At 68.7% G+C, this 55164-nt stretch carries 59 protein-coding genes (2 of these 59 running past the window's edge); 33 read left to right on the forward strand and 26 right to left on the reverse strand.

What is annotated here, in order from left to right:
* The 3 genes in view from BST17_RS18150 to BST17_RS18160 are tightly spaced (at most 2 nt apart) and all read right to left on the reverse strand, a layout consistent with a single transcriptional unit that may run on beyond the window.
* Positions 1-47, reverse strand: the beginning of a protein-coding gene (locus BST17_RS18150) for a DUF3375 domain-containing protein (protein WP_207573668.1). It extends 1366 nt beyond the left edge of the window; only the first 47 of its 1413 coding nucleotides appear in the window; its start codon is at positions 45-47; its stop codon lies off the left edge, out of view.
* A complete protein-coding gene (locus tag BST17_RS18155) occupies positions 40-927 on the reverse strand; it encodes an N-acetylglutamate synthase, CG3035 family (RefSeq protein WP_083060295.1) in 888 nt (295 codons plus the stop codon). Before BST17_RS18155 ends, BST17_RS18150 begins: the two co-directional genes overlap by 8 nt.
* Before the next feature lie 2 nt (positions 928-929).
* A complete protein-coding gene (locus BST17_RS18160) occupies positions 930-1523 on the reverse strand; it encodes a peptide deformylase (RefSeq protein WP_083060296.1) in 594 nt (197 codons plus the stop codon).
* 128 nt (positions 1524-1651) lie between these two features.
* On the opposite strand from BST17_RS18160, the gene BST17_RS18165 reads away from it, so the two are divergent.
* Genes BST17_RS18165 through BST17_RS18185 form a run of 5 tightly spaced genes read left to right on the forward strand, consistent with a single transcriptional unit; the run spans position 1652 to position 4901 of the window.
* A complete protein-coding gene (locus tag BST17_RS18165) occupies positions 1652-1960 on the forward strand; it encodes a nucleoid-associated protein NapA (RefSeq protein WP_019513723.1) in 309 nt (102 codons plus the stop codon).
* 18 nt (positions 1961-1978) lie between these two features.
* A complete protein-coding gene (locus BST17_RS18170) occupies positions 1979-2449 on the forward strand; it encodes a LytR C-terminal domain-containing protein (RefSeq protein WP_083060297.1) in 471 nt (156 codons plus the stop codon).
* Between the two features lie 10 nt (positions 2450-2459).
* Positions 2460-3152, forward strand: coding sequence for a superoxide dismutase[Cu-Zn] (sodC, locus tag BST17_RS18175; RefSeq protein WP_083060298.1), 693 nt, complete (start codon positions 2460-2462; stop codon positions 3150-3152).
* Entirely contained in the window at positions 3133-4263 is a 1131-nt protein-coding gene (locus BST17_RS18180) for a glutamate--cysteine ligase (RefSeq protein ID WP_083060299.1), read from the forward strand. Before sodC ends, BST17_RS18180 begins: the two co-directional genes overlap by 20 nt.
* Before the next feature lie 20 nt (positions 4264-4283).
* Entirely contained in the window at positions 4284-4901 is a 618-nt protein-coding gene (locus BST17_RS18185; RefSeq protein ID WP_083060353.1) for an LON peptidase substrate-binding domain-containing protein, read from the forward strand.
* Here BST17_RS18185 and mnhG read toward each other — a convergent pair whose 3' ends face one another.
* From mnhG to BST17_RS18215, 6 genes are read right to left on the reverse strand one after another with little or no spacing between them, the layout of a single operon-like run.
* Positions 4902-5243 (reverse strand): monovalent cation/H(+) antiporter subunit G, encoded by a 342-nt coding sequence (gene mnhG / locus BST17_RS18190; protein WP_083060300.1) that lies wholly within the window; start codon positions 5241-5243, stop codon positions 4902-4904.
* The gene (locus BST17_RS18195; protein ID WP_083060301.1) at positions 5240-5521 is read right to left on the reverse strand and encodes a monovalent cation/H+ antiporter complex subunit F; all 282 of its coding nucleotides are present in this window, start codon (positions 5519-5521) and stop codon (positions 5240-5242) included. The genes mnhG and BST17_RS18195 overlap by 4 nt, the downstream gene beginning before the upstream one ends.
* The gene (locus BST17_RS18200) at positions 5521-6054 is read right to left on the reverse strand and encodes a Na+/H+ antiporter subunit E (protein ID WP_083060302.1); all 534 of its coding nucleotides are present in this window, start codon (positions 6052-6054) and stop codon (positions 5521-5523) included. The genes BST17_RS18195 and BST17_RS18200 overlap by 1 nt, the downstream gene beginning before the upstream one ends.
* Positions 6055-6082: 28 nt before the next feature.
* Complete coding sequence (locus tag BST17_RS18205) at positions 6083-7672, reverse strand: Na+/H+ antiporter subunit D (protein ID WP_109750195.1); 1590 nt, start codon at positions 7670-7672, stop codon at positions 6083-6085.
* Positions 7672-8136 carry a Na(+)/H(+) antiporter subunit C gene (locus tag BST17_RS18210; protein ID WP_083060303.1) on the reverse strand — a complete coding sequence of 155 codons (465 nt, stop codon included), beginning with the start codon at positions 8134-8136 and terminating at the stop codon, positions 7672-7674. The genes BST17_RS18205 and BST17_RS18210 overlap by 1 nt, the downstream gene beginning before the upstream one ends.
* Positions 8133-10997, reverse strand: coding sequence for a Na+/H+ antiporter subunit A (locus BST17_RS18215; protein ID WP_083060304.1), 2865 nt, complete (start codon positions 10995-10997; stop codon positions 8133-8135). The genes BST17_RS18210 and BST17_RS18215 overlap by 4 nt, the downstream gene beginning before the upstream one ends.
* Before the next feature lie 147 nt (positions 10998-11144).
* On the opposite strand from BST17_RS18215, the gene BST17_RS18220 reads away from it, so the two are divergent.
* Positions 11145-11579 (forward strand): SRPBCC family protein, encoded by a 435-nt coding sequence (locus BST17_RS18220; protein ID WP_083060355.1) that lies wholly within the window; start codon positions 11145-11147, stop codon positions 11577-11579.
* On the opposite strand, the gene BST17_RS18225 is transcribed toward BST17_RS18220, so the two are convergent.
* The 5 genes from BST17_RS18225 to BST17_RS18245 are packed head-to-tail and all read right to left on the reverse strand — an operon-like array spanning position 11550 to position 17448.
* Positions 11550-13694: an AAA family ATPase gene (locus BST17_RS18225; protein WP_083060305.1), complete on the reverse strand. Its 2145-nt coding sequence runs from the start codon at positions 13692-13694 to the stop codon at positions 11550-11552. The genes BST17_RS18220 and BST17_RS18225 overlap by 30 nt on opposite strands.
* Before the next feature lie 10 nt (positions 13695-13704).
* Entirely contained in the window at positions 13705-14568 is an 864-nt protein-coding gene (locus BST17_RS18230) for a CDP-alcohol phosphatidyltransferase family protein (protein ID WP_083060306.1), read from the reverse strand.
* On the reverse strand, positions 14568-15278 hold the full coding sequence (locus BST17_RS18235; RefSeq protein WP_083060307.1) for a phosphatidylserine decarboxylase: 711 nt from the start codon (positions 15276-15278) through the stop codon (positions 14568-14570). Before BST17_RS18235 ends, BST17_RS18230 begins: the two co-directional genes overlap by 1 nt.
* 35 nt (positions 15279-15313) lie before the next feature.
* Positions 15314-16528, reverse strand: a complete 1215-nt coding sequence (gene moeA, locus BST17_RS18240) for a molybdopterin molybdotransferase MoeA (protein ID WP_083060308.1) — start codon at positions 16526-16528, stop codon at positions 15314-15316.
* Positions 16528-17448: an SDR family NAD(P)-dependent oxidoreductase gene (locus BST17_RS18245; RefSeq protein ID WP_083060309.1), complete on the reverse strand. Its 921-nt coding sequence runs from the start codon at positions 17446-17448 to the stop codon at positions 16528-16530. Before BST17_RS18245 ends, moeA begins: the two co-directional genes overlap by 1 nt.
* Positions 17449-17486: 38 nt before the next feature.
* Here BST17_RS18245 and BST17_RS18250 point away from each other — a divergent pair, with 38 nt between their 5' ends.
* Genes BST17_RS18250 through BST17_RS18260 form a run of 3 tightly spaced genes read left to right on the forward strand, consistent with a single transcriptional unit; the run spans position 17487 to position 20152 of the window.
* On the forward strand, positions 17487-17981 hold the full coding sequence (locus tag BST17_RS18250) for a PH domain-containing protein (protein WP_234807722.1): 495 nt from the start codon (positions 17487-17489) through the stop codon (positions 17979-17981).
* Positions 17978-19327, forward strand: coding sequence for a PH domain-containing protein (locus BST17_RS18255; protein WP_083060310.1), 1350 nt, complete (start codon positions 17978-17980; stop codon positions 19325-19327). Before BST17_RS18250 ends, BST17_RS18255 begins: the two co-directional genes overlap by 4 nt.
* Positions 19328-19336: 9 nt before the next feature.
* Positions 19337-20152, forward strand: coding sequence for an HAD-IIA family hydrolase (locus BST17_RS18260; protein ID WP_083060311.1), 816 nt, complete (start codon positions 19337-19339; stop codon positions 20150-20152).
* Here BST17_RS18260 and BST17_RS18265 read toward each other — a convergent pair.
* The 3 genes from BST17_RS18265 to BST17_RS18275 form a co-directional block, all read right to left on the reverse strand.
* Positions 20149-21864 carry a DEAD/DEAH box helicase gene (locus tag BST17_RS18265; RefSeq protein ID WP_083060312.1) on the reverse strand — a complete coding sequence of 572 codons (1716 nt, stop codon included), beginning with the start codon at positions 21862-21864 and terminating at the stop codon, positions 20149-20151. The genes BST17_RS18260 and BST17_RS18265 overlap by 4 nt on opposite strands.
* 89 nt (positions 21865-21953) lie before the next feature.
* Positions 21954-22448, reverse strand: a complete 495-nt coding sequence (locus BST17_RS18270; protein WP_083060357.1) for a cupin domain-containing protein — start codon at positions 22446-22448, stop codon at positions 21954-21956.
* A gap of 10 nt (positions 22449-22458) precedes the next feature.
* A complete protein-coding gene (locus BST17_RS18275) occupies positions 22459-23355 on the reverse strand; it encodes an SDR family NAD(P)-dependent oxidoreductase (RefSeq protein WP_083060313.1) in 897 nt (298 codons plus the stop codon).
* Positions 23356-23448: 93 nt separating this feature from the next.
* Between BST17_RS18275 and BST17_RS18280 the strand changes: the two genes are divergently transcribed.
* From BST17_RS18280 to groL, 5 genes are all read left to right on the forward strand, one after another.
* Positions 23449-24009 (forward strand): TetR/AcrR family transcriptional regulator, encoded by a 561-nt coding sequence (locus tag BST17_RS18280; RefSeq protein WP_083060314.1) that lies wholly within the window; start codon positions 23449-23451, stop codon positions 24007-24009.
* Between the two features lie 74 nt (positions 24010-24083).
* Positions 24084-24923, forward strand: a complete 840-nt coding sequence (locus BST17_RS18285; protein ID WP_083060315.1) for an ABC transporter permease — start codon at positions 24084-24086, stop codon at positions 24921-24923.
* Positions 24920-25636, forward strand: a complete 717-nt coding sequence (locus tag BST17_RS18290) for an ABC transporter ATP-binding protein (protein ID WP_083060316.1) — start codon at positions 24920-24922, stop codon at positions 25634-25636. Before BST17_RS18285 ends, BST17_RS18290 begins: the two co-directional genes overlap by 4 nt.
* A gap of 10 nt (positions 25637-25646) precedes the next feature.
* Positions 25647-26624 (forward strand): ABC transporter substrate-binding protein, encoded by a 978-nt coding sequence (locus BST17_RS18295; protein WP_083060317.1) that lies wholly within the window; start codon positions 25647-25649, stop codon positions 26622-26624.
* Between the two features lie 165 nt (positions 26625-26789).
* Complete coding sequence (gene groL, locus BST17_RS18300) at positions 26790-28415, forward strand: chaperonin GroEL (protein WP_030134211.1); 1626 nt, start codon at positions 26790-26792, stop codon at positions 28413-28415.
* A gap of 109 nt (positions 28416-28524) precedes the next feature.
* On the opposite strand, the gene BST17_RS18305 is transcribed toward groL, so the two are convergent.
* Complete coding sequence (locus tag BST17_RS18305) at positions 28525-28902, reverse strand: hypothetical protein (RefSeq protein ID WP_083060318.1); 378 nt, start codon at positions 28900-28902, stop codon at positions 28525-28527.
* Positions 28903-28933: 31 nt separating this feature from the next.
* Here BST17_RS18305 and BST17_RS18310 point away from each other — a divergent pair, with 31 nt between their 5' ends.
* A complete protein-coding gene (locus BST17_RS18310) occupies positions 28934-29743 on the forward strand; it encodes an SDR family NAD(P)-dependent oxidoreductase (RefSeq protein ID WP_083060319.1) in 810 nt (269 codons plus the stop codon).
* Here the strand turns inward: BST17_RS18310 and BST17_RS18315 are convergent.
* Positions 29712-30284, reverse strand: coding sequence for a carboxymuconolactone decarboxylase family protein (locus tag BST17_RS18315; RefSeq protein WP_083060320.1), 573 nt, complete (start codon positions 30282-30284; stop codon positions 29712-29714). The two genes, BST17_RS18310 and BST17_RS18315, sit on opposite strands and share 32 nt — an antisense overlap.
* On the reverse strand, positions 30281-32035 hold the full coding sequence (locus tag BST17_RS18320) for an N-acyl-D-amino-acid deacylase family protein (protein WP_083060321.1): 1755 nt from the start codon (positions 32033-32035) through the stop codon (positions 30281-30283). The genes BST17_RS18315 and BST17_RS18320 overlap by 4 nt, the downstream gene beginning before the upstream one ends.
* 22 nt (positions 32036-32057) lie before the next feature.
* Here BST17_RS18320 and BST17_RS18325 point away from each other — a divergent pair, with 22 nt between their 5' ends.
* From BST17_RS18325 to BST17_RS18345, 5 genes are all read left to right on the forward strand, one after another.
* Entirely contained in the window at positions 32058-32438 is a 381-nt protein-coding gene (locus tag BST17_RS18325; protein WP_083060358.1) for a VOC family protein, read from the forward strand.
* Positions 32439-32467: 29 nt separating this feature from the next.
* On the forward strand, positions 32468-32980 hold the full coding sequence (locus BST17_RS18330; RefSeq protein WP_083060322.1) for a mycothiol transferase: 513 nt from the start codon (positions 32468-32470) through the stop codon (positions 32978-32980).
* A 53-nt stretch (positions 32981-33033) separates the two neighbouring features.
* Positions 33034-34545: an aldehyde dehydrogenase family protein gene (locus BST17_RS18335; RefSeq protein ID WP_083060323.1), complete on the forward strand. Its 1512-nt coding sequence runs from the start codon at positions 33034-33036 to the stop codon at positions 34543-34545.
* A 61-nt stretch (positions 34546-34606) separates the two neighbouring features.
* A complete protein-coding gene (gene ppk2 / locus BST17_RS18340) occupies positions 34607-35464 on the forward strand; it encodes a polyphosphate kinase 2 (protein ID WP_083060324.1) in 858 nt (285 codons plus the stop codon).
* A gap of 16 nt (positions 35465-35480) precedes the next feature.
* Entirely contained in the window at positions 35481-36335 is an 855-nt protein-coding gene (locus BST17_RS18345; RefSeq protein ID WP_083060325.1) for a hypothetical protein, read from the forward strand.
* A gap of 4 nt (positions 36336-36339) precedes the next feature.
* Here the strand turns inward: BST17_RS18345 and BST17_RS18350 are convergent, their stop codons facing one another.
* Genes BST17_RS18350 through BST17_RS18360 form a run of 3 tightly spaced genes read right to left on the reverse strand, consistent with a single transcriptional unit; the run spans position 36340 to position 40032 of the window.
* Positions 36340-37767, reverse strand: coding sequence for a WS/DGAT/MGAT family O-acyltransferase (locus BST17_RS18350; RefSeq protein ID WP_083060326.1), 1428 nt, complete (start codon positions 37765-37767; stop codon positions 36340-36342).
* A gap of 39 nt (positions 37768-37806) precedes the next feature.
* Complete coding sequence (locus tag BST17_RS18355) at positions 37807-38022, reverse strand: hypothetical protein (RefSeq protein ID WP_083060327.1); 216 nt, start codon at positions 38020-38022, stop codon at positions 37807-37809.
* Positions 38023-40032 carry a prolyl oligopeptidase family serine peptidase gene (locus BST17_RS18360; protein ID WP_083060328.1) on the reverse strand — a complete coding sequence of 670 codons (2010 nt, stop codon included), beginning with the start codon at positions 40030-40032 and terminating at the stop codon, positions 38023-38025.
* Between the two features lie 22 nt (positions 40033-40054).
* Between BST17_RS18360 and BST17_RS18365 the strand changes: the two genes are divergently transcribed.
* From BST17_RS18365 to BST17_RS18390, 6 genes are read left to right on the forward strand one after another with little or no spacing between them, the layout of a single operon-like run.
* The gene (locus tag BST17_RS18365) at positions 40055-40531 is read left to right on the forward strand and encodes a DUF779 domain-containing protein (protein ID WP_083060329.1); all 477 of its coding nucleotides are present in this window, start codon (positions 40055-40057) and stop codon (positions 40529-40531) included.
* A gap of 31 nt (positions 40532-40562) precedes the next feature.
* The gene (locus BST17_RS18370) at positions 40563-42128 is read left to right on the forward strand and encodes an ABC transporter substrate-binding protein (RefSeq protein ID WP_165762298.1); all 1566 of its coding nucleotides are present in this window, start codon (positions 40563-40565) and stop codon (positions 42126-42128) included.
* Complete coding sequence (locus BST17_RS18375; protein WP_109750198.1) at positions 42125-43102, forward strand: ABC transporter permease; 978 nt, start codon at positions 42125-42127, stop codon at positions 43100-43102. The genes BST17_RS18370 and BST17_RS18375 overlap by 4 nt, the downstream gene beginning before the upstream one ends.
* Positions 43103-43109: 7 nt before the next feature.
* Complete coding sequence (locus tag BST17_RS18380; RefSeq protein ID WP_083060332.1) at positions 43110-43910, forward strand: ABC transporter permease; 801 nt, start codon at positions 43110-43112, stop codon at positions 43908-43910.
* Positions 43904-44665, forward strand: coding sequence for an ATP-binding cassette domain-containing protein (locus BST17_RS18385; protein ID WP_083060333.1), 762 nt, complete (start codon positions 43904-43906; stop codon positions 44663-44665). Before BST17_RS18380 ends, BST17_RS18385 begins: the two co-directional genes overlap by 7 nt.
* A complete protein-coding gene (locus BST17_RS18390; protein WP_083060334.1) occupies positions 44662-45282 on the forward strand; it encodes an ATP-binding cassette domain-containing protein in 621 nt (206 codons plus the stop codon). Before BST17_RS18385 ends, BST17_RS18390 begins: the two co-directional genes overlap by 4 nt.
* On the opposite strand, the gene BST17_RS18395 is transcribed toward BST17_RS18390, so the two are convergent.
* A complete protein-coding gene (locus tag BST17_RS18395; RefSeq protein WP_083060335.1) occupies positions 45254-46129 on the reverse strand; it encodes a cyclopropane mycolic acid synthase family methyltransferase in 876 nt (291 codons plus the stop codon). The two genes, BST17_RS18390 and BST17_RS18395, sit on opposite strands and share 29 nt — an antisense overlap.
* A 159-nt stretch (positions 46130-46288) precedes the next feature.
* On the opposite strand from BST17_RS18395, the gene lpdA reads away from it, so the two are divergent.
* Genes lpdA through BST17_RS18410 form a run of 3 tightly spaced genes read left to right on the forward strand, consistent with a single transcriptional unit; the run spans position 46289 to position 49105 of the window.
* Positions 46289-47683, forward strand: coding sequence for a dihydrolipoyl dehydrogenase (lpdA, locus tag BST17_RS18400; protein WP_083060359.1), 1395 nt, complete (start codon positions 46289-46291; stop codon positions 47681-47683).
* Between the two features lie 10 nt (positions 47684-47693).
* Positions 47694-47969: a hypothetical protein gene (locus tag BST17_RS18405; RefSeq protein WP_407937754.1), complete on the forward strand. Its 276-nt coding sequence runs from the start codon at positions 47694-47696 to the stop codon at positions 47967-47969.
* A 50-nt stretch (positions 47970-48019) separates the two neighbouring features.
* Entirely contained in the window at positions 48020-49105 is a 1086-nt protein-coding gene (locus BST17_RS18410; protein ID WP_083060336.1) for a GGDEF domain-containing protein, read from the forward strand.
* Between the two features lie 4 nt (positions 49106-49109).
* On the opposite strand, the gene BST17_RS18415 is transcribed toward BST17_RS18410, so the two are convergent.
* Positions 49110-49661 (reverse strand): carboxymuconolactone decarboxylase family protein, encoded by a 552-nt coding sequence (locus BST17_RS18415; protein ID WP_083060337.1) that lies wholly within the window; start codon positions 49659-49661, stop codon positions 49110-49112.
* A 10-nt stretch (positions 49662-49671) separates the two neighbouring features.
* Positions 49672-51099, reverse strand: coding sequence for an acetate metabolism transcriptional regulator RamB (gene ramB / locus BST17_RS18420; protein ID WP_083060338.1), 1428 nt, complete (start codon positions 51097-51099; stop codon positions 49672-49674).
* Between the two features lie 63 nt (positions 51100-51162).
* On the opposite strand from ramB, the gene BST17_RS18425 reads away from it, so the two are divergent.
* The 4 genes from BST17_RS18425 to BST17_RS18440 all read left to right on the forward strand — a co-directional run.
* Positions 51163-51960 (forward strand): acyl-[acyl-carrier-protein] thioesterase, encoded by a 798-nt coding sequence (locus tag BST17_RS18425; protein ID WP_109750197.1) that lies wholly within the window; start codon positions 51163-51165, stop codon positions 51958-51960.
* Positions 51961-52207: 247 nt separating this feature from the next.
* Positions 52208-53494 carry an isocitrate lyase gene (aceA, locus tag BST17_RS18430; RefSeq protein ID WP_083060340.1) on the forward strand — a complete coding sequence of 429 codons (1287 nt, stop codon included), beginning with the start codon at positions 52208-52210 and terminating at the stop codon, positions 53492-53494.
* A gap of 90 nt (positions 53495-53584) precedes the next feature.
* On the forward strand, positions 53585-54448 hold the full coding sequence (locus tag BST17_RS18435) for a 3-hydroxybutyryl-CoA dehydrogenase (protein ID WP_083060341.1): 864 nt from the start codon (positions 53585-53587) through the stop codon (positions 54446-54448).
* A gap of 117 nt (positions 54449-54565) precedes the next feature.
* Positions 54566-55164, forward strand: partial view of a cyclopropane mycolic acid synthase family methyltransferase gene (locus BST17_RS18440; protein WP_083060342.1) — the 5' portion only. 274 nt of this gene lie beyond the right edge of the window; only the first 599 of its 873 coding nucleotides appear in the window; the start codon lies at positions 54566-54568; its stop codon lies beyond the right edge, outside the window.

Here is a 55164-nt window from a genome sequence, read left to right on the forward strand (position 1 = left end):
GCCCGGGAGCCCTGCACCTCGCGGTTGGCATCGAGTAACTCACGCATGGGCCACGAGGCTATCTGCGCGCACATAGCGGTGCCGGTGGTGCAGCCGGAATCCGAGCGAGTGGTACAGCGTCAGCGCGGGGCCGTTGTCGTCGAGCACCTGCACATACGCGCGGGTCGCGCCCTGTTCGGCGCCCCAGACCGACAATGCCGCGACGATCGACCGGGCCAGCCCCCGCCGGCGGGCCGACTCGGCGACACGCACGCACGACACGCCGAGCCAGCGGCTGCCGTCCGGCCCGGCGGTCACCGCCCCGCGGCCGACGGCGGCGCCCGCGGCGGCGAACGTGAGCACCCCGTCGACCACGGCGGTGAGGATCTCCGGCGGCACGTCACGTTCGTAGACCCGCTGCCAGTGCTCGTCGGGCGACTCGCCCAGTGCGACGCCCGGGGAGGGCGGCGCGGGGGAGAGTTCGCGCACCAGCACGCGGGTGCTCTTGATGCCGGCAGCCGTGATCGGGAGCAACCGCTCCGGCAGCGCCAGCCACGGTTGCAGTCCGCGGTCGGCGTACCAGGAAGTGATCTGCGGCAGGGACTGCGTCGACGACGAAAACAGCAGCGGAACGGCCGAATTCGCCCTACTGGTGTGACCGGAGCCGGCGCGCAACAGCCACCCGTCCTGCCAGTGCTGTTCGGTGCCGGGCCAGGCCAGCGCCGCGGCGTGTTCCAGTGCCCGGATCTCGGAATTGCGGACCGGGGTGTGGGAGAGCTCGCGGACCGACACCACATCGGCGGGGTCGATCTCGACGGGTTCACCGGACTTGGGCCGCACCACCACCATCGGTTCGAGTGCCTCCAGATGTCCGACCACATCGGTCAGGCCATCGGAGATCCGGTAGCGCAGCGAGACCCGGCTGCCGCAGGAAGCCGCGAAAAGCACGGCTAGTGGCCGAAGGGGTCGGGATCCTCGCCGGGCGTCCAGCTCAACCCCGGGACACCCCACTGGTTGTGCTTGACCATCCGCTTGGCGGCCCTGGCGTGCCGGCCGATGAGCCGGTCCAGGTAGGTGAACCCGTCCAGATGTCCCGTCTCGTGCTGCAGCATCCGGGCGAACAGACCGGTGCCCTCCAGCGTGATCTCGGTGCCGTCGGCGTCCAGTCCGGTGACCCGCGCCCAGGATGCGCGGCCGGTGGGGAAGGACTCGCCGGGCACCGACAGGCAACCCTCGTCGTCGTCATCGGGATCGGGCATGGTCTCGGGAACCTCGGAGGTTTCCAGCACCGGGTTGATCACCACGCCGCGGCGGCGCGCGGTCTTACCGCGGTCGTCGGCGCAGTCGTAGACGAACACCCGCTCGGTGCGACCGATCTGGTTGGCGGCCAGGCCAACCCCGTTGGCCGCGTCCATGGTGTCGTACATGTCGGCGATGAGCGCCGCCAGGTCGGCAGGTAGGGTCCCGTCGGCGCCCACGGGCACCGGGGTGGTCGGGGTGTGCAGGACGGGATCGCCCACAATACGGATCGGTACGACAGCCACGGTTGGCAAGCTTAAGTCAGCCGACGCGCGGGTAACGATCACGCCTCAAATAGCGGGGCCGTGATTGAATGATCGCCGAACCACACCAATGTCATTTTGTGAGTGATCGGAAGGGTCCAAACAGCGATATGGATGGCGCCATCGCGCGGACCGGCCAATCCGGGGACGACTCCGAACCCGCGGACGGGCTGACCCGCCGCGAACACGACATTCTGGCGTTCGAACGCCAGTGGTGGAAATACGCGGGGTCCAAGGAAGATGCCATCAAGGAACTGTTCTCGATGTCGGCGACCCGGTACTACCAGGTACTGAACGCCCTTGTCGATCGGCCCGAGGCGCTCGCCGCCGACCCGATGCTGGTCAAGCGGCTGCGTCGGGTGCGCGCGAGCCGGCAGAAGGCCAAGGCGGCCCGGCGGCTCGGTTTCGACATCACGTGAGCCGTTAGGCTGGCCCCGATGAACCAGCGAGACTCTTCCGGGCTGCCCCTGCGCGCCATGGTGATGGTGCTGTTGTTCCTGGGAGTCGCGTTCCTGCTGATCGCCTTCCAGTACATGGGCTCCGACGGTGACGACGAGGCCGACTCGGTCGCCATCAGCGCCACGACGACCAGCAGTCCCACCTCCAGCGCCGAACCGACGGCGGAACCCGATGCGCGCGAGGCCGAGGTGCGGGTGTTCAACACCTCCGAGGTGGCCGGCGCCGCCGAGGGGGCGGCCAACCGGTTGCGTGAGGATGGCTGGAACGTCACCGAGACCGGCAACCTGGTTCTGGAGGGTCTGCCGGCGACGACGGTGTTCTTCGGCGAGGAGCCCGGTGAACGGGAAGCCGCCGAGGAGGTCGGCCGGCTACTGGAGGCGCCCGTGGAGCCCAGACGCCCTGAACTGGTGGAGCAACCGCCGGGCGTCATCGTGGCGGTCACCGGCTAGAGTCTCGGACATGCCGATCTCAGCCTCGATCCGTCTTCTTGCCGCCGCCGCACTGACCGTGCCGATCGCCGCAGCTTGCGCACCGTACGAGCCGGAGGCCACCTCGCCGGGAACCACGCCGCCGGTATGGACCGGATCACCGTCGCCCTCGGCCCCGGCCGCAGAGGGCGACGGCGAAGAACACGGATCGGGTGCCGAGCATGGATCGGCGGCCGGGGCCGAGACGTTGACCGCCGACCTGAAGACCGCCGACGGCACCGACGTGGCGACCGCCACCATCGACTTCGCCGAGGGCTTCGCGACCGTGACGGTCGAGACCACCACCTCCGGTGAACTGGCCCCGGGATTCCACGGTCTGCACATCCACCAGGTCGGCACCTGCGAGGGCGATTTCACCAGCGCCGGTGGACACTTCCAGCGCGAAGGTCACTCCGGGCATCCCTCCAGCGGCGACCTCAGCTCGCTGCAGGTCCGCGCCGACGGATCGGCCAAGCTGGTCACCACCACCGACGCCTTCACCGCCGAGGATCTGCTCGCCGGCAGCAAGACCGCGATCGTGATCCACGAGAACGCCGACAACTTCGGCAACATCCCGCCCGAGAAGTACCAGCAGATCAATGGAACCCCCGGCCCCGACCAGCAGACGCTGGCCACCGGTGATGCCGGCGGCCGGGTAGCCTGCGGTGTCTTCTCCGCGGAATAGCAATCGCATCGACTTCGCCGGGTCTCCCCGGCCGACCGTCGGTGTCGAATGGGAGTTCGCGCTCGTCGATCCCGTCACCCGCGACCTGAGCAACGAGGCCGCGGCGGTGATCGCCGAGATCGGCGAAACGCCGCATGTGCACAAGGAATTGCTGCGCAACACCGTCGAGGTGGTCACCGGCATCTGTGAGACGGTGCCGGAGGCGATGACCGACCTGCACGACACCCTGGTGCCGGTGCGCCGTATCGCCCGCGAGCGCGGCATGGAGCTGTTCTGCGCGGGCACCCATCCGTTCGCCGAATGGGAGATGCAGCAGCTCACCGAGGGGCCGCGCTACGCGGAGCTGATCAAACGCACCCAGTGGTGGGGACGGCAGATGCTGATCTGGGGCGTGCACGTGCACGTCGGCATCTCCTCGGCGCACAAGGTGATGCCGATCATCACCTCGCTGCTCAACCACTACCCGCACCTGTTGGCGCTGTCCTCGTCGTCGCCGTTCTGGGATGGCGAGGACACCGGTTATGCCAGCAACCGCGCGATGATGTTCCAGCAGTTGCCGACCGCCGGTCTGCCGTTCCACTTCCAGAAGTGGTCGCACTTCGAACGGTTCGTCTACGACCAGAAGAAGACCGGCATCATCGATCACATGAACGAGATCCGTTGGGATATAAGGCCGTCCCCGCATCTCGGCACCATCGAGGTGCGCATCTTCGACGGGGTGTCCAACCTCGCCGAGTTGGGCGCGCTGGTGGCTTTGACGCACTGCCTGATCGTCGACCTGGACCGCCGCCTCGACGCCGGTGACCAGCTGCCGACCATGCCGCCCTGGCATGTGCAGGAGAACAAGTGGCGCGCAGCGCGTTACGGGCTGGACGCAGTGATCATCTTGGATTCCGACAGCAACGAACGTCTGGTCACCGAGGACCTCGACGACCTGCTGAACCGGCTGGAGCCGGTGGCGGTGTCGCTGGGATGCGCCGACGAACTGCGCCGGGTGGAGGGCATCTACCGCGACGGAGCGTCCTATCAGCGTCAGCGCCGGGTGGCCGAGGAGCACGACGGCGACCTGCGCGCGGTGGTCGACTCGCTGATCGGCGAGCTGGACCTGTGAGCACGCCCGCGCCGACGGCGATGTTCCCGCTCGAGGTCGCCATGCTGCCGGGTGAGGAACTGCCGCTGCGGATCTTCGAACCCCGCTACTCGGCCATGATCTCGGACTGCCTGGCCGGCACCGGTGAGTTCGGTGTGGTGCTCATCCAGGCCGGCCGCGAGGTCGGCGGTGGCGATGTGCGCAGCGACGTCGGGGCGTTGGCGCGCATCGTCGAGCACACCGACCTGGGCGGCGGCAAGTACCGGCTGCGCAGCGTGCTCGGCGAGCGGATCCGGGTGATCCAGTGGCTCGACGACGCCCCCTATCCGCGGGCCCAGACCGAGAGCTGGCCCGACGAGGCCGGTCCGTCCATCACCGGGGACGACATCGCGGGCGTCGAGGACACCGTGATGGCCCTGTTCGAGCGGATCGCGGCCGCGCGGGATGCCGAGTTGCCGCCGCGCGAGGTGCTGCTCGGCGGGCCCGAACCCGGCCAGCAACCCGGAGATCGGCTGTACGCGTTGGCCTCCCGGATACCGATCGGACAGGCCGACCGGTACGCGGTCCTGGCGGCTCCGCACGCGTCGGCGCGGTTGGCCGCACTGCGCGAGGCCGTCGAGACGGTGGCCGCGCTGGTGGAGTTCCAGCTGTCGGAGTAGCTACTCGGGGTCGGGCAACGGGTTGTGCTTCAACTCGTCGGCGATCACGCTCTCCTGGACGTTCTGTTCACGGTAGGCCAACTGGCCGACCCGATTGGCCACCACCGGCGCGGTGATGATCGTGAACAAGCCGGCGAGGATGATCATGCCGACATCTGGATGGCCGCTGAGCCGGACCGCCGCGCCGGCCAGGACCAGCAGCAGCCCCAACACCTGCGGCTTACTCGCGGCGTGCATGCGCGTCAGGGTGTCGGGGAAGCGCACGACCCCGATGGCAGCGGTGAGCGCCAGCGCCGAACCGCCCAGCACCAGGATCGAGGTGATGATGTCGACTACGGTCACGATGCCCTCCGTTCGTCCGGATCGCGGTCGGGCACGCGGAAGCGCGCCACGCTGACCGACCCGACGAAACTGATCAGCGCCAGCGCAGTGAGGCTGTAGGTGACGGTGCTGTCCAGACTGAACGCCGCCCAGGTGCCGATACCGCACATCGACACCGCGACAAAGGCATCCAGCGCGACCAGCCGGTCCAGCGTGGTGGGTCCGGCCAGCAAGCGGTAGACGGTGATGGCGGCGGCGGCCGAGAGCATCACCGCCGCGGCGACCCAGACGATATGCATCAGGCGTCCTCCTTATCGGCGGACGCCCGCCAGTCGGCATCCCGTTCGAACGCGGCCACCATGAGTCGCTCGACGGTCTTCACCTGCCGGTAGAAGGCCGCGACCGCCTTCTCGGAACCGACATCCAGCACGTGCAGGTAGATGAGCCGGCGCCGCTGATCGATCTCCAGGACCACCGAACCCGGGATGAGGGTGAGTACGCCGACCGCCAGGGCGAGCACCAGATCGGACTTGACGGCCAGGTGTGCGCGCAGCACCGCGGTGGCCGGCTGAGGACCGGGTTTGATTGCCAGCCAAGCCACTTGGAACGAGGACACCACGAGTTTCACCGCGACATAGAGCACCAGGCGAAGCAGCGCCAACGGCCGGAGCTTCCCTTCCACCGGTACCGCGGGCAACGGGAGCAGCAACGTGATGACCAGTGCGACGACCAGACCGCCGATGATGTTGGCGGCCGAGAACGTGCCCCACAGCAGGATCCACACCAGCGTCAGCCAGCACAGCGTCCAGATGCGTAACGTGATCTTTCTCATCGTGAACCTCGGCTCTTCGCGCAGACGCTCATCGCAACACCGCCGAGATGTATTGGCCGCGATCGATTATCTGTTCGGCGGCGCGCTCGCTGTATCCGTAGATCGGACCGGCGAACACCGTCAGCGCCAGCCCCACCGCGATCAGGGCCCCGGTGGGCAGCAGCATCCCGACCGGCATCTTGCCGACATCGTTGCGATCGGCGAAGGCGATATCGTCGTCATCGTCGATCAGTGCCGCGGGCACGGTGTTGGACAGGTTGCCCTCCGGCGCGTCGGCGCGGGCCCGCCAGAACGCCTTGGTCCAGACGCGGGTCACCGCGTACAGAGTGAGCAGGCTGGTCACCACGCTGCCACCGACCAGCACCCAGGCCAGCGAGGTACCCGATTCGGCACCGGCCTCCAGCAGGGCCACCTTGCCGATGAATCCGGAGAACGGCGGTATGCCACCGAGATTCAGCGCCGGCACCACGAAGATGAAAGCCAACAGCGGGCTTGCCGCGGCCAGGCCGCCGAGGCGCTGCAGCGTCGACGCGCCCGCCTGCCGTTCGATGAGACCGACGACGAGGAACAGGGTGGTCTGCACCACGATGTGGTGCGCCACGTAGTACACCGCGCCCGACATCCCCAGCTGATTGCCCAGGGCGACACCGAAGATCATGTACCCGATGTGGCTCACCAGAGTGAAGGACAGCAGGCGCTTGATGTCGTTCTGCGCGATTGCGCCCAGGATGCCGACCACCATGGTCAGCAGTGCGGCCACCAGCAGCACGTCGTCGAGGCCGCCCTCGGGGAACAACAGCGAGTGCGCCCGGATGATCGCGTACACACCGACCTTGGTCAGCAGGCCGGCGAACACCGCGGTGACGGGTGCGGGCGCGGTCGGATAGGAATCGGGCAACCACGCCGACAGCGGGAACACCGCGGCCTTGATGCCGAACGCGACCAGCAGCACGGCGAACAGCGCCGTGCGGGTGCCGTCGGGAACGTCGGAGAGCCGCACCGCGACCTCGGCCATGTTGAGGGTGCCGGTGGCGGCGTACACCAGCGCGATACCGATCAGGAAGATCAGCGAGGACACCATCGACACCATGACGTAGGCGATGCCGGCACGCACCCGTTCGGCGCTGCCGCCGATGGTCAGCAGCACGAAACTGGCGGCCAGCAGCACCTCGAAACCGACGAACAGGTTGAACAGGTCACCGGCCAGGAACGCGGTGCAGACACCGGCCGACAGGATCAGGTACGTGGGCTGGAAGATCGAAACCGGCTGGCGTTCATCGCCGTCGCTGATGCCCTGGCCGATGGCGTAGAACACGACCGCCAGCAGCACGATCGAGGACACCACCAGCATCAGCACCGAGAGCCGGTCGGCGACCAGCGTGATGCCCAGCGGGCCCATGCCCGGCTCGGTCTGCCCCCAGCCGCCGACCTGGACGGCGACGGTGCCGTCGCGGTCGACCAGATAGAGCAGCACCGCGCACACCGCCACCACCGCAGACAGCGCGGTCAGCGAGATCAGTTGCTGGATACGCGGACTGCGCCCGGCGACCATGGCAATGGCGGCGGCGATGGTCGGGATCAGTACCGGCAGCGGGGTGAGGATCTGTGCCAGGGCCATCAGCGGGACCCCTCCGCACCCGGCAGGGCGTCGAGTTCATCGGGCAGGTCGGTGTCGCGGGAGGGCACCACGTCGGGGATATCGCGGTCGACGACCTCCTCGTCGGCGCGCTCGGCGACCCTGGTGTCCTCGGGGTCGTTGCTGACTTCCTCGACGGTGGTCAGTTGATAGGACCGGTAGGCCAAGGCCAGCACGAAGGCCGCGACACCCATCGCGATCACGATGGCGGTCAGGATCATGCCCTGCGCCAGCGGGTCCGCGTCGGTCTGTGCGCCGTTGCTGGTGCGGCCGTACACCGGCGGATTACCGGACGGCCCACCCACATTGAGCAGGAGCAGATTGACGGCATTACCGATCAGCAGCAGTCCCAACAACATCCGGGTCAGGGTGCGTTCCAACAGCAGGTACACGCCGGTGCTGGTCAGCCCGCCGATGAGGATCAGGGGAACAAGATAGGTGATCATCGCACCCTTTCCGCATCGACGCGGGCACCGAGGCTGCGCAGGATGTCGAGGACGAGGCCGACCACGATGAGGTACACACCGAGATCGAAGAACAGGGCAGTGACGAGCTTGATGTCGCCGAGCACCGGTACCTCCAGGTGCAGCACCGCCGAGGACAGCACCGGTGCACCCAGCAGCAGCGAGGTCACCGCCGTCCCCGCGGACAGCAACAGACCGGTGCCCAGTACCTTGCCGGCATCCAGCGGCAGCGTCTCGCCCAGTTCGTAACGGCCGCCGGCCAGATACCGCAGCACGAGTGCCAGGCCCGCGGTCAAGCCACCGGCGAATCCGCCGCCGGGGGTGTTGTGTCCGGTGAAGAAGAGGTAGGCCGAGAGCACCATGATGAGCGGGAAGATGATCCGGGTCGCGACCTCCAACACCAGCGAGCGGTGCCGCGGATCGCGCAACTCGCTGCCGCGCAGCCAGGTGACGTCACCGGCGGCCGGACTGTAGGCGGTGACCAACCCGATATCGGGCTGGCCCGCGGCGCTGGGCCTGGCCTGCGACACCCGCGGTGCCGCGCCGAACCGCCTGTTGCGGAACACCATCGAGGCCACCCCGGTCGCGGCGACCACCAGCACCGAGATCTCGCCCATGGTGTCCCAGGCGCGGATGTCGACCAGCAGGACGTTGACGGTGTTGGCGCCGTGCCCGCGGTGATACGCGGCCTCGGGCAACAATTCGGCGATCGGGCGGGTGTCGCGGGCAGCCATCGCGAACACCGCCAGTGCGGTCACCGCCGCGCCGACCGCCAGCGACAGCGCCGCGCGCGGCACCCGGCTGCGGTTGACGTTGGACCGGTCGGCCTCGGCGGGCAGGGTACGCAGCACCAGCACGAAGATCACCAGCAGCAGCGTTTCCACCAGGAACTGGGTGAGCGCCAGATCAGGCGCGCCGTGCAGGGCGAAGATGGCGCCGCAACCGTAGCCGGTGACGCCGACCAGCAGCACCGCGGCCAGTCGGTTGCGCATCACGGTCGCGCCCAGGGCGGCCGCCAGGATGACCGCTCCGATGACGACCTGCAACGGCGAATCCCACAGGGCCATCTCCGGTCGGTTGCGGGCCCCCAGCATCAGCACCGCGACCGGAAGCAGGACCAGCGTGCACAGGATGACCGACTGGGTGGCCGGCAGTGACCCGCGCTGGGTCTGCGCGGTCAACCGGACCGCCAGCACGTCGAGACCGCGCATCACCTCGTCGTAGATGCGGTCGGCGTTGCCCAGCGGGGTGAAGCCCAGACGCCCCCGCGGCAGCCGCCGGCGCCCGAAGAACAGCGCGGTGCCGGTGATCAGGATGAGCACCGACAGCAGCAGCGGCAGCCCGAATCCGTGCCACAGCGCCAGGTAGTAGTCGGATCCGCCCGGAATGGTCTCGGCGTAGTCGTCGAGCACCCGGTCGATGCCCGACGGCCACAGTCCGAACACCAGGCCGGCGGCGGCCAGGATGGCCGGCGGCAGCAGGAAAGTGACGGGGGGACGGTGCATCTCGGCGACGCGGACGCTGGGCTCGGTGGCGCCCTTGTCGGCGAAGGCGCCCCACAGGAACCGCAGGCTGTACATGGTGGTGAAGACCGAGCCGATGACGATGCCGGCGAGCACGAACGGGGCCGCCGCACCCAGCACCTCACTGTGCAGCACCGTCTCCAGATCGGCTTCCTTGGCGATGAATCCGAAGAAGGGGGGCAGCGCGGCCATGCTTGCGGACGCGCCGACGGCGATGATGAGCATCGGCCGGTGCGCCCGCCCCAGACCGGCGAGCTTGCGGATGTCACGGGTTCCGGTGGCGTGGTCGATGACGCCGACCACCATGAACAGCGCCGCCTTGAACATGGCGTGCGCGCAGAGCATGGCCAGCCCGGCCAGCATCATGTCCGGGCCGCCGGTGCCCACCATGATCGTGATCAAACCGAGCTGGCTGACGGTGCCGAATGCCAGGATGAGTTTGAGGTCGTATTCGCGGATCGCGCGCCAGCCCGCCAACAGCATGGTGAGCAGACCCAGCCCCACCACCATGGGCCGCCAGAAGGCGGTGTCGGCGAAGCCCGGGGTCAGCCGCGCCACCAGGTAGACACCGGCCTTCACCATGGCCGCGGCGTGCAGATAGGCGCTGACCGGGGTGGGCGCGGCCATCGCGCCGGGCAACCAGAAGTGCAGCGGCACGATGGCGGACTTGGACAGCGCACCGATGAGAACCAGGGCGATGCCGACGCTGGCGGCCAGCCCGGTCGGCGGGGCGGCGATCAGCTCCGAGAGCAGATAGGTACCGGCCAGGTTGCCCAGCACCACGATGCCGACGAGCATGGCCAGCCCGCCGAACGTCGTCACCAGCAGCGCCTGGGTGGCGGCGCGCCGGCTGGTGGCGCGTTCGGCGTAATGGCCGACCAGCAGGAACGACAGCACCGTCGTGGTTTCCCAGAAGATGTAGAGCAGCAGCATGTTGTCGCTGACCACCAGTCCGAACATGGCACCGGAGAAGGCGACCAGTTCGGCGGCGAAGCTGGGCAGCCGCTTCTCGATGCGGCCCTCGTGGTGATGGAAGTACTGCGCGCAATAGAAGAGCACCAGGGCGCCGATGGCCAGCACCAGCACGCTCATGATGGCGGCCAGGGAATCGAACCGCAGGGTGATGTCCATCGACAGCATCGGCATCCACGGGATGTGCACTGTCGGGATGTGCTCGTCGGTCGGCCAGTTCAGCCCGACCCAGATGAGGGACAGCAGTGGGACTGCCGCGAGCGGGTAGAAGGCCAGGCGTCCCCATCTGGCGACCAGAAGGGGCGCCACCGCGGTCGCGACGACGTGGGCGAGCAGAACGACGAGCATGGCACTCCGATCGTGTTGGGTCGGGGTGTCATTGGCCGATGAGCGCTTGCGCGAGGCGCATCGACCACAGGTATGACGGCTGGTACGAACCCAGTCTACGTGGGCGGTTTTGAGTTCATCGAACCGTAGGCTGAACCGGTGAGCAGGATCGTGAGCGCCGACCGGGAGATCGCGGCGGCCGCAGACGTCGTCTTCGAACTCATCGCCGACCCGGCCCTGCACCCCCGCTGGGACGGCAACGACAACAACGTCGAGGCGGCAGCCGGGCAACGCGTGCATGCCGTCGGCGACGAGTTCCGGATGACGATCTACACCGGCGCGGTGCGGGTGAACCACATCGTCGAATTCGAGGAGGGCCGGCTGATCGCCTGGCTGCCGGCCGAGGAGGGCAAGCAGCCGCCCGGGCACCTGTGGCGCTGGCAGATCGAGCCCGTCGATGACGAACGCTGCCGGGTCATCCACACCTACGACTGGACCCGGCTGACCGACGAGCAGCGGCAGGTGCGGGCGCGGGCCACCACCGCGGACAAATTGGCGGCGTCGATCGAGCGGTTAGCGGCCCTCTGCGAACGCACGCAGTGAGTCGACCTGCACCGGATCCAGCGACGGCCGCACGTTCTGCCGGGCGGTGGCGACGTCGGCGGCGGTGACATCGGCGGCGTCGATAGAACGGCGCATCGCGCTCAAAGCCGCCTCGCGCAGCAGCGCGACACAGTCGGCGGCGCTGTAGCCGTCCAGCTCGTCGGCCAGGGTGTCCAGATCGACCTCGGCTGACAGCGGTATGGATTTGCCCGCGGTGCGCAGGATGTCGCGGCGCGCATCGGCATCCGGTGGCTCGACGAAGACCAGCCGCTCCAGGCGGCCGGGCCGCAGCAGCGCCGGGTCGATCAGGTCGGGCCGGTTGGTGGCGCCGAGGACCACGACATCGCGCAGCGGCTCGATACCGTCGAGCTCGGTCAACAGCGCGGCGACCACCCGGTCGGTGACACCGGAGTCATGACTCTGCCCGCGCCGCGGCGCCAGCGCGTCGACCTCGTCGAGGAACACCAGCGACGGCGCCGAATCACGGGCCCGGCGGAACAGTTCGCGCACCGCCTTCTCCGATGAGCCGACCCATTTGTCCATCAGCTCGGCGCCCTTGACGGCATGCACGGACAACCGGCCGGAGCTCGCGAGTGCGCGGACGACGAAGGTCTTACCGCAGCCGGGTGGCCCGTAGAGCAGCACCCCGCGCGGGGGCTGCACACCGAGCCGGGCAAAGGTGTCCGGATGCTGCAGCGGCCACAGCACCGCCTCGGTGAGGGCCTGTTTGGTGGCGACCATGTCGCCGACGTCCTCCAGCGTCACCGAGCCGACCGCCACCTCCTCGGTCGCCGACCGGGACAGCGGGCGGATGACCGAGAGCGCGCCCACGAAATCGTCCTGGGTGAGCGACGGCGATGCGCCGTCGGCGCTGGCCCGGGCGGCCGCCCGCAACGCCGCCTCGCGGACCAGCGCGGCCAGATCGGCGACCACGAACCCCGGGGTTCGCTCGGCGACCTTCTCCAGGTCGAGTTCGGCGGCGGGCACACCGCGAAGCAGCACCTCCAGCAGCGCCTTGCGGGTGGCGGCATCGGGCAGGCTCAGGCCCAGCTCGCGGTCGCACAGCTCGGGAGACCGCAGCCGCGCATCGACGTTGTCCGGCACCGCCGAGGTGGCGATGAACGCAACACCCTTTGTGGCCACCGCTTTACGCAGTTCGGCGAGGATCAGGGTGGCCACCGGCTCCGGCGTGGAGGGCAACAGCGCGTCGATGTCGGTGATGAGCAGGACGCCACCGGACTGCACCGCGGCGACGGCCGCGGTGACGCTGCCCAGGCGGTCGTCGGCGGCGAGTGCGCCGACCTCCGGGCCGTCCAGTTCGACGAGTCGGCGTTCGGCGCAGACCGCCCGCACCAGGGTGGCCTTGCCGACCCCGGCCGGCCCGGAGACCAGCACTCCGAGATTGGCTGCGGCGCCCAGGGTTTCGAGCAGTTGGGGCTGGTCGAGGGCGAGCTTGAGCCACTCGGCCAGCTTGCCGGCCTGGGTGTGTGCACCCTTGAGGTCGTCCAGCGGTACCGCCGGCGCGGCGGGCGCCTGGCTGGGCGCCGGTGGCGGGGCCGTCGTATCGACGTCACCCCAGGTGACATTGGAATTCGGTTGCACACTGACGGGCCCGGCCGGGTCCACCCCGGTCACCGTCAGCAACTCCGAGGTCCAGGTGATCCCGACGGAGGTGGTCAGCGCGGTGGTGGCCGCCGAGGTCGAGGTGCCGGGGCCCAGATCGCGGGGCAGCAGTGACACGGTGTCGCCGACCGAGAGCACCTTGCCCAGCAACGCCATCCGCAACGTCGCCGAGGACACCGACCGGGTGGCCAGCCGGGAACCGGTCAGGGTGACCGACCGGGCCCCGTTGACCGTCACCGGGGACACCACCACGCCGGCGTCCTCGCGGAGGCCGGCATTGGACAACGTCACGTCGTCGAGCAGTGCGGTGCCCGCCGGGGTGCCGGGCGGGGCGATCCCGACCACTGCGGCGGTGGTCCGGGACCCCAGTAGCGAGACCGCATCCCACTCGCGCAGACCGAGCGCGGCGATGGCTTCCGGGTGCAGGCGCACCACCCCGCGGCGGCTGTCCAGGGCGGAGGTGTTGAGCCGGGCTGTCAGGGTCAAACTCATGACGTCGAACTCACTGGCGGCCCGGCGGCTTACGCAGGCCCAGGCGCGCCATCGACCGCCGGTGCGGCTGCGCCCGACGGATCTCGCGGCGCTGCGCCCGGCGTTCCTTCGGTTTGGCATCCCAGGCTTCCGGACGCGCCGCGACCCAGCGTTGGCTGCGCACCGTGAACGGGATGATCAGCAGGTAGCCGACGATGATCAGCAGCACCAGGACATAGGGGAACAGCAGCAGCGCCGCGGCGGCCGCGGCGATCGCGATCAGCAGGATCGGCGCGGCGTTCGGCGGCATGGACACCGATTTGAGTGCCAGCGTCGGCACCCGGCTGACCAGCAGCGCGGCGTTGGCGGCGAACCACAGGCAGACGAACCACTGCGATGTCCACCAGCCCTCACCGAACTGCAGCAGGGCCGCCAGCGGACCGATCACCCCGACCGCGCCGCACGGCGCGGGCATCCCGGTGAAGTATTGCCGGGTGTAGGCGGGTTTGGTGTCGTCGTCGAGCAACGCATTGAACCGCGCCAACCGCAGCACGATGCACACCGCGTAGAGCAACGCGAAGATCCACCCGACCGGCGAGGTCGGCAACAGCGTCACATACACCACCAGCGCGGGGGCGACGCCGAAGTTCACCGCGTCGGCCAGTGAGTCGATCTCGGCACCCATCCGCGATTGTGCGTCCAACGCGCGGGCGATACCGCCGTCGATGCCGTCGAGTACCGCGGCGGCACCGATCAGCGCCAGCGCGATGTGCGGCTGGCCGTCGAGGGCGAATTTGATCGACGTCAGCCCGGCGCAGATCGCCAGCACCGTGGTGGCGCTGGGCAGGATCCGCATCGCCGACGGGCGCGCCTTGGCACGGTTGCGGTTGGCCATCAGGGCAGCTCGGCCAGGATGGTCTCGCCGCCGATGGCGCGCTGCCCGGCTTCGACCAGGATGCGGGACCCCTGCGGGAAGTAGGTGTCCAGCCGCGAGCCGAACCGGATCAGCCCGTAGGTCTCGCCGAGTTCGAGTTGGTCGCCGGTCCTGGCGGTGCACACGATGCGCCGTGCGATGAGCCCGGCGATCTGCACGGCGACGATGTCGACACCGTCGGGGGTGCGCAGCCACAGACTGTTGCGCTCGTTGTCCTCGCTGGCTGTGTCCTTGTCGGCGGACAGGAACTGACCGGGCCGGTGCACCACGCCCATCACCTGCCCGGCCACCGGCGCCCGCTGCACGTGGGCGTCGAAGATGGACAGGAAGATGCTGATCCGGGTCATCGGGGTGTCCCCGAGCCCGAGTTCGGCGGGCGGCACGGCGGTGTCCAGCAAGGTCACCAGACCATCGGCCGGTGCGACGACGGCGCCAGGCCGGCTGGGCGGGACGCGGGGCGGGTGCCGGAAGAACAGCGCACAGAAACTGGCCACCCCGAGGCCGGTGTTGCGCAACCAGCGCCGGTTGCGGCCGGCGGCCGCCACGCCGAGGCCGCCCGCGATGAACGGGAGGCCGGCCGGGTGCAGCGGCGGGACGGTGGAGCGGACCAATTCGATGAAGCGCTGGGCTTCTGAGCTGGGGTCATCGGGTGAACGCGCAGGTCTGGCCATGTTGGCTCCCGATTCTACGTGGATTTGCCGGGCACTCAGCCGGTAGACAGGTCCCACACGTCGAGCTGGGAGCCGGCGGCCAGCCTGTCGACGTCTGCCGGGATGTCGAGCAGGCAGTTCGCCGATGCCAGCCAGCGCAGGTGGTGCGATGCCGGTGGGCCGTAGCTGGTGACGGTGGTGCCGGCCAGCACACCGCGGCGGAACTGCCGTTTGCCCAGGGGTGAGGTGAGGTCCTCGGTGAGGGTGGCCGAGATCCGCGGCCGGTCCGGCGGCAGTCCCATCGCGGCGCGCAGCGGACCGCGCAGGAACACCTCGAAGGACACCAGCGAGCTGACCGGATTGCCGGGCAACGTGACGATCGGCGTGCCCGCCACCAGGCCGGCGCCCTGCGGCATGCCGGGTTGCATCGCCACCTTGGTGAACTCGACCTGACCGCCCAGGGCGTCCTTGACCACCTCGTAGGCCCCCGCGCTGACGCCGCCGGTGGTGATGATCAGGTCGACGTCGCCGGCGTGGGCGTCGAGCGCCGCACGGAACGCCGCCGGCTCGTCACGGACCGTCGGCGCGGTGACGGCGATGGCGCCGGCCTCCCGCACGGCGGCGGCCAGCATGACGGCGTTGGATTCGTAGATCTGCCCGGGCAGCAGGGGTGTGCCGGGGGCGATGAGTTCCGAGCCCGTCGACATCACCAGTACCCGTGGCGGCGGCAGCACGTCGACCTCGGCCAGGCCCAGCGCGGCGACCAGTCCGAGCGCGGCCGGGGTGAGCCGCTGCCCGGTGCGCAACACGGTGGTGCCGATGGCGACGTCCTCACCGGCGCGGCGGATGTGCTGGCCCTCCGTGGTGGCGGTGCGGATGGCGACCCGCTGACCGGCCGGGGGAGCCGGGGCGGCGAAGTCGGCATCGGTCGCCTCCACCGGCACGACACTGGTCGCCCCCGGCGGCAGCGGGGCACCGGTCATGATGCGGACGGCGGTCCCGGGCTGCAGCGGCCGGATGTCGGTGCGGCCGGCCGGGATGTCGTCGGCGACCGGCAGGGTGACCGGATGCTCGGCCGAGGCCGAGGCGATGTCGGCGGCCTGCACCGCGAATCCGTCCATCGCCGAGTTGTCGAAACCGGGCAGCGCCAGCGTCGCGGTCACGTCGGCGGCCAGTACCAGCCCCAGGGCGTCCCCCGGTGCGCGCCGCTGCGCGGGACGCGGCCGGATCAGGTCGGCGATGACCTGCTGGTGTTCGGTGACCGAGCGCATCAGACGGGGAAGGTCACGCCGGTCAGTTCCTCCGAGACGGCCCAGAGGCGGCGCTGGATGCCCTGATCGTGGGACTGCGCGCTGGAGCTGACCAGGTGCGGATGCCCGACCACACCCATCGAGGCGACCGGGAACGCCGGGCCGTAGTACTGCCCGCCGCGCACCGCGGGATCGGTGGCGGCCCGCAGCGTGGCCAGGGCTCCGACCAGCGGCGAGTTGGTGACCAGGTTGGCCAGCGTGTTGAAGCCGGGCAGACCGGTGCCCGGGGTGTGCCGCATCAACTCGGTGTTGGAGACGCCGGGGTGGGCGGCCACCGAGATGGTGTCCTTGCCGGTGAGCCTGCGGTCGAGTTCGTAGGCGAACATCAGGTTGGCCAGCTTGGACTGTCCGTAGGCGGCGACCCGGTTGTAGCTGCGCTCCCACTGCAGATCGTCGAAGTGGATCTTGGCCTGATTGCGGTGCGCAATGCTGGCGACCGTGACCACCCGCGAATCCTCGGCTGCGAGAACGTTTTCCAGCAGCAGTCCGGTGAGTGCGAAGTGGCCCAGGTGGTTGGTGCCGAACTGCAGCTCGAACCCGTCGGCGGTGGTCTGCTTGGGCGGGTACATCACCCCGGCGTTGTTGATCAGCAGGTCGATGCGGGGGTGGGCGGACTTGAGCTGTTCGGCCGCTGCCCGCACCGAGGCCAGCGAGCCGAGGTCGAGGGCGACGACGTCGACCTCGGCCTGCGGACTTGCCGAGCGGATCTTGTTCGCCGCGGCGTCGCCCTTGGCGGTGTCACGCACCGCGATGACCACGTGTGCGCCGCGACCGGCGAGCACACGGGCGGTCTCATATCCCAGGCCGGTGTTGGCGCCCGTCACGATCACGGTGCGTCCGGACTGGTCGGGGACGTTGGATTCGGTCCATTTCTGGCTCATGTCTAGAACATACGGCGGCCGGCGGCCATGCTCGAGAGATGGGTGCTCGCGTGCTGATGGCCGATCCCGCTCATCCGCCCAGCAGGAGCGCACCGCTGGCCTGGGCGTTGGGGGCGGCGATCCCCTGGTTGGCGGTGGCCGTCGGGCAGGTCGTGTGGTTCGTACTGGACGGCCGGATGCCCGTGCTGCACGTGGCCGCAGCCGTGGTGACGGTGCTGGGCATGCTGGTGTCGGTGGTGGTGGTGCCGCTCTGGCGCTACCGGGTGCACCGCTGGGAGATCAGCCCGCAGGCGGTCTACACCCGCACCGGCTGGTTGGTGCAGGAGCGCCGGATCGCGCCGATCTCACGGGTGCAGACCGTCGACACCTACCGGGGTCCGGTGGACCGGCTGTTCGGCCTGGCGAACGTGACGGTGACGACGGCATCCTCGGCCGGTGCGGTGCGCATCGTCGCGCTGGATGCGGCGGTGGCCGATCAGGTGGTGGCCCAGCTGACCGACATCGCCGCCCTCGGTGGGCACGACGCCACATGAGTGATACCGGCTGGCAACGTCTTTCGCCGCGCATGCTGCTGGTCCATCCCGTGCACGAGGTGCTCAACCAACTCCCGCTCCTGATCGGGGCGATCGTGCTGGGGTCGACCACGCAGAACCCGCTGTGGTCGCTGCTGGGCGTCGGTCTGATCGTGGCGTTGGGCCTGGCCCGCTGGTTCACCACCAGCTACCGCATCGACGAGCAGGAGCTCTCGCTGCGCAGCGGGGTGCTGCAGCGCAACGAACTCTCGCTGCCGCGCAACCGGATCCGATCGGTCAGCACCGAGGCCAGGTTGCTGCACCGGTTGCTCGGTTTGACGGTGCTGAGGGTCAGTACCGGCCAGGAAGCCAAGGGCGAGAACGAGTTCAGGCTCGATGCGGTGCGGGCCGAGCAGGTGGCCGAGCTGCGGACGGTGTTGTTGGGTGCGCCGGCGCGCACCGAGCTGGGCCACGAGCTAGCCCGCTGGCGGCCGAGCTGGTTGCGCTACAGCCCGTTGAGCCTGTCCGGGTTGGTCGCGGTCGGTGCCGTGGTCGGGATGGTCTATCAGGCCGGATTCGGTGACCGGTTGCAGGGCTGGCTGGTGGTCGCACTGCTGGTGGCCTCGGTGCCGCTTGCCGTGGGCCGTTCGGTGCTGACCTTCGGCAACCTGGTGCTGACCCGGCGCACCGACACCCTGCATCTGGTGCACGGACTGGTCCGTATCCGTGAGTACAGCTATGACCTGCGCCGGTTGCGCGGTGCGACGCTGCGCGAACCGCTGCTGGTGCGGGCGCTGGGCGGGGCGCGGCTGGACGCGGTGATGACGGGGGTCTCCGGGGCCGGGGAGTCCTCGCTGTTGCTGCCACCCTGTCCGGTCGGCACCGCGCGCGCGGTGCTGACGCGACTGACCGGGCGCGCCGATGTGGTGACCGGGCCGCTGGTGTCACACGGGCCGGCGGCGGCGCGCCGCCGGGGGGGGCGGGCGATGGCGCTGCCGGTCGCCGGTCTCGGTGCGCTGCCGTTCGCGCCGGTCTGGGCGTGGGCGGTATGGGCGGCACTCACCGGGGCCTGCGGGCTGCTGGCGGTGGATCGGGTACGCGCACTGGGGCATCGGGTGGACGCCGAGTGGCTGGTGGTGCGGGCGGGCAGCGTCGACCGGCACCGCGACTGCGTGCAGACCGCCGGGATCATCGGCTGGACGGTGCGCCAGACCTGGTTCCAGCGCCGGGCCGGCGTGGCCACCCTGGTGGCGGCCACGGCGGCGGGCACAAAACGCTATGTGCTGATCGACGTACCGGCCGACATCGCCTGGACGGTGGCGGCGACCGCGTCGGCGTGGGTGGCCGACAGTCAGTGGTGCGCCTAGTCTCGCTGCATGGCTACCGGCGGAGTGCTCTTCGATATCGATGGTGTGCTGGTCACCTCGTGGCAGCCCATCCCGGGTGCCCGCGAGACGCTGCAGGCGTTGGCGGCCAAGCAGATCGCCCGCTCATATCTGACCAACACCACCACCCGCACCCGGGTGCAGATTGCCGACCTGCTGACCGAGGCCGGGATGGACGTGACCCCCGACGAAGTGATCACCGCGGCGGTGCTGACGGCGGACTTCATCCGGGACCGCTATCCGGGTGCCCGCTGCTTCCTGGTCAACAGCGGCGACATCACCGACGACATGCCGGGCCTGGATCTGCAGGCGTCGGTAGACACCCACGGCGGCCCGATGCCCGACACCCCGGACGTGGTGCTGCTCGGTGGTGCCGGTCCGGAGTACGACCACGTGACACTGTCCTGGGTCTATGACTGGATGGCGCAGGGGGTTCCGGTGGTGGCCATGCATCGCAGCATGTCGTGGACGACGACCGAGGGCCTGCGTATCGACACCGGCATGTACCTGGCCGGCATGGAGGAGTGTTCGGGCCGCAAGGCCACCGCCGTCGGAAAGCCGGCGCCGGAGGGCTTTTTAGCGTCGGCCGCGCGACTCGGTGTGGAACCCGACGAGATGTACATCGTCGGAGATGATCTCAACAACGACGTGCTGGCCGGGCAGGTGGTCGGGATGACCGGAGTGCTGGTGCGCACCGGCAAATTCCGCGAGCAGACGCTGGAGCGTTGGGCTGCAGACGAATTCGCCATGCAGCCCAACCACGTCATCGACTCGGTGGCCGATCTGCCGGAGCTGCTGGGACTCTAGTGCTGGCCGGACCGTAACCCGCGCACAGCATCGATGCGCGCCTTGATCTGCTCGCCGGTGGCCGCGGCCAGAACCGGCCCACCGCACAGCTGGCGCAGCTCGTTGTGGATCTGACCGTGCGTCTTGCCGGTGCGGTGATGAGCGATCGACACCAGCGCGTTCAGTTCGCGCCGCAGCTCCTGTAGCTGGCCATGGGTGGTGCGCGGGGGTGGTGGACCGCCGGCGGCGGCGGCCGCCGCGGTGCGCTTCTGCAACTGCTCGTCCTGGCGCTTGCTGAGCAGGTCGCGCATCTGCGTGGCGTCCAGCAGACCGGGGATGCCCAGGTAGTCGGCCTCCTCGTCGCTGCCCGCGGCCGCCGCGGTGCCGAAGGTGGAACCGTCGAAGATCACCTGGTCCAGTTCGGCATCGGCGCCCAGCGATTCGAAACCCCGGTCCTGGTCGGTCTTCTCGTCCTTGGTCTTGTTCGCGTCCTCGATCAGCTCGTCGTCGAGGCCGTCGGACTCGCGGTGCGGTTTGCCCAGGACGTGATTGCGCTGGGCCTCCATCTCGCTGGCCAGCTGCAGCAGGTTGGGCACCGAGGGCAGGAAGATGCTGGCCGTCTCACCCTTCTTGCGGCTGCGCACGAAGCGCCCGATCGCCTGGGCGAAGAACAGCGGGGTCGACGCGCTGGTGGCGTACACACCGACGGCCAGCCGCGGCACGTCGACGCCCTCGGAGACCATGCGCACCGCGACCAGCCAGGGTGTCGAGGACTCCGAGAACTGCGAGATGCGACTCGATGCCGTCGGGTCGTCGGAGAGCACCACCGTGGGCTCCAGACCGGTGATGGTGGTCAGCAGTTTGGCGTATGCGCGGGCGGTGGTCTGGTCGGAGGCGATGATCATGCCGCCGGCGTCGGGCACGTGTTCGCGCTTCTGCATCAGCCGCTTGTGGGCGGCCGCGATCACGGCGGGCATCCACTGGCCCTCGGGGTTCAGCGCGGTGCGCCAGGCGCGGGCGGTCTGCTCGGCGGTCAGTGGCTCACCGAGCCGGGCCGCGTGTTCCTCACCGGCACTGTCGCGCCACCGGGCCTCACCGGAATAGGCCATGAAGACCACCGGCCGCACGACGCTGTCGGCCAGGGCGTCGGAGTAGCCGTAGATGTGGTCGGCCTTGGAGCGCTGGAAGCCGGCGGCGTCGGTCTCGTAGGTGACGAACGGGATGGGACTGTCATCGGACCGGAAGGGGGTTCCGGTCAGTGCCAGGCGGCGGGTGGCATCGCTGTAGGCCTCGCGGATGGCGTCACCCCACGATTTGGCGTCACCGCCATGGTGGATCTCGTCGAAGATGACCAGTGTCTTGTGGTTCTCGGTGCGCACCCGGTGCCGGGTCGGGTGGCTGGCCACCTGTGCGTAGGTGACGACGATGCCGTGGTAGTCGCTGGAGGTGTGGCCGGCAGAGTTGCTGAACTTGGGATCCAGCGACATCCCGAACCGCGCGGCGGCCTGGGCCCACTGGATCTTGAGGTGCTCGGTGGGGACCACCACCACGACCTGGGTCACGGTGCCGTCGGCCAGCAACTCCGAGGCGATGCGTAGAGCGAAGGTGGTCTTACCTGCACCCGGGGTCGCGACGGCGAGGAAGTCCCGCGGCTTGGCCGTCAGGTACTTCACCAATGCCCGACGCTGCCAGCTCCGCAAATCCTGGGTGCTGGGCGCTGTGTAAGCCGGCACCCGAGACTCCTATCTGGTCGAAGGGCAGTCTAGGGCAAGGGGTTCCGGGTACGCATATCCGCTTCGGGAGTGTCGTCGCCGACGGCGTGTCAGACGAAGAAGTTGTCGTTCTCGATGAACCAGCGGGTGCGTTCCTCGTCGGTCAGGTCGCCCAGCTGGGTGAGGTTCTCGAAGTAGTGCTCGCGCGGAGCGCCCGGAGCAAACAACATCAACATCGACGCCGGCGCGTCGGCGGTGTTGCGGAAGCCGTGGATGCCGCCCGGTGGCACGTACAGGAAATCATTCGGCCCGGCCGTCGACCAGCCGGTGCCGTCATGGATCTGCACTTCACCGGAGAGCACATAGAAGGCCTCGCTCATGGCGCGGTGGAAGTGCGGGGCGGGTCCGCCGGCGTTCGCGCCGAGCTCGATGCGGTAGAGCCCATAGTCGCCGCCGGTCTGCTGTTGGTCGGCCAGGTAGTGGTAGCGGACCAGGCCGAGCGAATCGTGGTCGGCCGGAGTGTCGGCGCGGCGCACCCAGGCGCTGACCTCCGGCTCGTCCGCGGTGTACCGGGGCGGGGGATAGGGCGGCACGACCAGTGACACGCCCCTCACGCTAGACGGCGAACGTCACTCCCGTGAGCTCTTCGGACACCGCCCACAGCCGCTGTTGCAGGGCGATGTCGTAGGACTGGTCGCTGGAGGCGACGACGACCGGTGCGCCGCGCCACTGGGCCAGGTTGGCCGGACCGTAGTACTGGCCGCCCAGTACGCCGGGGTCGGTCGCGGCGCGCAGGGTCGGCAGGGCCCCGTCGGCGGCCGGCTGGGCGGCGACCTTGGTGACCAGTTCGGTGACCGGCCGGGCGAGCGAGGGCAGGTGGCGGGCCAGCTCGGTGCTCGAGGTGCCCGGGTGGGCGGCGACGGCGACGGTGTTGCCGCGCGGGGCCAGCCGGCGCTGGAGTTCGTAGGTGAACAGCAGATTGGCCAGCTTGGACTGGGCGTAGGCGCCGAGCCGGCTGTAGGAGCGCTCCCACTGCAGATCGTCGAAGTGGATGGCGCCGCCCATCTTGTGGCCGTTGCTGCTGACGGTGACGATGCGGGAGCCGGGCGCGTCGAGCAGCCGGTCCAGCAGCAGCCCGGTGAGGGCGAAGTGGCCGAGGTGGTTGGTGCCGAACTGGAGCTCGAATCCGTCGGCGGTGGTGCTGCGCGGCGGGGTCATCACCCCGGCGTTGTTGATCAGCAGGTCGATGCGGTCGTGTGCGGTGCGCAGTTCGGCCGCCGCAGCGCGGACCGAGTCCAGCGACCCCAGGTCCAACTCCTGGACGGTGACATCGCCGGCGATCTGACCGGCGGCGCGCTTGCCCTTGTCGAGATCGCGGACGGCCAGGACGACGCGCGCGCCGCGGGCGGCCAGCGCCTTGGCGGTCTCCAATCCCAGCCCGGTGTTGGCCCCGGTGACGACGGCGGTGCGGCCGGTCTGGTCGGGAATGTCGGTGGTGGTCCATCTGGTCATGCGGGCCTCCTGAGTATCCTGGATCAACCGGGGCGTTCGCCCCGCTTCATCCGACCATACGGAACGATCGCCCCGCTTACCAGGAGGTGTGCTGTGAGCGAAACGGAACGACCGTTGCGCGCCGACGCCGTCCGCAACCGGGCGAAGGTGCTCGCCGTCGCATACGACACCTTCGCCGCAGAGGGCCTCGGCGTGCCCATCGACGAGATCGCCCGTCGCGCGGGTGTCGGCGCCGGAACGGTGTACCGGCACTTCCCCACCAAGGAGGCGCTGTTCGCCGCCGTGTTCGCCGACCGCATCGGGCGTATCCAGCAGGGCGCGCGGGAGCTGCTGGGCACCGAGGGGCCGGGTCAGGCCCTGTTCGCCTTCCTGCGCGAGATGGTGCGGACCGGCGCCAAGGATCACGGGCTCGTCGATGCGCTGGCCGGTTACGGCATCGACATGGAGACGGCCGCTCCCGGCGCGGAAGCGGAATTCCTGGCCACCATCGGTGAACTGCTGCACGCGGCACAGCGGGCCGGCACCGTGCGGGGCGACGTCGGTGTCTCGGAGATCAAGGCCCTGCTGTTGGTGTGCAAGAGCGCGCAGCTCTACGGCGACGGGGTGCCCGAGCGGGTGACCGCGGTGATCCAGGACGGCCTGCGCCCGCGGTGATCAGGCGCCGGCCTTTCGAGTCACGCCGAGCAGAACCCTAGGCGGCCGCCACCCGCCGAACCATCCTCGATCAGATGGTCACCGAGGTGAGCACGTCCATTCGTGCTGCGACGAATGCCGGGCCGCCGGGTGCCCGCTCAACGCGCCCCTGGTTTCGGCGTCCCGGGTTCCTCCGGTCGATCGCGCCCGTGGTGTTACTGGTCTGCTGGCAGGTCGCCAGCCAGAGCGGGTTGCTGTCGGCGAAGATCCTGCCCGCACCGTCGGTGGTGTTCGAGGCGGGACTGTCGGTGCTGGAGTCCGGGGCGCTGGCCGATGCCCTGCTGGTGTCCGGACAGCGCGCGCTGATCGGTTTCGCGCTCGGCGCGGTTGTCGGCATCGGCTTCGGCATCCTGGCCGGGCTGTCCAAGATCGGTGAGTACACCGTCGACCCGCCGCTGCAGATGCTGCGCACCATCCCGCTGTTCGGTCTGATCCCGCTGTTCATCATCTGGTTCGGGATCGGCGAGGAGCCCAAGGTCTACCTCATCGCCCTCGGGGTGGCCTTCCCGCTGTACCTCAACACCTTCGCCGCGATCCGCCAGCTCGATCCCAAACTCGTCGAACTCGGTGATGTGCTCGGCCTCAGCCGTGGCGAGCGGCTGCGCAACCTGGTGATCCCGGGTGCGCTGCCGCAGATCCTGGTGGGCATGCGGCAGAGCCTGGGCATCGCCTGGCTGTCGCTGATCGTGGCCGAACAGATCAATGCCAGCGCCGGGCTGGGCTACATCATCAACAACGCGCGCGAATTCCTGCGCACCGACATCGTCATCTTCGGCCTGCTGGTCTACGGCCTGCTCGGGTTGATCACCGACTCGATCGTGCGGTGGTTCGAACAGCGGGCGCTGCGCTGGCAGCCCGGGGCGGTGGCCCGATGAGCGCTTGGGTAAAGGGCCTAACCAAGAGCTTCGACGGACATGTGGTCCTCGACGGCATCGACCTGAGTGTCGGCCGGGGTGAGATCGTCGCGCTGGTGGGCCGCAGCGGGTCCGGTAAGTCGACGCTGCTGCGGGTACTGGCCGGACTGTCCACCGACCACGACGGCGAGGTGGACGTGCAGGGCACCCCGACGGTGGTGTTCCAGGAGCCACGGCTGGTGCCCTGGCTGACGGTCACCCGCAACGTCGCCCTCGGTGATCCGCAGCGCCGCCGCAAGCGCGCGGCCGAGGAGAAGGCGCGCCGGGTGCTGGGCGAGGTCGGACTGTCGCACCGCGTCGACGCCTGGCCGCTGACGCTGTCCGGCGGGGAGGCCCAGCGCGCCGCGCTGGCTCGGGCGCTGGTCGCCGAGCCCACGCTGCTGCTGCTCGACGAACCGTTCGGAGCGCTCGATGCGCTGACCCGCCTGGCCATGCACGATCTGCTGCTGCGGTTGTTCGCCGAGCACGGTTTCGGCGTGCTGCTGGTCACCCACGACCCGGCCGAGGCCGTCACCCTGGCCGACCGGGTGCTGATCCTGGAGGACGGTCGGATCGCGCATTCGCTCGACATCGACCTGCCGCGGCCGCGCCGCCACGCCTCGCCGGAGGCCGCCGTCTACTCCGCTCGGCTGCTGGAACTGCTCGGCGTCGAAGACCTGCAACGACAACTCTGAGGAACACCTGGTGAAGATTGCATCCCTACTGATCGCTGCCACGCTGCTGCTGACGGCGTGCGGTGGCGGCGGGTCGGAGAACGCGGCCCCCGAAGGACCCGTCGACCTGTCGACGGTGACGCTGAAGGTGGGTGACCAGCGCGCGATCTCGATCGAGGTGCTGATGAAGGCTTCCGGTCAGCTCGCCGATGCCCCGTACAAGGTCGAGTTCTCCACATTCACCGCGGGCCCGCCGCTGGTGGAGGCGGCCAGTGCCGGCGGCATCCACCTGGCGCAGGTTGGCAACACCCCCGGCGTGTTCGGCGCCGCCGCCGGTGCCGACATCAAGTTCGTCGGCGCTCTGGAAGCCACCGGCAAAGGCGACGCGATCCTGGTCGCCAAGGAGTCCCCGGTGGCCGGTGTCGCCGACCTGAAGGGCAAGAAGGTCGCGGTCACCAAGGGCAGCTCGGCCAACGCCAACCTGCTGCTGCACCTGAAGAAGGCCGGCCTGGGGCTGTCCGATATCGAGCCCGTCTACGTCGCGCCCGCCGACGGGTACGCCGCGCTGACACGCGGTGAGGTCGACGCGTGGGCGGTGTGGGACCCCTACACCGCGATCGCCGAGCAGGAGGTCGGTGCGCGCATCATCGCGGCGGCCGACACCGCGGGCAACGGGTACAACTTCTGGGTGGCGTCGGCGGGGGCGCTGGACGATCCGGCCGTCAGCGAAGCGATCGCCGACTTCCTCGACCGGTATGCGGTGGCCACGAAGTGGTCGGCGGACAATCTCGACAGGTGGTCGGCCGACTACGCAAAGCTGACCGAGATCAGCCCGGAGGCCTCCAAGATCACCTGGACCCGGTCGATCAAGCATCCGGTCCCGCTGAGTGATGACGTGGTGGCCTCCGAGCAGCAGATCGCGGATGCGTTCACCGAGGCCAAGGAGTTCCCGGGTTCTGTCGAGATCGCCGACTTCGTCGACGACCGGTTCCAGGGCGAAGGCAGTTAGTGACCTTGCACTCGCCATGGGCGAGTGCTAAAAATGTCTTGGCACTCTCGATCTGTGAGTGCCAGGTCGGGACGGTGAGGCAGGGAGCACACCCAGGCCGTCCGTCGCGGGCACTGAACCCGACCAACAAGACGTGCAATTCCCAACCGGAGGAATCACTTCGCAATGGCCAAGACAATTGCGTATGACGAAGAGGCCCGTCGTGGCCTCGAGCGTGGGCTGAACGCCCTCGCCGACGCCGTAAAGGTGACGCTGGGTCCCAAGGGCCGCAACGTCGTCCTGGAGAAGAAGTGGGGCGCCCCCACGATCACCAACGATGGTGTGTCCATCGCCAAGGAGATCGAGCTGGAGGACCCGTACGAGAAGATCGGCGCCGAGCTGGTCAAAGAGGTCGCCAAGAAGACCGATGACGTCGCGGGTGACGGCACCACCACCGCCACCGTGCTCGCCCAGGCCCTGGTTCGCGAAGGTCTGCGCAACGTCGCGGCCGGCGCCAACCCCCTCGGCCTGAAGCGCGGCATCGAGAAGGCCGTCGCGGCCGTCACCGAGCGCCTGCTCTCGACCGCCAAAGAGGTCGAGACCAAGGAGCAGATCGCTGCCACCGCGGGCATCTCCGCCGGTGACCAGTCGATCGGTGACCTGATCGCCGAGGCGCTGGACAAGGTCGGCAACGAGGGTGTCATCACCGTCGAGGAGTCGAACACCTTCGGCCTGCAGCTGGAGCTCACCGAGGGTATGCGCTTCGACAAGGGCTACATCTCGGGCTACTTCGTGACCGACGCCGAGCGTCAGGAAGCCGTCCTGGAGGATCCCTACATCCTGCTGGTCAGCTCCAAGGTCTCGACCGTCAAGGACCTGCTGCCGCTGCTGGAGAAGGTCATCCAGTCCGGCAAGCCGTTGCTGATCATCGCCGAGGACGTCGAGGGCGAAGCCCTGTCGACCCTGGTGGTCAACAAGATCCGTGGCACCTTCAAGTCCGTCGCCGTCAAGGCCCCGGGCTTCGGTGACCGCCGCAAGGCGATCCTGCAGGACATCGCGATCCTGACCGGTGGCCAGGTCATCAGCGAAGAGGTCGGCCTCTCGCTGGAGACCGCTGACCTCGCCCTGCTGGGCCAGGCCCGCAAGATCGTCGTCACCAAGGACGAGACCACCGTCGTCGAGGGTGCCGGTGATTCCGACGCCATCGCCGGCCGGGTGGCCCAGATCCGCGCCGAGATCGAGAACAGCGACTCCGACTACGACCGCGAGAAGCTGCAGGAGCGCCTGGCCAAGCTGGCCGGTGGCGTTGCCGTCATCAAGGCCGGCGCTGCCACCGAGGTGGAGCTCAAGGAGCGCAAGCACCGCATCGAGGACGCCGTCCGCAACGCGAAGGCTGCCGTCGAAGAGGGCATCGTCGCCGGTGGTGGCGTGGCCCTGCTGCAGTCGGCTCCGGCCCTCGACGAGCTGAAGCTCGAGGGTGACGAGGCGACCGGTGCCAACATCGTGCGTGTCGCGCTGTCGGCTCCGCTGAAGCAGATCGCCTTCAACGGTGGTCTGGAGCCGGGCGTCGTCGCCGAGAAGGTGTCGAACCTGGAAGCCGGTCACGGTCTGAACGCCGCGACCAACGTGTACGAGGACCTGCTGGCCGCCGGCGTTGCCGACCCGGTCAAGGTCACCCGCTCGGCGCTGCAGAACGCGGCGTCCATCGCGGCGCTGTTCCTCACCACCGAGGCCGTCGTCGCCGACAAGCCGGAGAAGGCCGCCGCACCTGCGGGCGACCCGACCGGTGGCATGGGCGGTATGGACTTCTAAGTCCGTTTTTTCGGAAGGCCCCGGTCTGCTTCGGCAGGCCGGGGCTGTTCCGTTTGCGAGGGTGCATACAGATCGAGATTCCAGCCGAAAACTTGATCTGTATGCACCGTCAGCGCTCCTTGAGCGGCACGCAGTCGTGCAGGCCGCCCGGGTCGGTGCCGGCGCCGGGCTCGATCGCACTGCGGTGCAGCACCGCGCGACTGGGCGTCAGCCGCAGCCCCTCGCCGGTGACCTCCGCGGTGCCATCCACGATCAGCGAGTATCCGGTCGGCTCCCGCGGCGGCCACAACACGGTGACGGCGTCGTGCGCGCCGGCATTGCGGCGGGTGGTGTTGCCGAGCGGGCCGATGGTGAAGACGCCGTCGTCGAGGACGGGTGTCACGGCCACGGTGTGTGCGCGGAAATCATCGCCGACGGTGATCAGGTAGCCGAGGGCGAAATCGGCCAGCGCGTCGGCAAGCTTGTCCAGATCGACCTTGACGCTCATGACGCGAGGGTACGGCGTAGGTTCGGAAGACATGGCCTTACCCACGCCCTCGCCGACCGCCACCGCCGTCGTCACCGGAGCCTCCTCGGGCATCGGTGTGGACCTGGCCCGTGAGCTCGTCGGCCGCGGCCACGGTGTCACCCTCGTTGCCCGCCGGGAAGACCGGTTGCGGGAGTTGGCCGCCGAACTCGGCGAACGGGTGCGGGTCGAGGTCATCGCCGCCGACATCGCCGACGCCGCCGCCCGGGCCGACCTGTTCGCCGAGGTGGAGCGTCGCGGGCTGACCGTCGACGTCCTGGTCAACAACGCCGGGCTCGGCACCATCGGCGCTGTCGTCGACTCCACCCCGGAGGCCGAGATCGCCCAGGTGCGGGTGAACGTGGAGGCCGTCATCGACCTCTGCACCCGGGCGGTGGCGCAGATGGTGCCCCGCGGCCGCGGCGCGATCCTCAACGTCGGCTCGACCGCGGGGTTCCAGCCCTTCCCCGGGCAGGCCGGGTACGCGGCGACCAAGGCCTTCGTCCGGTCCTACACCGACGGCCTGCGCGCCGAACTCGCCGGCACCGGCGTCACCGTCGCCGCACTGCACCCCGGCCCGGTGCGCACCGAATTCCTGCAGACCGCGGGCATGGACGAGCGCACCTTCGCCGACGCGTTCCCGAAGTTCATGTGGGTGTCCTCGCCCGCGGTGGCCAAGGCGGGTATCGACGCACTGGCCTCCGATCGCGGCAGTGCCATCCCCGGCCTGCCGAATCAGATCAGCGCCAAGATCTTCGAGGTGTTACCGCGCCGGGTGCTGCTGCCCCTGCTCAGGAGCCAGCACCCCGCGCTGAAGAAGTAGGCCAGGGCCGCATCCAGCCCTCGATCGGCAGGTCCAGGCCGTTGCACAGCGTGCAGATGGTCCGATACCAGCCGACCGCGATCAGCAGTTCGATGCGCTGCTCGTCATCGAGGTCGGCGCCCAACGCGTCCCAGGTCTGCGGTGACCAGGTCCCGGATCGCTCGAGTTCGTCGACGGCGGCGATGAGGACACGCTCGGCATCGGACCAACCCGGGTCGGCGCCGGTCACCAGCGCGTCGCATTCGGCATCGGCAACCTTGGCGATCGGGCCCCAGAACGCGGCCTGCCCACCCCACTCGTAGGCGCAGCCCAGTAGCGCGCAGATCCGCAGGATGGCGATGGTGCGGACCCGCGGCGGCAGTTTCGTGTCGACGTAGAGCGATTCGCCGAGCGCGCGCAGTTTGGCCGCCATCGCGGGGTGCCGCTGCAGGATCCGCACCAGCACCAGCGGTTCGTAGGTCCGGTCCGGGTGGCCCCACGCGGAGATCCCGGCGGCGTCCTGCGCACTCCAGGGCGGGGCGAGCGGTTCGACCCGGCTCATGCCGACGGCGCCGGTTGACGTCCCCGGACCAGCCGCCCCGGCCGGGCCTGGGTCGGCACACCGTTCTCGGCGATCACCTGGCCGGAGACGATGGTGGCGACATAGCCCTCGGCAGCCTGGTCGAGGCGGCGGCCGCCCGCGGGCAGATCGGCCTTGACCGTCGGTCGGTGCAGCCGCATGGCGTCTGCGTCGAGGATGTTCACATCGGCCTTGTAGCCGGCCGCCAGCCGGCCGCGGTCGGCCATTCCGGCTATGCGCGCAGGTACCGAGGTCAGCTCCTGGATCACCCGCGGCAACGGCAGCCGGCCGGCCGGTCGGTCGCGCACCCAGTGCGTCAGCATGTAGGTGGGAAAGCTTGCGTCACAGATCATCCCGTAGTGGGCGCCACCGTCGCCGAGGCCGAGGACGACGTCATCGCGCTGGATCAGCTCGGCGACCGTGTCCAGTGAGTGGTCGCGGAAGTTGGCCAGCGTGACCAGCAGCATGGCGTGACCGTCGTCGTCGAGCAGTCGGTCATAGGCCTCCGCCAGCGGGCTGACATCACGTGCCCGGGCCCGTGCGCCGATCGAATCCTGCGGCGCCGGTTCGTAGTTCGGTGGCTCGCCGAGCGGGTACATGTAATCCCAGGCCTGCGCGGCGAACATCAGCGGATGCCCGTCGCTGGCCGGGATGTCGGTGAGGATGCGTTCGCGCACTTCAGGTTTGCGCATCTCGGCGACGCGTTCGGCCAGCGGCAGGTCGGCGATCTCCCGGTAGGACGGGTACATGACGAACGGATTGCCGGAGAGCTCCAGGCCCAGCACCAGGCCGATCGGCCGCGGGAAGATCTGCCCGGTCACGTCACCGCCATCTGCGTTGGCCTTCTCCACCATCCGCATCGCGTCCAGGTGCAGCGGCGGGCCCGCGTTGCCGATCGCGAGGGTGAACGTGACCGGCAGGCCCACCTCGGCGGCGACGTCGAACACGGCCTTCAGCGCGCCCTCGTAGTCACCGGCCATCAGGTCGGGCACGAACTGCAACAGACCGCCACCGGCATCGTGGACGCCGCGCGCGATGGCCTCGATCTCGGCGTACTGCGCGTCGTAGCTCGGAATCGGTTGCCCGCCGGCAGTTTTGTGCAACGTCAGCCGCGACGACGCGAAGCCGACCGCGCCTGCACGGATGGCCTCCTCGGCGAGCTTGCGCATCATCGCCAGATCCTCGGCGGTGGGCACCTCGCGATCGACCCCGCGCCGGCCCATCACGTAGACCCGCAGCGGAGAGTGCGGCAGGAAAGCGGCCACATCGATATCGCGTGGCCGGGCATCCAGTGCGTCGAGGAATTCGGGGAAGGTCTCCCAGGTCCACGGCAACCCGTCGACCATGACCACGCCGGGGATGTCCTCGACGCCGGCCATCACGTCGACGAGCGTGTCGTGATCCTCGGGTCGGCACGGCGCGAACCCCACACCGCAGTTGCCCATCACCGCGGTGGTGACGCCGTGCGCCGAGGACGGTGTCATCCGATCGCTCCAGATGGCCTGACCGTCGTAGTGGGTGTGCAGGTCGACGAAACCGGGTGTGACCAGCAGGCCGGTGGCGTCGATCTCGCGGTCGCCGGGGCCATCGACGGTGCCGATGGCGGTGATGGTCCCGCCGGAGATCGCGAGGTCGCCGACGTACGGTTCGCCGCCCAGACCGTCCACGATGGTTCCACCGCGGATGATCAGTTCCGGTGGTTTCCCGTCGCTTCGCTCGTCCCGAGTTGTCATACCCCGAATGTACGGTGACCGTGTGATAGATCACTTCGGAATCAACTGTGCTGATTGGGAGCGGTCGAAGGCCTTCTACGACAAGGTTCTCGGCGTACTGGGGTACACCCGGCAGATGGATTTTGACGTCGCCATCGGTTACGGCACCGAGGGCAAGCCCGACTTCTGGATCTCCGACATGAGCGCCGGGGACGCCGCCGGGCCCAACCGGGAATCACACTTCGCCTTCCAGGCCGCCGGCACCGATGCGGTGCAGGCGTTCTATGACGCCGCGCTGGAGGCCGGGGCCGAGTCGTTGCACGCGCCGCGGTTGTGGCCGGAATACCACCCCGGATACTTCGGGGCATTCGTTCGCGACCCAGACGGCAACAATGTGGAGGCGGTCTTCCACGGTGCGGCTTGACGGACCCTGCCCGCGGGTACCTTTCGGACATGGCTGAAGCTGCACGGGAACTGCTGCGGGACGCGTTCACCAGACTCATCGAGCACGCCGACGAGGTGACCGACGGGTTGTCCGAGGAGGTGTCGTCGTGGCAGCCCGTCGAGGGCGCCAACAGTATCGCCTGGCTGGTATGGCACAGCGCCCGCGGCCAGGATCTGCAGTTGAGCGATATCGCGGGCACCGAGCAGGTGTGGACGCGCGACGGCTGGCGGGAACGGTTCGCCCTCGATCTGCCGGGCAACGACATGGGCTACGGCCACACCCCGGCCGAGGTGGCCAAGGTGCGCGCACCCGCCGACCTGCTCGCCGGGTACTACCACGCCGTGCACAAGGTGACCTTGGAGTACATCGCCACCGTCGACGACGCCGAACTGCAGCGCATCGTCGACGACAGTTGGGATCCGCCGGTGACGGCCGCGGCGCGGCTGGTCAGCATCATCGACGACTGCGCCCAGCACCTCGGGCAGGCCAAGTACATCCGGGGCACCCTGCGCCAGAGTTGACAGGTGTCAACCCCGATGCGAGCCAGGTCACAGCTCGGGTTTAGCATGTGCCTATGACCGCAACCGCAGACCGTTCCGACGTGTCGACCATCCTGAATCCAGCAACCGGCGAGGTCGCCGGTGAGGTGCGGTGGACCAACGCCGCCGATGTCCCCCAGATCGCCGCCGGCCTGCGCGAAGCCCAGAAGGAATGGGAAGCGCGCGGCGCCAAGGGGCGGGCCAAGGTGCTCGCCCGCTACGCCGTGTGGCTCGGCGAACACCGCGACGAGATCGAACGACTGCTGATCGCCGAGACCGGCAAGTCGGCGACCGACGCGGCCCAAGAGGTGCCGCTGTTGATCATGATCCTGTCGTACTACATCAAGACCGTCGAGAAGGCGATGGCGCCGGACAGCAGGCCTGCACCGCTGCCCTTCCTGTCGATCAAGAAGATCGCCGTGCACTACCGGCCGCGCGCCGTCGTCGGGATCATCGCCCCGTGGAACTATCCGGTCGCCAACGCGATGATGGACGCCATCGGCGCGCTGGCCGCCGGTGCCGCCGTGCTGCTCAAGCCGTCCGAGCGCACCCCGCTGACCGCCGAGGTGCTGCTGCGCGGCTGGCTGGACTCCGGTGCGCCCGAGGTGCTCGCGCTGGCCCAGGGCGCGCGTGAGGTCTCCGAGGCCGTCATCGACAACTCCGACTACATCCAGTTCACCGGGTCCAGCGCCACGGGTGTGAAGGTGATGGAGCGCGCCGCGCGCCGGCTCACCCCGGTGAGCCTGGAACTGGGCGGCAAGGATCCGATGATCGTGCTGGAGGACGCCGACATCGCGCTGGCGGCCAACGCCGCGGTGTGGGGCGCGATGTTCAACGCCGGGCAGACCTGCGTCTCGGTGGAACGGGTCTACGTGCTCGAGCCCGTCTACGACCAGTTCGTCAATGCGGTGGTGCAGGCCGTCAACAAGCTGAAGGTGGGGGCCGGCGAGGGGCACGATTTCGGCGCGCTGATCGACGAGTCCCAGGTGGCGGTGACGGCCAAGCATGTCGACGATGCCCTGGCCAAGGGTGCCAAGGCGCTCACCGGCGGCAAGCGCGGCGAGGGTAAGGGCAGCTTCTACCCGCCGACCGTGCTGGTCGACGTCGACCACTCGATGGCGTGTATGACCGAGGAGACCTTCGGTCCGACGCTGCCCATCATGAAGGTGTCCTCGGTCGGCGAGGCCGTCCGGTTGGCCAACGACAGCCCCTACGGGCTCAGCGCGGCGGTCTTCTCCAAGGACGTCGAGCGCGCCAAGGACATTGCGCTGCAACTGGATTGCGGAGCGGTCAACATCAATGACGTGATCTCCAACCTGATGTGCACCACCGCCCCGATGGGTGGCTGGAAGACCTCGGGTATCGGTGCCCGGTTCGGCGGGGTCGACGGGGTGCGCAAGTACTGCCGCCAGGAGACCGTGGTCGTGCCGCGGACCTCGGTAGGCGCCGGCGGCAACTACTACAACAACTCGCTCAAGGCGCTGGCGCGGATGAACAAGATGATGACCAAGATGGCCCTGTCGCGGCCCCGGCGCGAGGCCAAGTAAGCACCCCGGCTGTTCACCCGGGCGTCACCGTTCTGTACGCCCGGGTGGATAGCTTCGGCCGGTGACCCTGGATTCCTCCGGCTACGCCGTCCGCGACGATGACGACGACGATCCCGAACTGTTGCTGTTGCCCGGCGGCGATGTCGTCGACACCTGGCGGGAGAACTACCCGTACGACGAGCGGATGCCGCGCAGCGAGTACGAGGAGCAGAAGCGGCTGCTGCAGATCGAACTGCTCAAGCTGCAGAAGTGGAGCCAGGCCAACGGCCTGCGGCACGTGATCGTCTTCGAGGGTCGCGACGCCGCAGGCAAGGGCGGCACCATCAAGCGGTTCATGGAGCATCTCAACCCGCGCGGGGCGCGGGTGGTCGCGCTGGAGAAGCCGACCGAGAAGGAACGGACCCAGTGGTACTTCCAGCGCTACGTCTACCACCTGCCGCACGCCGGCGAGATCGTGATGTTCGACCGGTCCTGGTACAACCGGGCCGGCGTGGAACGGGTGATGGGGTACTGCACGTCCAAACAGCACGCGGAGTTCATCCGGCAGGCCCCGCTGTTCGAGCAGATGCTGGTCAACGACGGCATCAGCCTGACCAAGCTGTGGTTCTCGGTGACCCAGAACGAGCAGCGCACCCGGTTCACCATTCGGCAGGTCGACCCGGTACGGCAGTGGAAGCTCTCGCCGACCGACCTGGCCTCACTGGACAAGTGGGACGACTACACCGCGGCCAAGGAGGACATGTTCGCCTGGACCGACACCGAGACCGCGCCGTGGACCGTGGTGAAGAGCAACGACAAGAAACGCGCCCGGATCAACGCGATGCGCCATGTGCTGAGTAAGTTCGACTACGACAACAAGGACTACGACGTGGTCGGTCGGCCCGATCCGCTGATCGTGGGACGCGCGTTATCGGACTGAGCAGGAAAGGGGCGGCATGCGTTCTCTGCTGGCCGCCCTGCTCTGGCTGCTGACGACGGCGCTGTTGGTGATCACGCTGCCCGCGCTGTGGGCCCAGCAGAACATCGTCAGCGTCGACGGATACGCCGACCTGGCCGCATCCGCGGCGCGCGATCCCGCCCTGCAACAGGCGATGGCCGCCGAGTTGACCGATGAGATCACCGCCGCCACCGGGACGTCGGGAACGCAGGCCACCCTGATCGGTGCCGCCGCCGGCGCGTATACCGCCAGCGAGGTGTTCCCCGGCCAGTTCTCCGCGGTGAACCGGGTGGCGCACCGCTGGTTGTTCACCAACGACGCCCAGGGGCAGTGGGTGGTGGATCTGACCCCGATGCTCGAGGACAGCTCGATTCGCCAGACGCTCAACGATTTCGGTGTTCAGGCCCCGGCCGGGCTGCAGGTGCCCATCACCGAGAACGAGTCCGGCGGATTGCGGCCCGGGCAACTACGGCCGGTGGCGCTGTGGGGTCCGTGGGCCAGCATCGGGGTGGCGGTCCTGACCGGGGTGTTCGCGCTGCTGACCCTGGCGGCGTCGCGGCGGCGCGGCAAGATGTTCGGTGCGCTGGGCGTTTCGGGTCTGCTGGTCGGCGCCGCCGGCTGGGCGGGCATCGAGATCGGCCGGCGCCACGTCGACGACGCGTTGAACCGGACCACCGGCAACATCCGCGAGATCGCCGATGTGATGGTGCAACACGCCATCGACAGCATGCACGTCTGGCTCAATCTCACGTTGACCATCAGCGGCGGTGTGGTGATCATCGGCGTGATCGTGTCGCTGCTCAGTGGGCTGGGGTCACGTCACGAGGACGTGCCGGTCACCCGGAAGCGCTGACGCGCTATCGGCGTCCGCGTGTCCTGACCCGCTTGCCGGGTTGCGTGTCGGCCAGCCCGGCGGCCACCTCCAGGTCGTACAGCGCGGGCTCGATCAGGTCGGCCATCTTGTGGATGTCCGCGGCCACCTCGGGTGTGGTGATGAACCCGAAATCGACCGAGTCGCAATAGCTGAAGCACGTCACGTTGAGCGCCACGTCGAACAGCAGCGGTCCGAGCGGCATCAGGCTCTCCACCTTCGCGCCCGCCAGGTACAGCGGGAATCCCGGCCCGGGCACATTGCTGATCACCACGTTCATCGGTGCGATCGAACTGCCGATCCCGCTGGCGGCATAGGCGCGCGAGGCCAACGCCAGCAGACCGGGCGGCGTCGTCTCGGTGTAGCCCATGATCTGGTTCGCCGTCAGCGCCTTGGCCATCTCCTTGGCGCCCTGGGTGTAACCGTAGATCGCCTTGATGCGCTCGGCCGGGTCGGCGATATCGCTGGCCAGAACGACCGTCATCGCCGAAACCTGGTTGCCCACCGCGTTGTCCGCCTCGGACCGGGTGGACACCGGCACCTGGGACACCAGCGACTTGTCGGGTAATTCGCCTCGCTCCTTGAGGTAGTCGCGCATCGCCCCGGATACCAGGGCCAGGACCACGTCGTTGAGCTTGACCCCGAACGCCTCCTTCACCGCCTTGACCCGGTTCAGCGGTACCCGCGCGCCGGCGACCCGCCGGTGTTGGGAGATCGGGGCGTTGAAGCGGACTGTCGGCGAATCGAAATACCGCGGCGGCTTGTTGTCGATGTTGCGCACCGCGATCTGCTGGCGCACCGTCTGCTCCAGGAGCCGGGCGATCCGGTAGGGCGTCTTCACGCCGAGGTTGATCAGACCGTTGACCAATCGCACCTCGGGCCGCGGCAGGGACCTGCCGACCAGGGATCGATCCACATCCACGGCGGGCGGGCGCGGTTCGGGGGTGACATCGAAGAGGATCTCGGTGAGCCCGGCGCCGGAGACACCGTCGACCACGGCGTGATGCATCTTGGTGATGATGGCCACCCGGCCGTCGCGCAGACCCTCGATCCACCACAGTTCCCACAGCGGCTTGGAGCGGTCCAGCTTGTAGGACATCAGCCGTCCGGCGAGTTCGTCGAACTCCTTGCGCCCACCGGGCGCCGGCACCGCGATACGCCGGATGTGGAAATCGATGTCGAGGTCGTCGTCCTCCACGAACCACGGCCGGTCCAGCCCCATCGGAGAGCCCGTCACCCGCCAGCGCAGCTGTGGCAGCTCCGGCAACCGGCTGGCGACCAGGTCGCGGACGCGTTCGAAGGTGAAATCCGGTGCGTCGGAGGGGTCGCAGATCGCGCACGCGCCGATGTGCATGTGCCAACCGTTGGTCTCGGCGAACCAGAACGCTGCGTCGACGCTCGAAAGGCGGCTCATGAGATGCAGCCTACGGAAGCACTGCGTTTGGTGGATGCTTTATGCGTCAGGGCGGCGGGTGGTCGCCGCCGTGATCGCCAGGGCGATGAGGATGTCGGCGACGGTGACGAACAGCCCGGCCCAGTACATCCACTTGATCGTGGCGTCGGGCTGTGTCGCGAAATAGACGAACAAAAAGATCGGCCCGACGATGCCGCACACCAGCGTCATGCCCTGGATGAGCAGATACCGCTTGAACACCGTGAAGCCGGACATCTAGCCGCCCAGCGTCTGCCACAGGTAGCGGTAGATCAACGCGGAGCGGAACGCCGCCTGGGAGTTGTCCGCCGCGCCGCCGTGACCGCCTTCGATGTTCTCGTAGTAGCTCACCGGGTGCCCGGCCTCTTCGAGCGCCGCCGTCATCTTGCGGGCATGCCCCGGGTGTACCCGGTCATCACGCGTGGAGGTGGTGATCAGAATGGGCGGGTACTCGCGGTCGGTCGAGATGTTCTGGTAGGGAGAATATTTCGAGATGAACTCCCAATCCGCCGGGTCGTCGGGGTTGCCGTACTCGGCCACCCAGGATGCGCCCGCGAGCAGCAGGTGGAAACGCTTCATGTCCAACAGCGGCACGCTGCACACCAGGGCGCCGAAACGGTCCGGATAGCGGGTCAGCATGATGCCCATCAGCAGTCCGCCGTTGCTGCCGCCCTGGGCGCCCAACCGCTCCACCGTCGTCACCCCGCGCTGCACCAGATCGCTTGCCACCGCGGCGAAATCCTCGTCGACCAGATGCCGGCCCGCGCGCATGGCCTGGGTGTGCCAGCCCGGCCCGTATTCGCCGCCGCCGCGGATGTTGGCCAACACGTAGGTGCCGCCGCGCGCCAGCCACAGTCGGCCGAGCACACCGTCATACCCGGGGGTGCGCGACACCTCGAAGCCGCCGTACCCGCCGAGCAGGGTCGGCCCGCTCGCGCCCGGGCGTCCCACCACGAAGTAGGGGATCGAGGTCCCGTCGGCCGAGGTGGCGAAATGTTGGCTCACCTCGATGCTGTCGGCATCGAAGAAGGCGGGCGCCTGCTTGATCGGGCTGACCGGCCCGTCCGCCGTACCGTGCAACAGCGTTGACGGTGTGACGAAACCGCTGGAGTCCAGGAAGATCTCGTCACCGTGTGAGTCGGCCCCGGCGATCACCGTGTTGGTGTTGGGTGGAACCCCCGCCAGGTCGGACGAGGTCCATGTTCCCGGGGTGACGATCTGTACCCGGCTGGCCACGTCGACCAGCGTGACGACGACCAGCTTGTCCCGGGTCCAGGAGTACTGGTGCAGGCTGGTCCGCGCGTCCGGCTCGAAAACGACAGTGAGATTCTTTGTCCCGGAGGTGAACTCGGCGTAGTCCGCGGCCAGCAGCGAGCCTGCCCGATAGTCGTCCCAGTCGGTGCGCAGCTCGATGAGCAACCAGTTGTGGTGCACCGACACCGATGCGTCGGTCGGTGCGTCGATGCGCACCAGTTCCGCGCCGCGCAACTCGTAGATCTCGTCGTTGAAGAAGTCGACCGCGCGGCTGATCAAGGTCCGTTCGTGACCGGGGGTGCGGTCCACCGAGGCGGCGACGATGACATCGGTCTGGTCGCCGGCAAACACCTGCTCGGCATCGGCCAGCGGCGTGCCGCGCCGCCACCGCTTGACCTGCCGGGCGTACCCGGAGTCGGTCAGTGACCCCTCGCCGAAGTCGGTGCCGACCAGCACGGTGTTCTCGTCGGCCCAGCTGATCTGCGTCTTGGCTTCCGCCAGTTCGAAGCCGCCGACGACGAATTCGCGTGTGCGCATGTCGAATTCGCGCACCACCGCGGCGTCGGCCCCGCCCCGGGACAGGCTGATCAGGGCCAGCGAGTGGTCCGGCTCGATGACGTCGGCGCCCGCCCACACCCAGTTGGTGTCATCGGCGGCCGCCAGCGCATCGACGTCGATGACCACGTCCCAGTCCGGGTTCTCGGTGCGATAGCTCGCCAGCGTGGTGCGTCGCCACAGTCCGCGCGGATTGGCCTCGTCGCGCCAGAAGTTGTAGAGGTATTCGCCGCGCCGGCGCACATAGGGGATGCGTGCATCGGTGTCGAGGACGTCGAGCGCCTCGGTGCGCATGGTCTCGAACTGCTCGTCACGCAGTTCGGCCAGGGTGGGTTCGTTGTGCCTGCGCACCCAGTCCAGCGCCTCGTCGCCGGTGACGTCTTCGAGCCACAGGAAGGGGTCCGCGGAGGAGTCGGCAGAAGTCACACAGACATTCATACCGTGCGCGTAGCCTTGGCACATGACCAGCCGAGCCCTGATCACCGCGCCGGCCGCAGATCTGCTGCGCACCTTGCAGAACCAGCACGGCGCGTTGATGTTCCACCAGTCCGGTGGATGCTGCGACGGTTCGTCGCCGATGTGCTATCCCGACGGCGACTTCATCGTCGGCGACCGTGACATCCTGCTCGCCGTCCTCGATGTCGGCGCCGGGGTACCGGTGTGGATCTCCGGTCCGCAGTTCGACGTCTGGAAGCACACCCAGCTGATCATCGACGTGGTGCCCGGCCGCGGCAGCGGGTTCAGCCTGGAATCTCCGGAGGGCAAACGGTTCCTGAGCCGGGGACGGGTGTTCACCGACGACGAGCTCACCGAGCTCGCGACGCGGCCACCGATCACCGGGGCCCGCTACGAGGCGGGGGAGCGCCCCGCCGACGAGCAGACCCGCATCGTGGCCGAGGCCGCGGAGGCCTGCCCGGTGCCGGGACTCATGCGCTGAACTTTTGCCCTTCATGTGTTCAGATGGACACATGAAGGTGCCGGCGACCGTGCTCTGCGCTGTCCTGCTCGCCGGCTGCAGCAGTGCCGCGCCAGGGGCCGCCACCGATCAGATCGTCTTGTCCGACGGATACGAACTCGGCGGCTACAACCCGGTCGACGGCTACGCCGAAACCGGTGTCTCGCCGCTCTATGACGGCCTCTACCGGCCCGCTGCCGATGTCGACGACGTGCTGCCCGACCTGACCCCGGCGCTCGCCGACGCCCCGCCCGAGCCGCTCGGTGAGAACCGGTGGCGGGTGCCGCTGCGGGCCGGGGTGCGGTTCTCCGACGGCAGCGCCCTGGACTCGGCCGATGTCGTGGCGACCTACCGGGCGGTCCGTGACCCGGCGGTGGCATCCCAGATCTCGACCTCGATCGCACCGATCGTGAACCTGGCGGCCGACGGGCCGTCCGCGGTGACCGTCGAACTGAACACCGCCGCCGACCCGCGGCCGTACCTGCTACTGGGCATCCTGCCCACCGAGAAGGTCGAGAGCGGACCCGCCGCGGACTGGGCCGTCAACACCGAGCCGGTCGGCACCGGGCCCTACCGCCTGGAGAGTCTGCGACCCGATCAGGCCGTGATGGTCGCCCGCGACGACTACTGGGGTGCGCCGGCGCAGGTGAAGAGGGTGGTCTACCGCTACACCCCCGACGACAACGCGCGCGCACAGGCGATGGTCTCGGGGGCGGCCGACGGGACGAACCTGCCGCCGCGGCTGCTCGACTCGATCCGGCGCGACGGCATCCAGACGGTGGGCGTGCAGTCCGCGGACTGGCGCGGTATCGCGCTGCCTGCGGGCAACCCGTTCACCGCGGACGTCGCGGCCCGGCTGGCGATGAACATCGGCATCGACCGCGGGGCGCTGGTGCGCGACGTGCTGGCCGGTTACGGGCGCGCGGCCAGCACGCCGGTGGCCGGGGTCTACGGCGCCGCCCACAACCCGGACGCCGAATTCGACTTCGACCCCGACCGCGCCGCCGCGCTGCTGGACGGCGCCGGCTGGCGGACCGGCACCGATGGTGTTCGCGAGAAGAACGGCGCAAAGGCCCGATTCGAGGTGCTCTACAACGCCCAGGACACGCTGCGGCGCGACCTGGCGGTGGCGTATGCGGCGGCGATGACACCGCTGGGCATCGAGGTGCGCCCGCGGGGCAGCAGCTGGGACGAGATCGACACCCGGTTCGGCGACGCCGCCGTCGTGCTCGGCGGTGGGGCGACGCCCTACAGCATCGATCTGCAGGTCCACGACACCCTGCACACCCGGGTGCCGGACTCGTCGCCGTACGCCAACCCGGGGAACTTCACCGCGCCGGGGCTCGACGATCTGCTGACGCGGGCGGCCGCCGCACCCTCGGGTGCGGCCAAGGATGCGCTGTACCGCGAGGTCCAGACCAGCTATGCCGCCGCCCCGTCGCAGGTGTTCCTGGTCTTCCTCAACCACGCCTACGCCTACCGCGACCTCGGTTGGCGCCAGAGCGCGCCGATCCTGGAACCGCACTCCCACGGAGTCGGTTGGGGACCGTGGTGGGCCGTCGCATCCTGGCGACGATGAGCCGCCCGGCCGCGGTGCGGTTGCTCGGCGTCCGCGCCGCGATCGCGCTACCGCTGACCGTCGCCATCTCGGCGGCGATGTTCTGGGTGGCCGCGCGCTCGCCGTTCGATCCACTGGCCGGCCGGCTGGGCGGAAACTACCAGTTCGCCACCGAATCGCAGCGGGCGGCGATGCGCGAGGCCTACGGCACCGACGTCCCGTGGTGGCAGGCCTGGTGGCAGTGGATCGGCGGGGTGGCCCGCGGTGATCTGGGCTTCTCCTCCACGCAGTCCCTGCCCGTCACCACGGTGCTGGCCGAACGCCTGCCGTTCACGCTGGTGCTCTCCGGGGCGGCGCTGGTGACGGCCACCGTCTTGGCGATCCTGCTGGGCTGTGTCGCCGGCATGCGCCGCGGCGGGTGGGTGGACCGGCTGTGCACCGGGCTCGCGGTCGTGTTCGCCGCCGTCCCGCCGTTCGTGGTGGCGATGGCGCTGGTGCTGATCTTCGCGATCGGCCTGCGCTGGCTGCCCGCCGCGGGGGCGGTGGCGCCCGGGGCCGAGTACACCGAGACCGGCATGCTCCCGTACGCGGTGCTGCCGTGGGTGGCGCTGACCGTCTCCCAGCTCCCCTGGTTGCTGCTGACCACGCGCACCGCGGTGGTGGCAGGCGTGCAATCCGATGCGGTGCGTGCGGCGCGGGCACGCGGGGTGCACTCCGTGGCGCTGCTGCGAGGGCACGTGGCGCCGGTGTCGGTGCTGCCCACGCTGGCGCTGCTGGGCACCCGGCTGCCCGAACTCATCGCCGGCGCGGCGGTGGTGGAGACCGTGTTCGGATGGCCGGGGATGGCCGCGGTATTGGTGGAATCTGCTGCCGCACTGGACTTTCCGTTACTCGCGGCGCTGACGGTCGGTGCCGCACTGGCGGTGCTGGCCGGGTCGGCGCTGTCCGACGCGGCTGCGGTCGCGATCGATCCACGGGTCCGGATGCGAGCGTGAGCGCAGCATGTCGATGAAGTGGCCGTCGATCACGCTGGCGAGCATCGCGCTGGCCGCGCTGGTCATCCCGCTGCTCGCCGGTGAGCAGGTGGCCGACTTCTCCGCCGCGTTGCGCCCGCCGGGCGCGGCGCACCCGGCGGGGACCGATCACTTCGGGTACGACCTGCTGGTCCGCACCGCCGAGGGTCTGCGGGTGTCGCTGCTGATCGCGGCGGTGTGCGCGGTGGTGGCCACCCTGCTGGGACTGCTGATCGGGGTTGTCGCGGCGACGCTCGGCGGCTGGTTCGACGCGGTGGTGATGCGGTTGGTCGACGGGTTCAACGCGCTGCCGCACCTGGTCGTCGGCATCGTCATCGCCGCCATGTGGCGCGGGGCGCCGCTGGCGATCATCGCCTCCATCGCGCTGACCCACTGGCCCGCGGTGGCCCGGGTGGTGCGCGCCGAACTGCTCGCGGTGGCCGACGCCGGCTGGGTGCAGACCTCGCGGTTGGCCGGCGCGTCGCGGTGGTTCGTCGCGCGACGGCATCTGATCCCCGCGGTCACCGGCCAGGCATTGGTCGCGATGGTGCTGCTGCTCCCGCACGCGGTCTGGCATGAGTCGACGCTGTCCTTCCTGGGTGTCGGGTTGTCCCCGGACCGGGCCAGCCTCGGCACCCTGCTCAGCCAGGCCCGCGGTGACATCCTGACCGGGGCGTGGTGGACGTTGGCGGTGCCGGCCGCCGCGTTGGTCGGCACCGCCCTGGCCTTCGCCGCCGTCGGTGCCGGCGCACGCAACCGGCACCGTCCTCCGGTGGGGCAGGTGTGGTGAACGGCCGGGCGGCCGGACTGTCCGGCCTGACGGTCGACATCGCGATCCGCCGGGGCCGCGGCGCCGACCGGGTCCGGGTGCTCGACGCCGTCGACCTGGACGTGCCGGCCGGTGCGGTGACCGCGTTGGTCGGCGAGTCCGGCTGTGGCAAGTCCCTGGTGGCCGCGGCGCTGGCCGGGCTGCTGCCGCCCGGGTCGACGGTCACCGGCCGGGTGTCGGTCGGCGGTGTCGAGCTGGGTCACGCCGACGAGAAGCGCTGGCGCCTGCTACGCGGCAGGCACATCGGTGTGGTGCCGCAATCGGCGGCGACCTCGTTCACCCCGGTCCGCACGCTGGGGTCCCAGCTCGCCGAGATCTGCGCGCGGCTGGGCGCCGACCGGTCTCCGGAACGTCTGTGCGAGACGGTCGCGCTGCCGTCGGACGCGCTGCACCGCTACCCGTTCGAACTGTCCGGCGGGATGGCCCAGCGCGCCGCGATCGCCGCGGCACTGGCAGGCCGCCCGCGACTGCTGCTGGCCGACGAGCCGACCTCGGCGTTGGACCCGGCCAACGCCGCGCACATCTGGCGGCTGCTCGGGGCGGCGGCCGAGGCCGGGGCCGGCGTGCTGGTGATCACCCACGATGTGCCGTCGCTGCGGCGGGCGGCGGTGTGCGCCGATATCGCGGTGATGCGGCGCGGTGCGGTGCTCGGCCGGTGGCCGTTCGGTGCGGCGCAGCGCAGCGCGGACCCCTACGTCGAGGCGCTGCTGGCATGAGTGATGTTTGCGCGCAACAGATCACGGTGCGTTTCGGTAGCCGGACGGTGCTCGACGCCGTCGACCTGGAGGCCCCTGCCGGCGCGATTTCCGGGGTGGGCGGCCCCTCGGGCAGCGGCAAGACGACCTTGCTGCGGGTGCTGGCCGGATTGCAGCAACCCGACGCCGGCCGGGTGCGCTACGGGACGGAACCGGTACCGGGCAAGGGGGCCGTGGCGCTGCTGGCCCAGCATCCCCGGCTGGTCTGCAATCCACGCTGGACGTTGCGCCAGATCATCGCCGAACCGGCGACCATCCGCGGGGCGTCGGCCGGTGTCGACGGGCTCGGCACCCGGGTGGGGCTGGATCCGGATCTGCTGGCCCGCTACCCCGGGCAGGTCAGCGATGGGCAGCTGCAGCGGGCCTGTCTGGCCCGGGTGCTGGCCCAGGCCGCGGGCGTCGTGCTGTGTGACGAGCCCACATCGATGCTGGATCCGATCGCCGCGGCCGCGGTGGCGGCCCTACTGCGCGAGATCGCCGCCGCCGGCGCGGCGGTGGTCCTGGTCAGTCACGACCCGGACCTGCTCGCCCCGGTGGCCGACCGGACGATCAGCCTTGCGCGCCCTTCGCCAGGGTGAACTGCACGACGTCGATCTGGCCGTTGCGGAACAGGTTGGCGCAGCCGACGAGGTACTTCATGTACCGGTCGTAGACCTCCTGGGACTGGATCTCGATGGCTTCGGCGCGCCGGGCCTCCAGCGCCTCGGCCCACCGGTCCAACGTGATGGCGTAGTGCGGCTGCAGGGAATGCTCACGGGTGAGGGTGAAGCCGCCCTCGGTCGCGTAGTCCTTGACCATGTCGATCGACGGCAGCCGACCACCCGGGAAGATCTCCTCGGCGATGAACTTCGCGAAGCGGATGCCCTCCATCGTCAGCGGCAGCCCCTTGGCCTCGGCGGCCTCGCGGCTGTAGTTGCAGATGCTGTGCAGCAGCATCACGCCGTCATCGGGCAACGCCTCATAGGTCATCCGGAAGAAGTCGCGGTAGCGGTCGAATCCGAAGTGCTCGAAGGCGCCGATGGACACGATGCGGTCGACGGGTTCGCTGAACTGCTCCCAGCCCTGCAGCAGCACCCGACGGTCGCGGGCGGAGTCCATCTCGTCGAAGCGCTTCTGCACGTGGGCGGCCTGATTCTTGGACAGGGTCAGCCCCACGACGTTGACGTCGTACTTCTCCACCGCTCGGCGCATCGTGGCGCCCCAGCCGCAGCCGATGTCGAGCAGCGTCATGCCTGGTTGGAGGCCGAGTTTGCCGAGAGCGAGGTCGATCTTGGCGTACTGGGCCTCTTCCAGCGTCATGCCGTCGCGCTCGAAGTAAGCGCAGCTGTAGGTCTGGGTGGGGTCGAGGAACAACTTGAAAAACTCATCTGACAAGTCGTAATGCGCCTGCACATCCTCGAAATGTGGGGTCATATTCTTCGGCATCAAGCTCGCCTTCCTGGTCGAGGAGCGACACATCTAAAGGTATTCGGAACAGCCGGACACCCGGATGGGTTTTTGCTCGACTGGGCGTACCCATCTTGCCCCGCGCCCAATCGCGGTCGCCATCCGGCCCGTCGTGCCACCGGAGATAAGGTGGTGTCCGTGACCCACTATGACGTCGTCGTACTCGGAGCCGGCCCCGGCGGATACGTGGCGGCCATCCGCGCTGCCCAACTCGGCCTCAACACCGCGATCATCGAACCCAAGTACTGGGGCGGCGTCTGCCTGAACGTCGGGTGCATCCCTTCGAAGGCGCTGCTGCGCAACGCCGAACTGGCCCACATCTTCCACAAGGAGGCCAAGACCTTCGGCATCTCCGGGGAGGCCAGCTTCGATTTCGGAGCCGCCTTCGACCGTAGCCGCAAGGTCGCCGACGGTCGCGTCGCCGGCGTGCACTTCCTGATGAAGAAGAACAAGATCACCGAGATCCACGGCTACGGCAAATTCGACGACGCCAACTCGATCACGGTCGACCTGAACGAGGGCGGCACCGAAAAGGTCACCTTCGACAACGCCATCATCGCCACCGGCTCGTCGGTGCGCCTGGTGCCGGGCACCTCGTTGAGCGAGAACGTCGTCACCTACGAGAAGCAGATCATGACCCGCGAGCTGCCCGGGTCGATCATCATCGCCGGCGCCGGTGCCATCGGCATGGAGTTCGCCTACGTGATGAAGAACTACGGCGTCGACGTCACCATCGTCGAGTTCCTGCCGCGTGCGCTGCCCAACGAGGATGCCGAGGTCTCCAAGGAGATCGAGAAGCAGTACAAGAAGCTGGGCGTGAAGATCCTGACCGGCACCAAGGTCGAATCGATCGAGGATTCCGGTAGCGAGGTCACCGTCACGGTGAGCAAGGACGGTAAGACCGACGAGCTCAAGGCCGACAAGGTCCTGCAGGCCATCGGCTTCGCCCCCAACATCGAGGGCTACGGCCTGGAGAACACCGGGGTCGCGCTGACCGAGCGCAAGGCCATCGACATCGACGACCACATGCGCACCAGCGTGCCGCACATCTACGCGATCGGCGATGTCACCAGCAAGTTGCAGCTCGCCCACGTCGCCGAGGCGCAGGGCGTGGTCGCCGCCGAGACCATCGGTGACGCCGAGACGCTGACGCTGGGTGACTACCGGATGATGCCGCGCGCCACGTTCTGCCAGCCGCAGGTGGCCAGCTTCGGCCTCACCGAAGAGCAGGCCCGCGACGAGGGCTACGACGTGAAGGTGGCCAAGTTCCCCTTCACCGCCAACGGCAAGGCGCACGGCCTGGCCGACCCGACCGGCTTCGTCAAGCTGATCGCCGACACCAAGTACGGCGAGCTGCTGGGCGGGCACCTGATCGGTCCGGACGTCTCCGAGCTGCTGCCGGAGCTGACGCTGGCCCAGAAGTGGGATCTCACGGTCAATGAGCTGACCCGCAACGTGCACACCCACCCGACGCTGTCCGAGGCGCTGCAGGAAGCCATCCACGGCCTGGCCGGCCACATGATCAACTTCTGACGGGTAGCGCGTGCCGACCCGGGCAGTGATCGTCGCCGCCATCGGCGGTCTGGTGATCGGCCACATGCTGTGGCTGGTCGCGATCTCGCTGGCGATCAACACCAGCGACGTCGCGTTCTGGGTGCTGGTCGTGTCCGGGGTCATCGCGGTCCTGGCCGCCGGTGTCTCGCTGCTGGGTTGGCGGGCCTACCAGCGCAAGGATCAGGTTCGCACGGCATTCCTCTGGTCGGTGCCGGTCGCGCCGGTGCTGCTGACGCTGACGGTGCTGGCCGTCACCTATCTGTAGCTGTCGACCAGTTCCGGGACGCCGGGTAGCGAATTTGCAAGAATGTCGGTGTGGGCGACGGGGGACGCAGTGACCTGCTCCTTCAGTGGTGGCGCCAGCGTGACGACTACCAGTGGCGAATCGAGTTCCTGCGCAACCGGGGGTTGCTGCCCGTCCTGCGGCAGCTGATCGCGGGCATCGGCGCGGTCATGGGGCTGCTCGCCGCGGTGAACGCGTTCCTCCCGCCGGTCAACGACAGCCCGCTGATCCGGCTGGGCTGGGCGGTGGTGTCGGTCGGTTCGCTGGCCTGGGCGGCGCGCTGGGCCCTGCGCCCCTGGCCGACCGCCCGGGCCTCGGCCGTGCTGGTCGTCTACGTCGATGTGATCATGACGCTGTCGGCGCTGCTGTTCGGCGACCCCAACCTGGCCATGTCGGGCATCCCGATCCTGCTCTGCGCCGGTGGTTACGTGGTGTTCTTCCACGGCCCGCGGCTGCACCTCGCGCACATCCTGTGGTGCGTGGTGTCGGTCGTCGGCATCGCGGTGTGGATGGTGATCGACACCTCCGAGCACGGGCTGCAGGTGGCCGTCTCGCGGGCGGTCATCGCGCTGGCCGTCACGGTGTTCATCCTGCCCGCCCTGCAGTTCGGGTTCTGGCTGCTGCAGGGCAGCTCCATCCAGTCGCTGACCGATCCGCTGACCGAGCTGACCAACCGGCGCGGTGTCGATGTCGCGGTGCGCCGGCTCAACGAGGGCGCGGCCGCGGGCACCGACCTGTGCGCCCTGCTGATCGACGTCGACGGGTTCAAGAGCGTCAACGACAATCTCGGGCACGCGGTCGGCGACGAGGTGCTGATCCGCACCGCGCGGCGCATCCGCGCGAGCGTCTGCCCGCACGCGGTGGTGGTGCGCTGGGGCGGCGAGGAGTTCCTGGTGGTCGATCGCATCTCGGCGGACCAGGTCGTGGGGTTGGCCGAACGGATCCGGGCCGCGGTCGCCGCGCAGGCCGAACCGCCCGTCACCGTCAGCATCGGGGTCGCGGTCTGCACCGAACCCGGGTCGGGTCTGCACGAGGTCATCCCGGCCGCGGACCGGGCGATGTACGAGGCCAAGGCGCTCGGTGGCGACCGGGTGGTGGCCTCGGGCGCCCTGTGCTGAGAGCTCAGTCCGGGAAGTCCAGCGGGATCCGCAGCGTCTCCATGGTGGCGGCCAGTGCATCGTATTGGCCTGCCAGCGTGCAGAATTCGATGATCTGGGCGCGGTTGTAGAGCTTGGACAGCGCGGTCCAGGTCTCGGCCGACATGGACCGGGTGACGACGAACTCGTCGGTGGCGGTGATGAGCACCCGCTGATGCGGGGCCAGTCCCTCGGCGTCGGGACCCTCGAAGATGGCCGCCTGGATATCGGCCTTGAGGCCGCGGCTGCGCGCCAGCCGACGGTGCTGCTGCAGCTCGTACTCGCAGTTACGCAGGTGCCCCACCCGCAGGATCACCAGTTCGGCATCCTTGCGGTCCAGCTTGCCCGCGTAGAGCAGGTAGCCCGAGAACGGCAGCCAGGCCAGGAACAGCAGCCGGTGCTGGCCCAGCACGTTGAACAGGTGGAACTTGGGGGCCCGGATACCGCGGGCGCCCGCCTTGGCGATGGCCCAGTTCAACGGGCCGAGCTCACGGAATCCGCCGGGCGGGATACGGGCAGGGGCGGTGTCGGCGCTCACGGACCCGAGTCTAGGTACTGCGCACCAGATACGGGGACACCGTGCTGCGGTGCTCGTCGAGGTCGAGCGCCTTGCCCAGTGCGGGGAAGGCCCGCTGCGGGCAGTTGTCGCGCTCGCAGACCCGGCAGCCCGCACCGATCGGGGTGGCCGAGATGTTGGGGTCACCGGCCAGATCCAGCCCCTCGGAGTAGACCAGCCGGTGCGCGTGGCGCAGCTCGCAGCCCAGCCCGATCGCGAACGTCTTGCCGGGCTGGCCGTAGCGCGCCGCGCGGCGCTCCACGGTGCGGGCCACCCACATGTAGTTGCGGCCGTCGGGCATCTGGGCGATCTGCACCAGGATCTTGCCGGGGTTGGCGAAGGTCTCGTAGACGTTCCACAGCGGGCAGGTGCCGCCGCTGGAGGAGAAGTGGAAACCGGTCGCGGACTGGCGCTTCGACATGTTGCCGGCCCGGTCCACCCGCACGAAGGACAGCGGCACCCCGCGCATGTCGGGCCGTTGCAGGGTGGACAGTCGGTGCGCGATGGTCTCGTAGGACACCGCGTAGAACGCCGAGAGCCGCTCGACGTCATAGCGGAAGGATCCGGCGATCTCGTGAAATTGCCGGTAGGGCAACACGATTGCGGCGGCGAAATAGTTGGCCAGGCCCAGCCGGGCCAGCGTGCGGGACTCGTCGCTGGTGAAGTGGCCGTCGTCGACCAGTTTGTCGACCAGGTCGCCGAACTCCAGCAATCCCAGTTCGGCGGCCAGCTTGAAGACGAACTGGCCGCTGGACAGGTGCCCGCCGACCTCCAGGGTCCGGGTCTGCGGGTCGAAGCGGTGCAGCACACCCTCGCCCAGGTCGATGCGCCGCACGATGCGCACCCCGTGGACCCGGGTCAGCCGGTCGGACAGCTCGCGGGTCAGCTCGGCCCGGTGCATGCGCATCCGGATGGTGAGATCCTCTGCGGCGGTGTCGAGTTCGTGCAGATAGTTCTGACGTTGGTAGAAATAGTCGCGCACCTCTTCGTGCGGCATGGTGATGGCACCGGAGCCGGACTCGGATGCACTGAACCGGCCCTCGGTGGCGGCGGCCAGCTGGGTGGTGGTGAGCCGATAGCGCTGGTGCAGGCTGACCATGGCCCGGGCGATGGCGGGATGGGCGCTGACGACGTCGGCGAGCTCGGCCGGGTCGATGTCGATGTCGAGATCGCGGTCCAGGGTGACCTCGCGCAGTTCGGCAACCAGCCGGGTGTCGTCCTGGGAGGCGAAGAAGCCGGCGTCCACGCCGAACACCTCGGTGATGCGCAGCAGCACCGACACGGTCAGGGGCCGGACGTCATGCTCGATCTGGTTGAGGTAGCTGGGGGAGATGTCGAGCATCTGCGCCAGGGCGGCCTGGCTGAAGCCGCGTTCCCGGCGGAGCTGCCGAACCCGGGATCCGACGAAGGTCTTGGCCACCTGTCCAGGGTAATGACCGTTGCAAAGGTTGGCTTTGCATTCTTCGCAGACCATATTGGAACCATGACCGGCTTGGCCAAGACGATGATGCCCGTACCCGATCCGCACCCCGACGTGTTCGACACGCAGTGGCCGTTGCGCGTCGCCGATGTGGACCGGACCGGCAGGCTCAAATTCGACGCGGCCACCCGGCACATCCAGGACATCGGCTCGGATCAATTGCGTGAGATGGGTTATGAGGAGACCCATCCGCTGTGGATCGTCCGCCGCACCATGGTCGATCTGGTCGAGCCGATCGAGTTCAAGGACACGCTGCGGTTGCGGCGGTGGTGTTCGGGAACATCGAACCGCTGGTGTGAGATGCGGGTCCGGATCGACGGACGCCGTGGCGGACTGATGGAATCCGAGGCCTTCTGGATCAACATCAACCGCGAGACCCAGGGGCCGGCCCGTATCTCCGATGACTTCCTGGCCGGGTTGCAACGCACCACCGACGTCAACCGGCTGCGCTGGAAGGCCTACCTGAGCGCCGGTGCCCGCGACGACGCCGAGGAGATCCGCCGCTACCCGGTGCGGGTCAGCGATATCGACATCTTCGACCACATGAACAACTCGGTGTACTGGAGCGTCGTCGAGGACTTCCTGGGAACGCGCCCGGATCTGGTGCAGCGCCCCCTGCGGGTGACCATCGAGCACGATCTGCCGGTGGCACTCGGCGACGACCTGGAGATCATCAGGCACACCTACCCGGCCGGTTCGACCGACAAATTCGGCGCCGAGCTCGCCGACCGGACTGTTACAACGCTCACATATGCCGTCGGCGACGAGACAAAAGCGGTCGCGGCGATCTTCCCGCGGTGATCGCCGAGTTTTAACAGTACGGGCGTACTGACCAGCGCAAACCGGCTACCGGCCAGTAAGTTCTGAACCGGTAAAGCACTCGACATGATTTGCAAACTTAACAACTTGGCATGACGGGTTGGAGAAAGTTGGCAAGTTAAACGGGTGGACCTGCGGATATGTGATGAGGCATCCTCGGTTTATCAGCTCAGCGAAACCGCTGCAGCGTTAACAAAAAACCGATTGCCACATCGATTAGGGAGCAGCCATGTCCACCGTTGGCACGCCGAAGAGCCCGGAGCAGATCCAGCACGATTGGGACCACAACCCCCGCTGGAAGGGCATCACCCGCACCTACACCCCCGCCGACGTCGTCGCGCTGCAGGGCACCGTCGTCGAGGAGAACACCCTGGCCCGCCGCGGCGCCGAGGTGCTGTGGGACCAGCTGCACGAACTCGACTACGTCAACGCGCTGGGCGCGCTGACCGGTAACCAGGCCGTCCAGCAGGTCCGTGCCGGCCTCAAGGCCATCTACCTGTCGGGTTGGCAGGTCGCCGGTGACGCGAACCTGTCCGGCCACACCTACCCCGACCAGAGCCTCTACCCGGCCAACTCGGTGCCGCAGGTCGTCCGTCGCATCAACAACGCGCTGATGCGCGCCGACCAGATCGCCAAGGTGGAGGGTGATCGCTCGGTGGAGAACTGGCTGGCCCCGATCGTCGCCGACGGCGAGGCCGGTTTCGGTGGCGCGCTCAACGTCTACGAGCTGCAGAAGGCCATGATCGCGGCCGGTGTCGCCGGTTCGCACTGGGAGGACCAGCTGGCTTCGGAGAAGAAGTGCGGCCACCTCGGTGGCAAGGTGCTGATCCCGACCCAGCAGCACATCCGCACCCTGACCTCGGCCCGCCTCGCGGCTGACGTGGCTGACGTTCCCACCCTGGTCATCGCCCGCACCGATGCCGAGGCCGCCACCCTGATCACCTCCGATGTCGACGAGCGCGATCAGCCGTTCATCACCGGTGACCGCACCGCCGAGGGCTTCTACCGCGTGAAGAACGGCCTGGAGCCGTGCATCGCCCGCGCCAAGGCCTACGCGCCGTACGCCGACCTGATCTGGATGGAGACCGGCACCCCGGACCTCGAGCTGGCCAAGAAGTTCGCCGAGGGCGTCAAGAGCGAGTTCCCGGACCAGATGCTGTCCTACAACTGCTCGCCGTCGTTCAACTGGAAGCAGCACCTCGACGACGACACCATCGCCAAGTTCCAGCGCGAGCTGGGCGCGATGGGCTTCAAGTTCCAGTTCATCACGCTGGCCGGCTTCCACGCCCTGAACTACTCGATGTTCGACCTGGCCCACGGCTACGCCCGTGAGCAGATGAAGGCCTACGTCGAGCTGCAGGAGCGCGAGTTCGCCGCCGAGGAGCGCGGTTACACCGCCACCAAGCACCAGCGCGAGGTCGGTGCCGGCTACTTCGACAAGATCGCCACCACCGTGGACCCGACCAGCTCGACCACCGCGCTGGCCGGTTCGACCGAAGAGGGTCAGTTCCACTGAACGCGCCGTAGGCACGTGTTGATAACGTCAGGCCCCGTCCGTGCATTCGGGCGGGGCCTGACGCCGTATCGGGAGTCTGAGGGAGAGCGGATGAGTACGGAACGGATCGAGCGGGTCGGCGTCGTCGGCGCCGGACAGATGGGCGGCGGTATCGCCGAGGTGTGCGCCAAGGCGGGCGCCCAGGTGATCGTCTACGAGCCCGCCGCCGAGTACCTGGACGCCGGCAAGGCACGGATCACCGCCTCGCTGGAACGGGCCGCGGCCAAGGGCAAGCTCAGCGAGGCCGACCGCGATGCGGCGCTGGCGCGACTGTCCTTCACCACCGATCTCGGTGAGTTCGCCGACCGCCAGTTGGTCATCGAGGCGATCATCGAGGACGACAAGGTCAAGACGAAGGTCTTCGCCGAGCTCGACGCCATCGTCACCGATCCCGACGCGGTGTTGGCATCGAACACGTCCAGCATCCCGATCATGAAGATCGCGGCGGCGACCAAGAACCCGCAGCGTGTGCTCGGGCTGCACTTCTTCAACCCGGTGCCGGTGCTGCCGCTGGTCGAGTTGATCTCCACGCTGGTCACCAGCGACGCCGCGCTCGCGCGGGTCGAGCAGTTCGCCGGGGAGGCCCTCGGCAAGCAGGTCGTGCGCTGCGGGGACCGGTCCGGTTTCGTGGTCAACGCGCTGCTGGTGCCCTACCTGCTCGCGGCGATCCGCATGGTGGAGAGTGGTTTTGCCTCCGTCGAGGACGTCGACAAGGCGGTGGTCGGCGGACTGTCGCATCCGATGGGCCCGCTGCGGCTGTCGGATCTGGTGGGCCTGGACACGCTCAAGCTGATCGCGGACAAGATGTACGAAGAGTTCAAGGAGCCCCTGTACGGTCCGCCGCCGCTGTTGTTGCGGATGGTCGAGGCCGGTCAGCTCGGTAAGAAGTCGGGGCAGGGCTTCTACACTTACTGAGGTCAACTAAGATGTTAGCCAGGCTAAATGAGGTAGAGTCATCCAATGCGGTGTGGGGGCACCGGGTCATCGGTCCCTCACGCATCAAATGTGGTCGACACCAGGGGTTGCTTTCGTATGTCAAAGGTTGAGTCCGAGTTGGAGCCGTACTACGAGGAGTCGCAGTCCATCTACGACATCTCCAACGACTTCTTCGCACTGTTCCTCGGGCCCACCATGGGCTACACCTGTGGCTATTACGAGCGCGAGGACATGAACCTCGACGAGTCGCAAAACGCCAAGTTCGACCTGGCGCTGGGCAAACTCGCCCTGGAGCCCGGTATGACCCTGCTGGACATCGGGTGCGGCTGGGGCGGCGCGTTGGAGCGCGCGCTCACCCAGTTCGACGTGAACGTCATCGGTATCACGCTGAGCAAGGCGCAGTCCGAGTACGCCCGTGAGCGGCTGGCCAAGATCGACACCAACCGCAGCATCGACATCCGGCTGCAGGGCTGGGAGGAGTTCGACGAGCCCGTCGACCGCATCGTGTCCATCGGTGCGTTCGAAGCGTTCAAGGCCGAGCGCTACCCGCTGTTCTTCGAGCGGGCCTACAACATCCTGCCCAGCGACGGCCGGATGCTGCTGCACACCATCCTGGCCCACACCCAGGAGTTCTTCCGCACCAACGGCATCAAGGTCACCCTCAGTGACCTGAAGTTCATGAAGTTCATCGGTGA

The organism is Mycolicibacterium bacteremicum (assembly GCF_002086115.1).
In the GTDB taxonomy this organism is placed as follows: Bacteria; Actinomycetota; Actinomycetes; order Mycobacteriales; family Mycobacteriaceae; genus Mycobacterium; species Mycobacterium bacteremicum.

Excerpts from the sequence above, each read along its gene's own strand:
- BST17_RS18235 (WP_083060307.1), bottom strand. The coding sequence starts at position 15,278 with ATGGCCAGACCTGCGCGTTCACCCGATGACCCCAGCTCAGAAGCCCAG.
- BST17_RS18335 (WP_083060323.1), top strand. The coding sequence starts at position 33,034 with ATGACCGCAACCGCAGACCGTTCCGACGTGTCGACCATCCTGAATCCA.
- BST17_RS18205 (WP_109750195.1), bottom strand. The coding sequence starts at position 7,672 with ATGGCCCTGGCACAGATCCTCACCCCGCTGCCGGTACTGATCCCGACC.
- BST17_RS18210 (WP_083060303.1), bottom strand. The coding sequence starts at position 8,136 with ATGATCACCTATCTTGTTCCCCTGATCCTCATCGGCGGGCTGACCAGC.
- BST17_RS18200 (WP_083060302.1), bottom strand. The coding sequence starts at position 6,054 with ATGAGAAAGATCACGTTACGCATCTGGACGCTGTGCTGGCTGACGCTG.
- BST17_RS18245 (WP_083060309.1), bottom strand. The coding sequence starts at position 17,448 with ATGAGCCAGAAATGGACCGAATCCAACGTCCCCGACCAGTCCGGACGC.
- BST17_RS18250 (WP_234807722.1), top strand. The coding sequence starts at position 17,487 with ATGGGTGCTCGCGTGCTGATGGCCGATCCCGCTCATCCGCCCAGCAGG.
- BST17_RS18390 (WP_083060334.1), top strand. The coding sequence starts at position 44,662 with ATGAGTGATGTTTGCGCGCAACAGATCACGGTGCGTTTCGGTAGCCGG.
- BST17_RS18355 (WP_083060327.1), bottom strand. The coding sequence starts at position 38,022 with ATGTCCGGCTTCACGGTGTTCAAGCGGTATCTGCTCATCCAGGGCATG.
- BST17_RS18165 (WP_019513723.1), top strand. The coding sequence starts at position 1,652 with ATGGATGGCGCCATCGCGCGGACCGGCCAATCCGGGGACGACTCCGAA.
- BST17_RS18260 (WP_083060311.1), top strand. The coding sequence starts at position 19,337 with ATGGCTACCGGCGGAGTGCTCTTCGATATCGATGGTGTGCTGGTCACC.
- BST17_RS18345 (WP_083060325.1), top strand. The coding sequence starts at position 35,481 with ATGCGTTCTCTGCTGGCCGCCCTGCTCTGGCTGCTGACGACGGCGCTG.
- BST17_RS18305 (WP_083060318.1), bottom strand. The coding sequence starts at position 28,902 with ATGAGCGTCAAGGTCGATCTGGACAAGCTTGCCGACGCGCTGGCCGAT.
- BST17_RS18350 (WP_083060326.1), bottom strand. The coding sequence starts at position 37,767 with ATGAGCCGCCTTTCGAGCGTCGACGCAGCGTTCTGGTTCGCCGAGACC.
- BST17_RS18285 (WP_083060315.1), top strand. The coding sequence starts at position 24,084 with ATGGTCACCGAGGTGAGCACGTCCATTCGTGCTGCGACGAATGCCGGG.
- aceA (WP_083060340.1), top strand. The coding sequence starts at position 52,208 with ATGTCCACCGTTGGCACGCCGAAGAGCCCGGAGCAGATCCAGCACGAT.
- BST17_RS18255 (WP_083060310.1), top strand. The coding sequence starts at position 17,978 with ATGAGTGATACCGGCTGGCAACGTCTTTCGCCGCGCATGCTGCTGGTC.
- BST17_RS18315 (WP_083060320.1), bottom strand. The coding sequence starts at position 30,284 with ATGAGCCGGGTCGAACCGCTCGCCCCGCCCTGGAGTGCGCAGGACGCC.
- BST17_RS18365 (WP_083060329.1), top strand. The coding sequence starts at position 40,055 with ATGACCAGCCGAGCCCTGATCACCGCGCCGGCCGCAGATCTGCTGCGC.
- BST17_RS18215 (WP_083060304.1), bottom strand. The coding sequence starts at position 10,997 with ATGCTCGTCGTTCTGCTCGCCCACGTCGTCGCGACCGCGGTGGCGCCC.
- BST17_RS18320 (WP_083060321.1), bottom strand. The coding sequence starts at position 32,035 with ATGACAACTCGGGACGAGCGAAGCGACGGGAAACCACCGGAACTGATC.
- BST17_RS18290 (WP_083060316.1), top strand. The coding sequence starts at position 24,920 with ATGAGCGCTTGGGTAAAGGGCCTAACCAAGAGCTTCGACGGACATGTG.
- BST17_RS18230 (WP_083060306.1), bottom strand. The coding sequence starts at position 14,568 with ATGGCCAACCGCAACCGTGCCAAGGCGCGCCCGTCGGCGATGCGGATC.
- BST17_RS18370 (WP_165762298.1), top strand. The coding sequence starts at position 40,563 with ATGAAGGTGCCGGCGACCGTGCTCTGCGCTGTCCTGCTCGCCGGCTGC.
- BST17_RS18395 (WP_083060335.1), bottom strand. The coding sequence starts at position 46,129 with ATGCCGAAGAATATGACCCCACATTTCGAGGATGTGCAGGCGCATTAC.
- moeA (WP_083060308.1), bottom strand. The coding sequence starts at position 16,528 with ATGCGCTCGGTCACCGAACACCAGCAGGTCATCGCCGACCTGATCCGG.
- sodC (WP_083060298.1), top strand. The coding sequence starts at position 2,460 with ATGCCGATCTCAGCCTCGATCCGTCTTCTTGCCGCCGCCGCACTGACC.
- BST17_RS18330 (WP_083060322.1), top strand. The coding sequence starts at position 32,468 with ATGGCTGAAGCTGCACGGGAACTGCTGCGGGACGCGTTCACCAGACTC.
- BST17_RS18310 (WP_083060319.1), top strand. The coding sequence starts at position 28,934 with ATGGCCTTACCCACGCCCTCGCCGACCGCCACCGCCGTCGTCACCGGA.
- BST17_RS18380 (WP_083060332.1), top strand. The coding sequence starts at position 43,110 with ATGTCGATGAAGTGGCCGTCGATCACGCTGGCGAGCATCGCGCTGGCC.
- BST17_RS18185 (WP_083060353.1), top strand. The coding sequence starts at position 4,284 with ATGTTCCCGCTCGAGGTCGCCATGCTGCCGGGTGAGGAACTGCCGCTG.
- BST17_RS18225 (WP_083060305.1), bottom strand. The coding sequence starts at position 13,694 with ATGAGTTTGACCCTGACAGCCCGGCTCAACACCTCCGCCCTGGACAGC.
- BST17_RS18195 (WP_083060301.1), bottom strand. The coding sequence starts at position 5,521 with ATGCATATCGTCTGGGTCGCCGCGGCGGTGATGCTCTCGGCCGCCGCC.
- BST17_RS18425 (WP_109750197.1), top strand. The coding sequence starts at position 51,163 with ATGACCGGCTTGGCCAAGACGATGATGCCCGTACCCGATCCGCACCCC.
- groL (WP_030134211.1), top strand. The coding sequence starts at position 26,790 with ATGGCCAAGACAATTGCGTATGACGAAGAGGCCCGTCGTGGCCTCGAG.
- BST17_RS18170 (WP_083060297.1), top strand. The coding sequence starts at position 1,979 with ATGAACCAGCGAGACTCTTCCGGGCTGCCCCTGCGCGCCATGGTGATG.
- BST17_RS18275 (WP_083060313.1), bottom strand. The coding sequence starts at position 23,355 with ATGACCAGATGGACCACCACCGACATTCCCGACCAGACCGGCCGCACC.
- BST17_RS18375 (WP_109750198.1), top strand. The coding sequence starts at position 42,125 with ATGAGCCGCCCGGCCGCGGTGCGGTTGCTCGGCGTCCGCGCCGCGATC.
- BST17_RS18435 (WP_083060341.1), top strand. The coding sequence starts at position 53,585 with ATGAGTACGGAACGGATCGAGCGGGTCGGCGTCGTCGGCGCCGGACAG.
- BST17_RS18360 (WP_083060328.1), bottom strand. The coding sequence starts at position 40,032 with ATGAATGTCTGTGTGACTTCTGCCGACTCCTCCGCGGACCCCTTCCTG.